Consider the following 57,671-nt stretch of genomic DNA (forward strand, 5'->3'; position numbering starts at 1 on the left):
GTTCGTTATTTTCATAGCCTTTGTTTTTGATTTTATCAATGGATTTCATGATGCAGCCAACTCCATAGCGACTATAGTGACCACTGGAGTATTGACACCGAGGCAGGCCGTTTTATGGGCAGCCTTTTTCAATTTTATAGCCTTCCTCATTTTTAATCTTACTGTCGCAAAAACGATAGGAAGCGGTCTGATTGACACCGCACTGGTTAATCCACAATTTATTCTGGCCGCTCTGATAGGGGCGATATTCTGGAACCTGGTGACCTGGTATTACGGTTTACCTTCAAGCTCCTCTCATGCCCTTATCGGCGGATTGGCTGGAGCAGCTCTCGCCAAGGGTGGTTATACATCACTAAAATTAGCTGGATTTGCCAAGGTAGCTGCGGGTATTTTTATATCTCCCGTACTGGGCTTACTCATCGGATTTCTCATCACTCATTTTCTAACTACCCGGCTCAAACATAAAAGTGAAGAGCAACTTGATAAATTATTTAAAGGATTTCAATTATTTTCCTCAGCATTACTCAGCCTGACCCATGGTGGAAATGATGCCCAGAAAACAATGGGTATTATCGCCATTCTTCTCTTTTCTGCCTCGTGGATCAGTGGAGAATTCTATGTACCATTCTGGGTGGTCGTTTCCTGTCATCTGGTAATCAGTCTTGGTACCCTGGCTGGTGGGTGGCGGATCATTAATACCATGGGAAATAAAATAACCAAATTGAATACTCTAAAAGGCTGCGCTGCGGAAACTGGCGCCGCCTTTACTATCTTTGCGGCTACCGAATGTGGTGTTCCAGTCTCAACAACACATACTGTTACTGGAGCGATAGCTGGTGTAGGTTTAGTTAGTGGATTTTATGGCACTCATTGGAAGATGTTACGCAGAATATTTCTGTCCTGGTTATTGACCATTCCTGCAGCAGCAATGGTTGCTGCTGCAATTATGTTAACCTTGCATTAACTCATTAGGGTGTGTTGACAATTCATCAAAATAGTCCCATCGTCGCCGAACGTCGAAATCGAAATTCTCAACACACCCTATTTAAAAAGTCACGTGGGATGGTGAATCGTGTTCGAACGGTCCGGTTTGAATTCAGATGAAACTCAAACCGGACCGTTCTCTGATAGTGGTTAACCTTTTACCTCATTATTCTGCATCACAAGAACTTCTCATCTGCAATGAGCTGTTTTTGCGGCTAAAGGCAAAATACACAACCAAGCCAATTAACATCCAAACAGCAAAACGCAATAGAGTAATTAAAGGTAAATTAATTATCAAATACAAACAACTGACAATACCTAAAATCGGAACATAGGGCATGCCTGGAGTTTTATAGGGTCTGTGCATATCAGGCTGAGTTTTCCGTAAATATAAAACACCCCCACAGACAATGATAAAAGCAAATAAAGTACCAATATTCACTAGTTCAGCCAAAGTTGTAATCGGAGTGAACGCAGCAAATAAAGCCATTAAAGTACCACACAGCATGATGATACGAACTGGAGTTTTAGTCTTGGGATGCGTTTTAGAAAATATCCGGGGTAACAAGCCGTCTCGGGACATGGCCAAAAACACGCGGGTTAATCCATAAAATAAAACAAGCATTACCGTAGTTAATCCGGCTATAGCACCAACCCCAATCAAGCCAGCCGCTGTTTTATGTCCCAAAACCAGAAGTGAATGACTGATTGGTGAAGAGACATTGAGCGTTGTATAATGAGCAATAGCAGTAAGTAACCCCGCAACGATAATATACAGAATGGTACAAATCAGTAATGAACCAATAATCCCTTTAGGCAAATCCCGTTGTGGATTAATTGCTTCTTCTGCCGCAGTGGAAACTGCATCAAATCCAACATAAGCAAAAAATATCAACGACGCCCCTTTCATTACCCCTGCCCAACCAAAAGGCATGAATGATGACCAGTTTTCAGCGCGAACCTCTGTAGAAGCAATCACAATAAAAATAAAAATAACCGACAACTTGATTAACACCATTGTGTTATTAAAACGAGTACTGGACTTCACTCCAATGATCAATAAACCAGTCAAAGCTGCAATAATAGAAAAAGACAGTATATTAAAAGCTCCACCATCTTGAGGACCATGCAACAAATAATTTGGCACATGCAGTTTCAAGGCTAAAAGAAAATCATTGGCATAACCACTCCAGCCCACTGAAACAGCTGAAACCGAGATGGAATATTCCAATAATAAATCCCAACCAACTATCCAGGCGAGTAATTCACCAAATCCTGCATAAGCATAGCCATAAGCGCTACCGCATCCGCCTATAGAGGCAGCGAGTTCAGCATAGGACAGTGCGGCAAACGCGCAGGCAAATCCTGCTACAACATAGGATAATATTACGGCTGGGCCAGCCTGGGTAGCAGCAACTATCCCGGTAAGAATAAATATTCCGGCTCCTATGATAGCACCGACTCCTAACAGGGTAAGATCGAATACAGTAAGGCATTTGGCTAAATGAGTTTCAGTATCTAATGATTCAGCAATATCTTTTTTGCGAAACAAGTCCATGATAGTATGCTCTCAGGTTTATGACTTTATTTTAGCTCAACAAGTTAATCTGCGTTATTAAAATATAAAGTCCGGTTAACACCCATATAACTAAAACCTTTCACAATTTAACTCTATCACTAAATAATGGCTGGGAGAAACCCCACAGAGGTTAAAATTTGAATGAAAAGAATAATTTCCAGCATACTGATACTGTTTACATTAACACTGAACGCAGCCACTGAAGAGCCGAACAATACGTGTTCTCACTGGATATCTTTTCTAAAACCTGTGTGCCAACGTCTTCATCAAGTCTGGACTGAGGGAGATACCGACCTCTATTTTTCCGGTTATGCCTGGCATAACCGTTATACTTACAGTCCTGAAAAAATTAATTCCTATAATGAAGCGGCTCTGGGAGGAGGTCTAGGAAAAGGTCTGTTTGATGAAAAAGGCAACTGGCATGGATTATTTGCCCTTGCATTTCTTGATTCACACAGTGACTGGGAACCTGCTGCGGGCTATGCCTATTTAAAAGTAGCCTCACTGAACAAAGATCTAAAAGCTGGTCTTGGGTATTCTGTACTTCTTACAGCCCGCTCTGATATTAATAATTACATGCCATTCCCGGGCATTCTTCCCTGGACTTCAATTTTTTATAAAAAAATGACCATAGCCGCTACCTATATTCCTGGATTTAATAAAAATGGGAATGTTTTATATATTTTAGGAAAATATACTTTTTAATAAATTGAACACCCAACCTGATAAAAAATTAACTAGTCAAAATAGTTGCAACAGAATAGTCATCTTGTTAGTCTCTCTATGAATTTTAACCCTATGTAACAAGGAGATTGTAACATGATGTTCAAATCAAAGCTGGCCACTTTTGTTAGCGCTTTGGTCCTTGCCAGCTCTGTTTTCGCTGCTCAAGATAAACCCGAAGTATGTCCAGGCATGGCAGCCATACAGGCAGAAGGGATGACCAATGCTGCGGAAATTCTTGAAGGATTATATCTGACATTTAATTTAAGTCATTACGATACACCTTCCAATTGGGTATTTATAATGGGAGCAATTAATGCGGATTCTGAAGAACTAGCTATTGAAGAAAGCAATCAGGTTCTTTCAACCATGTCAGGCTCGCCTATTCCTGAAGATGATGGTGAGGGCAGTTGGGTATGTCAATACGAAACGAATGTCCCCGATATCTCTGCATTTGCAGTCCAGGCAGACGATATGATTTCCCCATTAAAGATGTCCAGATACCTCAGAAGACACCACTAAATCAAATACATGATTACGGAAGCTGTTTCTGCTTCCGTACATTTGATGACCCCAATATTCACCCTCGTTGATTGAAACCATGAACTTCTTTCATTTATAAATTATTTGTCTTCATTTTGGTGGTTAGTACAATAATGTGCTATGTTTTCTAAAGGAATACCAATCTGGATGATTAAAATGAAATCATTTGTTGAGCAAGCTCAATTCTATGCTGAATACCACCAAAACACGATGACTCGCTATACTCATATGGCCGGAGTACCCTTAATCATCCTGTCCATTATGATCCTTTTAGGGTTCGTAAAAATTATTATACCAGGAGTCTTTGGAACCAATCTGGCCTGTCTTACTACTTTAGTGGTTATGATTTACTACTACCGATTACATTGGCAACTCGCCCTGGCACTTACCCCAATTATGCTCATTTTATTATGGTTGGCCAGTTGGTTTAATTGTTACGGTCCGACCAAAGTAGGCCTTTGGGCTTTCTTAATCACTTTTGTTGTTGGTTGGGGATTACAATTTTATGGCCATTATATTGAAGGCAAACAACCCGCATTCATGGTTAATATAGGCCAGGCATTTATCGCCCCTCTCTATCTTACTGCAGAACTGTTTTTTATGGCCGGATATATGAAGGAATTAAAAGAGCAGATCTACGGTACTGTTGAAGCAGAAACTAAGCAATAGTTTACTTGAAGCGGTTTCTTGACTTTGAAATATTGAGCAGGTGCTATTGAAGGCATCCAGAGGATGCATCAATAACACTTGCTCAGTGAACTCGGCTCCTCGCTAAACTATTCATCTGCAAATTGCGGCATGACCAGTTTAAAGCAATGATGAATTTTATTATTCCGTTTAAAATCCTGATCTATAGTCTGACTGCTGATGTCTTGTATGGAATATTTGTCTTTGAGCTGAGGATCCAGTTTGAATTGGCGAAAATTCGTAGAAAAATACAAAACACCGTCCGGATTTAACAAACGCATTGCCGAGTTTATTAATGCAACATGATCTCTTTGAACATCCAACGTATCCGTCATCCGTTTCGAATTTGAGAAACTGGGAGGATCTAAAAAAATAACATCAAATCGATCTCTGGTCGTTTTTAACCATTCGCGACAATCAAATTGAATGAACTGATGTTTTGAGAGATCAATTTGATTTAGTCTAAAATTATCTTCTGCCCATTTTAAGTAGGTATTGGATAAATCCACATTTGTTGTTACTGCTCCAGCTAAAGCGGCATGAACACTGGCACTGGCCGTGTAACAAAAACAGTTAAGAAATCGAGTGCCGGCTTTCAATTGGGAAAATCGCAATCGCAAGGGTCTGTGATCTAAAAATAGACCTGTATCCAGATAATCATAGAGATTCACTATGAGTTTGGCTCGGCCTTCCGTCACAACCATCGAGTGTCGTGTCCTATCCATTTTTTGGTACTGTTCTGTTCCTTTCTGTTGCTTGCGTTGTTTCACTACCAATTTATCCGGAGCGATATTTAATGCCCTAGGCACCACCTGCATAACTTCAAGGCTCCGTTTTTCAGCCTTTTGAACAGGAATACTCGAAGGTGCGGCATATTCTTGCAATACAGCATAATCGTTATAAAGATCAATGGCATAGGCATATTCGGGTAAATCAGCGTCATATATCCTGTAACAGGAAATATCATTCTTGTTTGCCCATTTTTGCAAATGATTCCGGTTTTTTTCCAGTCTATTTAGCAACATTTGTGCATTGGGTGACAAGGTACTTGTCTGTGTACCTTTTAATTCATTTTCCGCAGTAATATCAAAACAATATAACTTACATTCGATAGGACCGTTAAATAAAGTATATTGTTTGCCTGCTCGTAAACCTATTGCCTTGGCAAGGATTGGATTTGAAGTGAGCACCGCAGCGTTCCATCCCTGATAATAACGATGAAGTGTACTGCCCAACTGTTGATATATCGGTACAAGCTGTGTCGTCTCACCCAACCGCTCTCCATAAGGTGGATTACAGACAACCAATCCAGCCTTAACTGTCGGCCTAGAGTCATTCACTGCCATAGTATTGAATTCAACTAAAGGTAATACACCTGCACGTTCTGCATTGGTACGCGCCAAGGCAATTAATTTACTGTCATTATCCGAGCCAGTAAGCTTAACCGTTAGTGGTTTTACCTGTTGTAAAGCCTGCACTCGTAATTTTTCCCAGAGCGATTCTTGGTGCTGAGCCCAATATTGCAATGAGTGATCCTGACGTAACAATCCTGGTGCGATATGCGCTGCCATCATGGCTGCTTCAATAACGAGTGTTCCTGAACCACAAAAAGGATCATGCAAACCATAGCCCTTAGCTGCCAATTCGGGCCATTTAGCACGTATCAACAGTGCTGCCGCGACATTTTCTTTTAAAGGAGCCGCTCCCGCCTTGCTACGATATCCTCGCTGATGCAGACTGTGTCCAGTTAAATCAAAACTTACTGTTAACATATCATTTTTTAAATGAGCATGAATGCGGATTTGTGGTTTTTCTTTGTCTACATTGGGTCGTGAACCATTTAAGCGACGGAAATGATCTACAATTCCATCCTTAACTACCTGAGCACCGTACATGGTATTACGGATCTGCTCAGAAGCACCATGAAACTCTATAGCTATAGTTTTATCATGTGTGAACACAGTCTGCCAATGAAATCCAGTACACAGTTGATGCACTGCTTGTTCATTTGCTGCATGACCGCTAAATAAGACCAATTGTATTCTATTGGCAATGCGTGACCACAAACACAACTGGTAAATTACAGGTAGGGTCGCTTCCCCATAAACACCTTGCGGACTTACACGAGTACTGTACAAACCTAACGACTTAAGTTCTTCCTCCAATAAATATTCGAGCCCCTTTGGACAACTTACAAATAATGAATAATTCATAATATAGAAGTCCTTAAGTAACGAAAAAGAGCCTTTGCTGCACCCGTATTTTTTTCCTTCAAATGATCATCAACTGCTTTTTTTATCAACTGCCTTAATTGTTGCACGTCTTCCGGTTGATATTGATTGATAAACTCAGTCAAAGCGTCTTTACCCTCATGAATCAATTTATCCCGCCATTGTTCAATTTCATGAAAATTGGCGGTAACTGCGCTGTCTTCTTCAAGAATTTTTTCATATGCCTCAAGTATTGCCTCATAATCGGCGGCACGCATTAGTTTACCGATTAATTGAGCCTGTCGTCGTTTGGCACCATGACTTTTAATCGATTTAGCATCCATAATTGCTTTACGCAAATTATCGGGTAGAGGTAAAGAATCTAACTTTGCCACGCTTAAATCGATAAACTTTACGCCTGTTTTTTGTAAAAAATCGGCTTCTCTTTTTTTCTGTGATTTACTGACTTGCTCATCCATAGTATGCACTGTTATCTAAAAATTGTGCTGATTATACTATATATGCCTAAAGCCTGATACTACAGGCTTTAGAGAACTTTAAACGATAAGAGTGACTGCTTCATCCTGGAGCAAATAAATCGGGATTAAATGCTTCCAATCCTGCTTCATCCAGCAATTGCCGAGCTTTTAATGCTATATAAGAATGAGTTACCGTAGTTGGATGCACATGATCCCAAAAGACATAGCCCTCGCAATTTAAAGGTTCTGCCTTGTTTTTGGCTGGCAATAACTCATAAATATAACCAGAAGCAGCCGCTTCTCTTAATTCAGGGTTATTCTTTATCATGTTCCACTGCTTGGACTTAAACCTGGGATCCAGTTTTTTCAGATAGGAATACAAGGCCTGATCATTGGGTCTGTATTGTACCAGCCATCCTGAATAACTGCCTAAATAGCAAGGGTCAGTCATATTAACAAAACCAAAATCTGAAGCATGAGCCATTGCTTCATTAAAAAAGGCATAAACATCAAAATAGACCAAGGTTACCTCAGGGTATTTAAGTCTTAATTCCTCAACCTTGACAGCCAGTTTACGATTATGAGTTTGCACCAGCTCGGTAAGTAAGGATTGTGTGCCCATCTCCTTAGCCTGAGGAACTTGCCCCAGATCCGGTATATTGGCAATAAAGAATTTATCCCCGCCATGACTGATAATGCGCTCAACCACGCCTCCAATTGCATCCACAACCGAGTCAGTGATCGATTCAACGTTAGTTGGCCCATTCAGATAATTGTTTGCGCCTATCCATATGGCATACAAACTCGTTTCTTTCTTACCGTAAGTATTCCAATAGAGATAATCGTTCAATTCCATAGTCAGGGTAATTGGCAATTTTTCTTTATAGGATAGTACTGCGCCAGCGCCACCTACCGCATAATTTTGAAATCCGTCCAGATTACCGTAGGGATAATAAGATTCAAAGAGCTGTTCTATCCAAACAGGACCATTAGAAAAATGCCCTTCAAAATAGGGAGGAGAGATGGGGATTTGATACCACAGAAAACGATATAAATTACCATTATCTGACATGCTGTCACCGAAGGTGACCATCGTATCGAATCGCTTGTTGGCAGCAAGACATGAGGTGAACAATAAAACCAATAACACACAGAGCATTTTTTTCATACAGTCTATCCTTGACTAAAAACAATTAATATTTATTCAGCTGTAGCCAATGCACCTGTCGATTGAACGAGGTTCCTGTTCGGTTTTGACCGAAAATAAGTATGTCCAATGGCAAGCAGATTATAAATTAATATAAATAATAACAGTGTATGCAACCAGGTAATCGTTAATTGAGTAAAAACAGGAATGGTTATCATCACCCCTAAACATCCAGAAAGACTTAAAATCAACGTTTTCTTTAGAGGTATTTTATCTTGCTGTAAAAAGACCAGCGTTGTAAGTGGTTGTTGCATTGCTCCAGCCGTCGTCATAATAGGAAAGGCAACAACGGGTGAAATATTCATTACAAACAGCACACCTTGGACCATAACAAATAAACCGACACCTACGGAAGTCAATGCGCCACAAATTACCAGAGCAAAAAATCCAATGACCAATTTCCATGAATGCAGCTCAATCAGATCACCGCCAACAGGTAATAGCCGAAACTGATGGGATATTAAAAGCGCGATGATTAATGCAAACGAACACATCATGGCTAGCCGAATGGCCTGTTTACTCAGCTGGCTTACAACAAAACCACCCAATAAACCGCCTATACAAGTTCCTGCGACCAAGGTTAATAAAGTGGTTAAATCCACATCAACCAAATGCATAAAAAATAAAGATTCAATGGCTCCGGGAATTACCTGAGCTCCATTATTCACTGCCGGCAGTTCATCATCTCGAAAGGTGCCTAATAATTTGGCCAAGGCAACATTTACAGCAAAACTGCCGACACCCAATGTATCAGCAATAAATGCGATTATGCCGCTAAAAGTAAGCTTGATGTATTGAGTTATCGATAAAGGAACGGAAGGTTCCCGGCGAAGTTTAATTACCATCACAGCGACACAGAACAAGCTCAAAATTAATATGCCAATGGTAATGAAATAAATGGCCATTCTGTTCTCAACACAAAATTAATAGTTATCCCTGATGAATTGCTAACAGAATACCAACTTGAATTTTAATCCTGTCGAATTTCAGGGTAATTATAGCTCCGTGATTATATACTAATTTCCATGTTCAGCAAACAACATTTAGATTAAAAAAAATCCTGAGTGCATCAAGCAAATACATGTATTGTGTTATAAAACAAACCCTCAATTCATTTAAATCAATTAAGGGTTAGTCTGTTTATACTACGCAGCTTGAAGTATCAATACCAACCTGACCAAAAACGGAGTGAATCAAAGCAGAATCTACACTTAAATCCCTGCCCGCATAAAGTACGCCACAGGCACCCGATTTAAAATCAGTTGCAGGAGTCCAATACTTCATATTGGCAATGACCATTAAATGGTAGGCTTTTTTAATACCGAGATCTTTGGAAAGCAAATAAAATGCTTTATTGAATACACCGCTCGCAGTGTGAACTATATAGTTTTGACGATCTTGAGGATTGTCTATTGTTGATTCTGCGAAAGCAACTAGCTCATCATAGCTGATAGCGCAATAGGCCCCATTACTTTGAGCGAGACTTTTATCCAGACAATCAGCCGAACTGCCATCAGAAGAAGGATAATCCATAAATCGCAACGCTTTTCCAAAGGCATCACGGATTATAGTCTCTCCAATACCCCAGGTTATTTCATCAGGTTGTAAGTATGCTTTACTGTACAAAAGAGGATTTTGTTCCAACAGATAAGCACGGGAAGCCTGTCCAGCCATATCCGATATGGACTCATTCAGAGCACCTGACTGATCATGGTATTCAAGACCTGAATGTTGTTCTGTGAACCCATGGGTTACTTCATGACCCGCGACATCCAGGGAAACCAAGGGATAAAAATCTTCTCCATCACCAAAGGACATGGCCTGTCCATCCCAAAAGGCATTGTCGTAATGTGTTCCAAAATGAACGCGCATGACTAACTTCATTGGCCGGCCATCAACCTGTTGCAAAGCATTCAATCCATACCAATCCTGATACATATTCACAATGGTATGACCAAAAAAATAAGCATCATTGCTGGGAGAAAAGGCGCCATTAATATTTTCTTCTACATTCTTATTGCAGGTATATTGAAAAGGGGTGTTGATTTTATTGTCCCAATCCCATTTGGAAGCAAGGTTAACTAATGTCACTTTGGAATTATCCATCACACATTGATTACCCATTTGAGTAACGTCCAATGCCGGCAAGCCATCCTTGCCATACCAATACTCATGAACCTTTTCATTTCCACCAGGACCACTATCCAGATAAGTTTTAATATTATTCCATTGGTTAATCACAGTACCGGTTTTGGCGTCGATAACAAAAAAAGGCCAAACCGGCTTGTCATGTTCCTGAATGCTTTTAAATGAAACTAAATACACCAGAGTTAACTCATCATCTTGATTTGGTCTGATCTGTAATTCGGTCGTTTCCTGCTGCGTGTCCGCTTTGGGGTTAACACTAAAATAGGATTTTTTAGCTAACTCCATCGCTTGTTGACTGCTGATAGTGGGCTTTATATCAATTTGAATATCTTCCATTAAATGCCCGTTAACTTCAGCATTTCCCTTGGTTAAACCGGCCTGCTTGCCGCTCTTGGTTATCATGATCTGAGCACCAATAACAGGGATACCCTTGTACATCTGTTGATAACGAGTAATTATCGCGTTGTCTTCCTGAGTTTGATTCATTTGCTGCAAAGAATTATTTTTGGGAGCGGTATTCAATGTTCGAATTGATTTAGAAGAATCTTGAGTCAGAGAAAATTGATTTAAACGATTAATAGGCGCCTGATATAAGTCCACTTCATTTGCTGCAAGAAGAGAAGGACAAGCAAATACAAAAAAACATAGAGCGATTTTTTTTAACATAGGAAGCATCCAAAAATTAAAAAACCGCTCCATAGTGTCATAAAAATAAACATGATGCAACATTTTTCTTCAGTAACTGATTAACCTGAATGCACTGAACTCATTAAAGAATTGAACTAACTCATCATATTACTATTTCTTTAATCTTAAATAAGCAATACCATTATTCGAGCAATATATTAAAATTGACCCGCTGAAAATGACCTGGTAGGGATATCAGCTTTTTAATCAAGGATGAAAAGAGTTATGAATTATATTAAAAACGGCGCTCTTATTGGACTAGGATTATTATCCTGCGTTTCAATGACTTTTGCTGGACCTCTTGAACTGTTCATACAAATACATCAGGAAAATAAACAACCATTACTCGCAAGCAAATCCATAAAAACATCACAATTCACACAACTTTTAGATCATAATCATCCTGAGTTGGGAACTTTTGCTCAGCGCTATTATATGGATGAAACCTACGGGCCAAAATCCACTGATCCGGTATTTTTCTATATCTGTGGAGAGTCCGCTTGCACTCCAAGAGCATTAAATGGCGCGATTAGAACTTATGCAAAAAAACATCATGCCAAAATGATTGCCCTGGAACATCGATATTATGGAGAAAGCTTGCCTCTAAACACCTTTTCAACACAAGACCTGCGTTTTTTGTCCACTGAAGCCGCTTTGGATGATTTAGCTTATTTCCAACGTCAAATGAGTAAGGACCGGAACTGGACTGGTACATGGATAGCTTTTGGAGGTTCTTATCCAGGCTCCTTATCCGCTTATTATCGATTGAAATTCCCCTATTTGGTTGCCGGATCACTTGCTTCATCGGCTCCGGTAATGGCCAAAGAAGATTTTTATGAATACGATGCCCACGTTGCTAAAGTAGCCGGGCCTGAATGTGCGGAACAAATGCGCGCTGTGGTACGGGAGGTTGAAGCGACTCTAAACGATGAAAATCAATTGAAGCAGATGAAGCATCTGTTTGAAGCAACCGAAGTCCATGATCCGGTAGATTTTCTGTATCTTATTGCTGATACAGGTGCTGCCGCGATTCAATATGGGATGAGAAATTCTTTTTGTTCGGCGTTATCTTCCAGCGAAACTCCGCTTATCGGTTATGCCGATTTTGCCAAAAAACTCTATAAAGCGATGGACGTGACCGCTGTAGAAATTACAGCACAGGGAGCAATGAGCGAAAACCCCGAAGCGTACAAAAAAGGGGTGGGTATGAGGCAATGGTATTATCAGTCCTGTACAGAATACGGATATTGGCAAAATGCCAACCCAGATTCCTCACTATCGACCAGGTCATCTTTAATTAATCTGGATTATCACCGGCATATTTGCCAACGTCTGTTCGGTTTGACGAAACCTGCTGATACCGCGGAACTCAATAATACGTTCTATTTTCCTTTAATGGATGATCTGGTGTCCAACATTTATTTTACCAACGGCGATAATGATCCCTGGTCTATGCTGTCACTATCCGAAATAAATGGTAATGCGGTGAATCTGAAGTTGACCTATCATTTAATCGAAGGCGCAGCACACTGCGAAGATTTACACAGCCCGGGATCTTCTGACTCAGAGTCGTTAATAACTGCTCGTAAAATTATGGATTCTTTATTGGAACAATGGCTTAAGAAAAGAACTTCAACCACCTAGCTCTATTTCTTATCGTTATACGTTTATTGCAGTTTGGACGTGCTGCTAATCGAGCCGTCTGATTTTATAAATCGTATGGTGTTACTATTAATTTGTTGCACTCTAAGGCATTTAAATTGTGATTTTCCATAAGCCTTGAGAGTGCGACAATATTGATTGTTTTTAATATACCAGGTTCCTGTCCAATTTCTTTTTTTGCCAAGCACATAAGTATATCCATTAATCGAGCCATTTTTATTCCACCATCCATAACCAGTAAATTTCACCACCCCATACTTACCGTAAAAAGATGAAGAACGGCCTGAAATAAGCGCTTTAATTTCATTAGTCGTAAGATATTGAGCAGCATTCACTGAGTTAATTGAGAAAAATAAAACCAGGATCATCGTTTTTAAGAAAGTCATCATGAAACCACCTGGCAACTAAATTAAAACATAATGATTAATTCTAGACCAGTAATTTCATTTTTCCAAGATACATTCAGCTGAAGAGGTGCCAACATCAATCCGATACCTCATCAGAATAGATAAATTCTTCCTGTAGTAATTTAAAATAAATCGTTTTCCCATCAACGCCTCCTCTTCTATCAACATTATTACCTCTTTTAATCTCAGTCTATTGGCAGTCGCTTTAAAACAACGCTATGATAAAAATGAACCAAGGAAAGGAAGGAACAGGTTATGGATACAACCGAACATACAGAATTAGGAAATGAATTAAGACTGGAAAACTCAGAAAACAATCCCTATTTAAGAATTGACGAATCAGGTGTCCTGCATCTTCGTTTGCAACACTTTAGTGACAATTACCTGCCTGAACCCATGGAATTGGAAATGTCCACTGGTGAAATCGTTGCTATGGCGGGGGATTTTTTTACTGAAGCGAATTGGACTATGGACCTGGATCTACCTAAATGCGATCACTATAAATCTGCAATTGATTTAGGACGATTCCTGATCAACCAAAAGTGTGACGCCAAGGAGGAAGCCGCATTAATCAAGGCCTATAATAATTTGGCTGCGCCTGATGTCAGTCGAAAGCAAATTGATACAATCTATAAAATTACCAACAGCAACTACATCCCGTTCTCTCCAACACTGGATTTTTACATGAAGCAACTGATGTATGTCCTTCGGGTTAAAAATTATGGAGAAATGGTTACTCGAAATCAGACTCACTTTACTCCCTGGTCTGTAAAAGTTTATGTATTAGGTCATTCTATTGCTTTAAGATACGCCCACCTGGCTTATGAGTTAAAGCAATGGGCAACAGACAGTAATTACCAATCTGAAAATCCTGATTTTCAATCGGTAAAAAATACTCTTTCAAATAAGAGTATCGCATCGTCTCATGACGCTTTATTTGATCTGGCGCATAGATATCATGCACAGGCTCTGTCAATGGAGTTCTTTACGTTTCATTACTACACCGATCATTTTGCTACAGGTCATATGGCGATGATTGGTGACTTGCGAAAAGTCTTGCAGGATCGTTTTGGTACCTGGGGAAGCATTTTAGCCAACAATCTACACGATGAAATAAATCGTATAGGCGTATTTACCATAAGACCCTATGATCCAACCCCTGATGATAATGAAGTCGCAACAAGGGCTCGTGGCGATGGGAAAATCAATACCTGTCTGGATCAATTCAATCGTAAAGCATGCATTGATGGAATGACTGCGTCAGTTAACGATATTAATGACGTGTTACATGGCGCTCCTGTTCCAGAGCAAAAAAACTTTGGCGGTCTGGAACACATGCCTGATGTTGATTTTAACTCCAGACAGCATCAACCTCTTTTTGTTTTAAGCGGTGAGAAAGTATTTTATCGAAAACATCTCAGTAAAATACATGTTTTATCACCAACAGAATATGAAGCGTTACGGGAAAACCCTTTAGAGCATGGTTATACTGAATTAACCAGCAAATGGGAGGCATTCAAACTGGTAACCAAACTTCGCTTGTTTCCCTATATCTACGAAGGAGAAGTACAACCTGTATCAGGAATTAAAAAAATCGAAATTCTTCTCGACGAACAAAGTAGAAAACCACAACGTCAGCCTATACCAGAAAGCAGTTGTACTCCAGAGGCGGATCGGACCGTTCTTGACTGGAGAACTAAAGCGTTCGAATGGGGAAATTTAAAAGACAGTATGGACGCGCTGGATGGATTAAAAAAACACAGCGTTTTAAAATTGAAGCGCGTTGAGAAACCACAGGAAACACCGGAATTACAGGAGGAAGTTACATTAGGAATGTAGGGACTTTTACATTTTTTCAGGTTAAATCATTTAAAAGCCTTAGGTACCGAGGGTTGTTCCTGATAAATAATTCGGCATAATATTGGAATTTTTATTAAATAAACAATTTCCAATATTATGCTAGAATAAGTTCCAATATCCATGAGGTGACTATGAACTCTGTTATCCAAATCTTATTATCTGCTGTTTTATTTGTGGTCTCGATCGTTCCCGGACATGCAGAAGTAGTTCTTAATGACATTCAAGGTCAAAAAACTCCATTTTCGGCACTTAAAGGCAAATGGGTATTCATTAATTATTGGGCTGGCTGGTGTCAAACCTGCCTGGATGAGATACCTGAGTTTAATCGTTTTTATCAACAGCATAAAAATGATCCCATTGCTTTATATGCAGTGAATTTCGATGCTTTGCCTTTGTTCGAACAAAGAAATCTGATAAGACGCTTTAATATCAGTTATCCCAGTTTACTTAATGATCCAGCCACTGATTTAAGGCTGGGAGATATAACAGGAGTTCCTGTAACCTTTATTTTCAATCCTAAAGGTCAATTGGTTAAAACATTGTATGGTGGACAATCCGTCGAAACGTTAAATCAAGTGATCGCAGACAACCCAGGTTAAACGAATCAAAACGGCCAGGAATTCATATTCAAATATGAAACACAGCCGTCAGATAGTTAAACGAATAAAATAACACCATCAGTTCCGTTTTAGGAGCCAACCTTGATGCCGCTTATTGTTGCAGAAAAATCCTGCATAACGATTTCGGATTGTGTCTGTGTTTTAAAGAACCGGTATTGACCGGTTATCAAATTAGCCATACCGAATGTAAGCACAGAGAGTACATCACTGAGAAAATTAACCAATGCCTGTTTCCAGCCTCGATGATCACTTAAAACGGGTAATGCATCTGAAACGGCGTCGATACAATTCTTCTGAAAGTCTTGCAAATTCGATTGATTGGGCTTACCTGAGTTAAGAAATACCTGTTCAGCACTCTGTAATCTTTCATACAAACTGACGGCTGTTTGAGCTGCTTTATCATAATGCTTATCAGTTTTCGCAGTTTCCTGTAATCTATCTCTCAAAGACTTCATCGTTTCCAGATGCTTTGCAAAATTAATCTGCACTAAAATTCTCTGTGCATCTAAATGAGACTTGATTCGTTCTTTGGCATGAGTTGCAGCAATTTCTATCGCTGCCCTTTTTTCGTTAACAGCTTCCGTTATATTTTGATGAAGACTGTTTAAACCCAGGGTTTTATGCGCTGATGTTACATCAGCTCGATTTTGGGTTATCGCGTCCAGTTGAGCAAACAATGATTTAACCTTATTATCAACGCCACCCAAGGTAATGACATCAGAAAAAGATACAGGTACCCTTCTGATTTGTTGTGTACAAGATTGTATTGCGTCATGAGCAGTGGATAAAGCATTAGTACGCTGGACTCCACACTGATAAATTTCTTGTCTTTTATTATCCAGTGCTCGTTGAATTTGGACATGGTTACGGCCAAAATAACCCAGAGTTTCTCCTGCTGTTCGCAAATCTTCTTTATGTTGGATAATTGATGCAAGTTGATTCCAATAGGATTCAGAGGTTCGACTGACATCGCGTAGTGTTGTTAATTGATTAAAATTGACCTCCAATGCATTAATTCGCTGCTCATAACGCGCAATGACCTGCAAGGCATTCTCCAGAACCTTCTTTGCTGACTCTGCAGCACTATAAATAGCCTGCCGTTTATCCTCAATAGCCTTATTGATTTCAGGATGTAAACGGCCAGTAATACCCAAAACATGTTGAGCGTTCACCACTTCATCATTCGGTACTGAAAGTTTATCCAGTTCCTTCAATAGCAATTCTGCTTTTTTATCCAGTTGATCTACAGTTTGACCAGACGCAAAATAAATTCGAATTGAATTAACCTGCTGTACCTGTTTTGCAATTACTGCTTTTGCCGAAGCAAAATAATGGTAATGTTCATGACCAAGTCGTTTAATTTCTCGCTTTTTGTGTTCCAGTTCTTCGCTAAGCAGGGCTACGCCAGGATGAAGCAAACCCAGGGAGTGTTTTGCAGCCTCCAAATCGGTCTTATGATGAATAAGCCCCTCAAGACCTGCCAGTAATAATCGTGAGTGGGAGTCAATATCTTTCTCACTTGTGACGTCTTTAAATGAAATCGAAAAATTTCTAATCGCGTTAATATAAGTATCGATGACATGAGTATCAGCAATAAGCTTCTCTTTCTTCAGAGCTCCAGCGTCTCTAATCTGATTTCTTTTTTGTTCCAGTGCCTGTACTAATTCTGGATGAGAACCAATCTCTTTACCTACAGCACGAACAGCTTCCTCAAGGTCAGATTTCAATGAGATTAAATCGTCAACCTGCCTGTTGAGTTGGTTGATTTGATAATCAATGGCTTTAACAGAATTACACGAATTAAAGTTCACTGGAAACTCCGTGATCCTCAGAATCCATTCATCGATAATACTCTGGGCCCTGCTTTCATCCATTTGCTCTTGTGTTGAAAAAAACCAACGATGAAAGTCACTATTAGGTTCTGTATACAAAGACTCAGTAAAATCCTTTAAGGGCATGTTGAATAATACCTCAATCCTTGCGCATACCAGGGTACTCAAGGCATTTGCCAAGGCTGGATTAACTGCATGTAAGGTAAATAACGCATTAAATAAGTGTCCCGGATTTTTTTTGTCCAGATCCTGAAGCAGCACGTTCAAAAAATCATTATCAATGATATTAAGATCGATCTGTTTCACAGCATCAACTAATGGTTCATTAACGCGTCCATTCATAAATATATAAGTAAATACCGCTTTCTCTAAAAGGTGTTTGGAATCAAATAATAAGCCTATGTCTTCCCGAGTAAAGAATTGTTTAATAAATAATGTGCGTAATCCCCCACATCGAGACAAGGAATTATCTGGGCCTTGAAAATAATATTGGGTCAGGCCAGTCTCTATAAGATTCCGTGCTTCTGCCATAGTACATGACACTTCTCGACTTTTATCGCGACAAGCGGCTTCTATGACCAGGCTCAAAAACTCAGGGTTCTTCAAGCGTTCACGCACTAAGGGTTCTGAGCTCTTATCTGCTATCAAACTACCTAGGGTCTTAAAATCCAGATCTGTACCCTTGGTATAAATAATAGAATTTAATTCTAAACTGGGTATCATTTGAATTAATAAAAAGATGAACTTATTTTTATCTCCTTGTGATAGCAAAATACAATCCAAAAGTTTGTTTTCATCACCCGGAGACATCACATCCAGAATGGATTCAAAATAAGGGATACTACGAAACACATTAAAGAAATCATTAACCGTATTCACATTCAATGGCGCACGAGTATGTTGACTGATTAGCAATTGATGAAGTTTGGGATTTTGAAAAACATAGCTCCCAACCTGGGTTGAGCATTTGAGTAAGACTTGAGTCAATTCATGATTTTGTGTATTGGTATTATATACGCTAAATCGATAGTTTCTTTTCTGAATCTCTTCCAGGCTAAAGATCTCACGCTTTTGATTATCATGGGGATTAATGAGAACAAAGTCATAAGAACCATTACTTTTTTGAATCACTTTATCAATTCTTAAAGCATGACGACCGTGTATGACACCATATCGATCGGGTCGACCATAGGACATACTGATATAAACGGGTTGTGCTGGATTAATCGTTTTTAACTTGATCATGTCATCAATATTATGAGTATCGTGAGCCTCAACACCGATGAATTTTCCCACAAACGCTGTAGATGACATGCTGTGCCTGGAGGGAATGTTATGCGCTGCAATACTGGCAAGAGGATTTTCATTAGGCCACTCCCCAGTGTAATAATAAGAGCTGATCCGCTCTATAATTTTTAGAGCCAAAGCATTGGTATCTACACCGCCCCAAGCTTCATCAATAACTTTTAATCGGTTCTTATCCATGAAGAAGACGTCTTCATTCGTTGCCGGATCATAATGATGAGTATACTTATCCTTCATTTTATCAGGATTAAAATTATTGGAAGTAGCGTAGATCTCAGTACGCTTAATTCTCAGATAGACTCCATCCTCTGTTTCGGTAAACAAAGATTTAACTAATTGTAAACCTTCATCTCCGGAGTTCATAATGCAATCCAGTGCTGTTAACAGATAACAATCACCGGTCTGACCTTGAATTATTGTGATAGGAGTACCGTCTTTGGGAAATAGTGGTGTCATTTTTTGTCCTGAATATCATAAAAGTCAATCTGTATCAATATTGATCATTATATAAGATGATTCTTATGAAAACCTTAAATGCTTGTGCTTTTGTTCGTTAAAATGATGAAAAATCAATTTCTTATCCGAGTCTAAACTGAAAAATTCTTTGGTCCTTTAGGTGAGCAATCAAGAGTATTGATTCTCCCATACAAGAAATTGAATAGTTAATCCCTAGTAGCCTGTATTAGCGAAGCGTAATACAGGATCGATATGACAACACACGCCATGATGTCCCCGTATTACGCTGCGCTAATACGGGCTACGAAAATAATTAATCTACAATCTTAGTAGGCTGCGCTAATACGGGCTACGAAAATAATTAATCTACAATCTTAGTAGCCTGTATTAGCGAAGCGTAATACAGGATCGATATGACAACACACGCCATGATGTCCCCGTATTACGCTGCGCTAATACGGGCTACAAAAATAGGCTTTAACTAAATCGAAGTGAAGGTTTGGGACAAATCTATATTCATAAAACCTGGCGAAGGATCTGTACAGATACAGAGATACACCTTTCGAGAACGATTTGATACAACACGTTATAAACCATCTTTTATGTAAAGAGACGTTGTTTTTGATCCGCGGTGATTCTGATCTTCAATTGCCAGTCACCATCTTCATTAATTGATTCAGACAATACAGAACCCAATTGATACAATTGAGCGCGCAATTTAGCCTGAGAACCTTTTATTATGATATCTTCAATAAGGACAGTCCCATGCAGTTGAGCCGCTATGGCTTCTTTTAACAAATCCAGTCCTTGTCCTGTTGCCGCGGAAAGCCATACTTTACATGAACCTTCATTAAAATCTATTTTAGATTGCCAGCCTTCCTGTAAATCAATTTTATTAAATACCTGAATTACTGGAATATCATTGACACCAATTTCATCCAAAACGGTTTGAACTGCAAAAACAGTATCCCGCCAATGCGGATCTGAAATATCAATGACATGTAGTAATAAATTTGCCTGTTGGGTTTCCTCTAAAGTGGCGCGAAAAGCCTCGACAAGATGATGAGGCAGATCACGAATAAAACCCACCGTATCTGCCAGAATGACGGGTAAGGACCCGGGCAGTTCCAATTTGCGCATCGTGGGATCCAAAGTAGCAAACAATTGATTGGCCACATAAATACTTTCGCCAGTCAACGCGTTAAATAACGTCGATTTACCCGCATTGGTATATCCCACCAATGAAACTGTAGCCATATCCGCTTTTTTTCTGGCCTGACGGTTTTGATCTCGGCTGCAGCGTACCTTTTCAAGACGTTTGTTAATATATCGAATGCGTTCACGCAATAAACGGCGGTCTGTTTCTAATTGTGTTTCCCCGGGACCGCGCAAACCTATACCCCCTTTTTGGCGCTCCAAATGGGTCCAACCGCGAACAAGACGAGTGGATAAATGCTGTAACTGGGCAAGTTCAACCTGCAGTTTACCTTCAAAAGTCCTGGCTCGCTGGGCAAAAATATCCAGAATCAGACCGCTTCGATCGACCACGCGACATTCGAATAACCGCTCCAAATTTCGTTCCTGTGAAGGAGATAATTCATGATTTACCAGAACCAGCTCTGCATCAAGCGCCTTTACTAACTGGCTTATTTCTTCCGCTTTCCCTTTGCCCAAATAGTATTTGGCATCGGGAGTAGCGCGCGTGCCCAAGACACAATCAAGAATTTCAGCATGTGCTGAAAGAGCCAGCTCTTCAAATTCAGCCAGGGCTTTTTCAGCATCAACGCCTGGAAGCGCTAATTGTACCAGTATCGCTCGCTCACCACCTTGCGGACGTTCAAACACAGTTCATTCCATCAATAAAAAGTAGCTTAGTCTGCCACAGATCCCTCTTCCTCACCAGATGCCTCATCTGTAGGTATTTTCACCATACGAGAAGGTACAACAGTAGATATGGCGTGTTTGTAGACCATCTGAGTAATGGAGTTTTTTAACATGACTACGTACTGATCGAACGAATCCACCACACCATGTAATTTTATTCCATTAACCAAAAAAACAGACACAGGGACCTTTTCCTTACGCAATTCATTCAGGAAGGGATCTTGTAATAAATGATTTTTAGACATTGCCTACTCCTTGTTGTTATTGTAGTTTTTAAAGGCAAAAACGGATATCTAATTACTTATTCGACAGCTGTTAATAAAACTTTAGTTTAATTTCATGACAGCGCAATTTGAATCCGCTAATATAGAGTCTCGCTAAATTACCGCATACAAAAAACATCAGCTGTAGCTGAGCTTATAAGGAGATTTACATGGGATACACACTAGAAGAAATTCAAGGTTTACAAAACCCCTATAAAGATCTTGGTAATGGAGATGCCTTAGCTGAACACAGGGAAGGCTTAAATCAATTATCAGCTGAACAAAAAAAAGATTTAGCTACTCGTATGGTTTTAGAATGCCCCCAGACCGAATTAAAAAACTTTGGCCGCGAGATTGAAGCAGCAAGAGTCCCACATGCAGACGGTGAAACGTTTCATTCGGTGTTATTTCAAGCCTATGAGGTAAAAAAGCGCATCCACTCCTTATTGGATCCAAGAAATAAAAATCCTCATCTTTTAATTTTAGATAAAGAATTTGATGAAGAACTGTTTAACAATTATAAAGACTTAGCCTTACAAGTTCTCGACACTAATGAAACAGCTATAGCTGAGCGGCTTGCCCAGACCACTCCTGAAGAATCCCGTCATCAGGTTGCTCTCAATGTGAAAGGGATTTTCCCTGATACACTGTTCGCTACCAAAATAGGACAGGCTTTTGCGCTTAAACGAGATATCGATCGTTTGCTCCTGGGCGACAATCCCAATGAATTTTTCAGCAGCCGGGAATACAGCGTCGATTCATGTCTGGAATTTTCTGGCTTATTCAATGTCACTGAAAATAAAGAGTCGTCTATAGCGGCAAAACTTGCCTTGACTGCCCCCAGAGACAAACACAGTATTATTTCTCGAAACATCCAAAATCTGGTTCCGACAAATGATGAATTTGTGAACAAAGTAAGAACAGCCTTTACTGTACGCCGCAACATCGATTTACTTTTAAGCGATAAGCCAGAACAGTTTTTTACCAGCCGTGATTTTAGTGTGGATAACTGCCTTGAATTTTCAATTTTATTTCCAGAATTATTAGACGGGCAAGAACACAGCATTGGCGAAAAACTGTCTTTGCTGGAAGCCAAATCGCTTTCAGATATAAATCGCAAACTTGAAATGATCAATGGATCCGCTCACGATCAGTCCAGTCCGTTCCGCCTGATTGCAGCAGCAATGGTGCCAAAACAAGGGTCATCTCAAAAACAAGAACCCACTGTTGAAGCACCTAAAACAGAACCCGCCTCATCCACTTCAGGCAATCCCAACTCAGTATTTCAGAGTGTTTTAAAGAAGAGAACTACGGAGTTGACCCGTTCACCAACTTTAGCGCAATCCAGCATGGATTCTGATAGTGACAGCGATAGTGAAGATGACGATTGCTTTAGCAAATGCTGTAATCTGTTTAAATAAGTCATACTCTATTTTGCCCTTACCAGGTAAGGGCATCTTTACACCATTTTTACCGAATTTTACATCCATTAAAGTAAAGGTCCATGCTACTATTTTTCAATTCGTTTATCATCAATTTTAATTTACTCAATGAATACCTATTCAACAAATCCTACGATAAACCCCAAGCTCCAGACAACAGGAATTTATAATGAACGAGTTTGGATAAACCCAATGACTGAAAATAAAATTACTATTTAATAAAGGATTGGTCGTTTTTCATGAGTCCTGTTCAATATATTTTGGAAGACAACTTATTGAATACCAATAAAGTGGTATTTAATGAAATTAACACTGGTGCAAACAGAGTTTTTTTTGATAACATAGGCTGATTTTTAATCTACAGGCATAACACTTTATTTTAACGTAACAACACATAGGAAGACTAATGGCAGAAAACAAATTAAGGGTGGCACTGGTTCAGGAACAATGGCATGAACATGCTAAAGAACATCAAGACAGTCTAGCCTCTGGAATATTTTCGGCAGCGCAACAAGGCGCTGAACTGGTGTGTTTGCAAGAACTCACTTTAAGCCCTTATTTTTGTACTCGATCTGACGTAGACGGAACGCCCTATATGGAAGACATCCATACTGGTCCTACAGCCCAATTTGTCAGTCACATGGCTAAAACGCATCAAGTGTGTATTACTGCCTCGTTGTTTGAAAAAGCCGGCTATAACACCGCCGTTGCTTTCAATAGTGAAGGTGAGCTGATTGCCATTACCCGCAAACAACATATTCCCAGCGGGGAAAAATACCATGAAGACTTCTATTTTAAACCAGGAGATTCCAATTACCCGGTGCATCATATAGCAGGACATCAATTCGGTTTACCTACTTGTTATGATCAATGGTTTCCCGAGTTATCCCGAATTTACGGATTAAAAGGGGCGGAGATTCTGGTTTATCCAACCGCTATTGGCGGCGAGCCAACAGCTCCAGGGTTTGATAGTCAGCCCATGTGGCAAAAAGTAATGGTAGCACAGGGTATCATGAGTAATACCTTTATCATTGCGGTCAATCGAATTGGTTGTGAAGATGATTTGCAATTTTATGGCAGCAGTTTCATTAGTACGCCAATGGGTGAAATTTTAGCTCAGGCACCACGCAATGAGCCTGCGGTGCTTGTGGCTGATCTTGATTTCAGTCAACGTGAATTATGGGGAAGATTATTTCCATTTGCCCAGCAAAGAGAACCCGCGACTTATCACGAATTAGTCAAACCACGTACTCCTATTGGAATCAAATAATGAACAGCAACATGCAATCAGAAGAAAACTTATACAACATTGAAAATTGGGGTGATGGTTACTTTAATATTAATGAAAACGGCAACATTGAAATCAGTAAAAACCCCGAGCAAAAAGGGGTTGAATTACTGGCTATAGTTAATGCGGCTGAACGAGCAGGACTCCATTTACCTTTATTAATTCGGTGCAGCGACATTTTGCACGATCGCGTTCGCAGAATATATCAGGCGTTCACTCAGGCAAGAGAGGACACCGAATATTCTGGAACCTATAAATTAGTTTATCCGATTAAAGTCAATCAGGAACACAGCGTGGTTCGTGAGCTGCTAAAATCGCCTTCAAACAGCATTGGTCTGGAAGCAGGCTCAAAACCTGAGCTGATGGCAGTAATTGGTATGCTCGGCGATCGACCCAGTACCATAGTCTGTAATGGTTATAAAGACAGCAGCTACATAAGAACGGCTCTCATAGCTCAACAGATGGGACACAAAGTATTTATCGTTATTGAGAAAAAATCGGAATTGGACATCATTCTAAGTGAATCTGCCCGCCTTAAAGTAAAACCTACCTTGGGTGTACGTATTCGTTTAGTGAGCAAAAGTGCCGGTAAATGGGAAAATACAGGAGGAGTTAAATCCAAATTTGGTTTAAATGCAAAGCAAGTGCTTGAATTGGTGACGCAATTAAAAGCCAATGACTTGCTTGATTGCCTCCAGTTAATGCACTGCCATTTAGGTTCTCAAATAGCCAACATTCATGATATTCGTCATTGCATGCAGGAAGTAGCGCGCTATTATGTTGAATTACGACATCTCAATGCACCAATTGATACAATCGATGTGGGTGGCGGCTTAAGCGTTGATTACGAAGGCACTCGATCTAACAAAGGCTGCTCCATGAATTACAGCCTCAATGAGTATGCAACGCACATCTTATTGGCCATGAAACATTTATGCCAAGAAGCGGAAATCCCCGAGCCAAACATTATCTCGGAATCTGGGCGAGCGCTAACAGCGCATCATGCTGTATTGATATCCAATATTACCGATATTGAAATAATTAACAAGGCTCCCGTGCTTCCCGAAATATCCGAAGAAGATTCGCATGTTATTCGCGATATCTATGATACTTATCAGGCAATCACCGACAGCTCACCAACAGAAATATACAACTATGCGGAACATTCGCTGCATGAAGCCCACTCTCTATTCAAGCATGGGGTAATCAGCTTACAAGAAAAAGCAAAAGTTGAGGCATTCTATACTAATATTTGTATGGAATTAAAAGACCGGTTGGATGAAGAAAATCCCAGTGAGCACTCATTGCTGATGATGATTAACGAATGTATGGCCGCCAAAATCTTTTGTAATATCTCTTTTTTTCAATCCATACCTGATGCCTGGGCTATAGGTCAAATCTTTCCGGTAGCGCCTATCTCTCAATTGAATGAAGCGCCGAGCATGCACAGTATTCTCCAGGATTTAACCTGTGATTCAGACGGTACTATTAAGCAGTACCCAGGTCAGTCCTGTGTTACAACGACTTTATTGCTCCCGCCTTATAACAGCAATAATCCCTATTGTATTGGTTTTTTCCTGGTTGGGGCTTATCAGGAAATCCTGGGAAATCTGCACAATTTATTTGGTGATACGAATTCTTTGGACGTCAAGCTGTCTGATGATGGTCAGTTTGAGCTGGAAGATTTAGTCAATGGCGATACAGTAACTAATGTATTGAATTTTGCCCATTTCGATACCAAGAAACTGATACAATCCTATGAGAAGCAACTAATTCAAACGGAGTTGCCCAAAGAACAAACGTTATCTTATTTAAACGAATTAAGAAGTATTTTTTCTCAATTAACCTATCTTGATGGACATACAACACAGTGACTATACAAACAACACCAAAACACGCTGGATTTTATATGCCAGCAGAATGGCACCCACACGAACGATGCTGGATGGCATGGCCCTGTCATCAATCAACCTGGGAAAAAGTAGGACTGGAACGTGCGCGAATCGCCTATGCCAAAGTCGCTAAAGCTATCGCACAATTTGAACCAGTTACCCTTCTGGTCAATCCTGGAGATGAACCGTCAGCAAAAGCATTATGTGGCGACAAAATTTCCATTATCACGCTACCGATTAATGATTCATGGACTCGTGATACCGGAGCAACTTTTTTATTGAATGCTGATAAACAACTTGCCGGGGTAGACTGGATCCATAATGCATGGGGTGGCAATTATGAAGACTGCGCCCTAGATAATCAAATTGCATCAGTTATCATAAAAAACACTGATGCGCGCTATTTTCATGCACCACTGGTTATGGAAGGAGGTTCCTTTCATGTCGATGGTGAGGGAACGGTATTAACCAGCCGCGAATGCCTGCTTAATTCAAATCGTAATCCCCAGTTATCCCAGCAGCAAATTGAACACTATTTAATGGATTATCTGGGTGCAGAACGTATTATATGGTTAAATAAAGGATTACTTGGTGATGAAACTGACGGACACGTTGATGAAATCGCCACCTTTATTGCGCCAGGAAAAGTTTTATGTCTTATCACTACCGATAAAACGGATCCCAACTACAATACCCTGCAGGAAAATCTGGAAATTCTAAAATCTGCAACGGATGCAAAAGGCCGTACATTGGAAGTCTATTGTGTCGAACAACCACCCGCCACTTATCTTGATGGAGAAAGGCTTACCCTTTCCTATATCAATTTTTATCTGGCTAATAAGGGCATAGTTATGCCTGCATTTGGCTATGCGGAATATGATAAGGCCGCTTATCAAATGTTCACCCAATTATTTCCAGATCATCATATCACTCAAATAGATGCTTTGGATGTTTTCGCAGGTGGCGGAGGAATACATTGCATTACCCAGCAACAACCAGTATCTCTTGGCAAAAACAATTAGACTCGTATTGAGTCATCCTACTCAGTTCGATCCGCTGCATTATAGAAATACAGCGGATCGTGAATCAATCTAAGTAAATTATAGTGTTCGAATGAATGTCGCGCTAAGGGAGTAGCCTGTATTAGACGAAGTCGTAATACAGAATTAAGCTGTTACCCAATTCCCTACTCTTGCAAAGAAGATACCGACATTAAGGCGCGCCATCATTTAATGTACCCAGCAGAAGTAGCCTGTATTAGACGAAGTCGTAATACAGGATTAAGCTATTTCCCAATTCCCTACTCTTGCAAAGAAGATACCGATATTAGGACGTGTCACATTTAATGTACCCAGGATGTATAGATCATAGCTTTTGACAAAAACACCCTGTATTACGACTTCGTCTAATTCAGGCTACACTCACTGATGTTATGGCCAATTCCACATTTTTTCATGGATCCCAGCTATCTCTTCGAGCAATTATATAAAGCCAGTTCCCCCCAAGAAGAAAATACCCACCATTCTTTGAGAAATTTCTTACAATGTGTTGCTCTATCTACCCAATGACTCTATCTGTCAAAAGGTTATACTGAAATCTCAAAGGGATGACATGGATATGTCTGACAGGATGTCAACTCAAGGGACCAGTACAATGGATGTACTTCGCCGCAAGGACGCGGCACTTCTATTCCCTATGATAAAATCACAGCTCAATCTTTATATTTTACTATGAATTACAGACCTCATTCACAACTCGATTCAGTATCGGTCCAATAGTACGACTTGAGTACGTGTTGGCTCGAAGAAACCCATTATATGATAATCGTTTAGCAAGACCGCTGTCTTTAATTAACCGCTCTAATCCATTCGCTAAACTCACAGGATCTGACGGAGGTACCATAACAGCGCATTCGGTGTCTCCGACTATCTCAAGAGGGCCGGATATCTGGGTGAGCACCATAGGTAATGAATGCATCATACTCTCAACAACAACCAAACCAAAAGACTCCTTCAATGAAGGATGGCAGAAAATATCCAGGCTCTCATAAAAGGCCTGTTTATCATCTATCCAACCCAATAACGTCACCTCGTTTTGTAAGCTATGCTGATTAATTTGTTTGATGTATTGTTTTTTCTGTTTACCATCACCCGCGATGAGCGCTTTAAATGAAATACCATTACGTTTTAAAAGTGCCAAAGCATCGATAAATACATCCAACCCCTTAAGATCTGAAAATCTGGCACTGGCTCCTATCACTGGAATTACAGTACTCTTGGGTTCTTTATAAGAAAGATCCTCTGGAATGGAAATCATATTAGGAACCGTGTAGATTTTTTTTGTAGATTCCCCCTGACTCATGATGTCTTGGTACATATGTTCTGTGATAGCAATAACCGCATCAGATACTTTTGCTAACTCATCGTACGATTCAATTGTATGACATACGGCAATTTTAGGTACTTTGGTTTCTGTCTTTTCAAACAGTATGGCAGCTCGTTTGGTATGCATGATAATGCAATCAGGTTGCTCTTTGAGTATTAATTGACGCAATCGATGAACTGCAATGAAGTCCTTTCTCCCATAACTGAATAGTGTTCTGAGATTATCACCTGCGCAGGCTTTTCTTATCTGTGACCAAGGATGAATAACAGGAATAATCTCATTACCCAAACTCTCCAAAACCTTGGTATAGTTTAAAAAAACCTGTTCAACACCTCCATTTACTTTGGAGAACATTGCATTAAAAATTTTCATTAGAAATCCGGAGTAGTATTTCTTTAACCACTACTGCTTTATATCAAATATAACAAGCACTTTATTTCCCTCGTACTTGCGAACTAATAGCGAGAGGCTATAAAGTGACTGTTCGCCTTACAACCTCGCTTAAAGTTAAATATCTATATTTTCCGCATCCAAAGCATTAGACTCTATAAAATCTCTGCGAGGTTCAACGTTATCCCCCATCAGCGTTGTAAATATTTCATCTGCAGCAACAGCATCTTCGATATTAACCTGCAACATACGCCTTACTTCAGGATCCATAGTGGTTTCCCAGAGTTGTTCCGGATTCATTTCACCAAGACCTTTATAACGTTGAATGGTTTGTCCTCTTTTTGCTTCTTCCATTAACCAATCCAAAGCGTGCTCAAAATGTTCAACCGGCAAGGTTTTATCAGCTCGTTTAATGTAGGCGCCCTCATCAATCAAGCTGCCTAATCGAGTACCGAGGGTAACCATTTCTTTATAATCCTTTGAATAGAAAAACTCTGCATTCATTGGAACGTAGTTATCCATCCCATGCTGAGTAATGGTAATTCGAGGGATAAATTGGTTCGTTTCTTCAAGTGTCTGAACACTAACAGAATACTGTTCCGTTTTGCTATCAACCTGTTGCAAGCTTAGATGCAACTGATTGCACCAATGACTTATTTTATCCTGATGATTGAAATCTTCATTTTGTAATACAGGCAAATAGGCAACTCGTTTCAAAATATCCGTAGGATATCTGCGCTTATAACGCTTAATTATTTTTTCCACTCGTCTAAACTGTTGCACCAGCTCTTCTAAAGCTTGTGCAGTAATAGCCGGAGCATCCTTGGATGGATAAAATGCAGCGCCATCCAAAGCACTTTGTGTCAGATATTCAAATAAAGCCTCATCATCTTTTACATATTGCTCCTGTTTTCCTCTTTTTACTTTGTATAAAGGCGGTTGAGCAATATAAATATATCCTCTTTCCAACAGTTCTCTGGTCTGTCTGTAGAAAAAGGTTAATAACAGAGTACGAATATGAGATCCATCCACGTCCGCATCCGTCATGATAATAATGCGATGATAACGAACTTTATCCGGATCATACTCATCAGGACCAATACCGCAGCCTAAAGCGGTAATTAATGTAGCAACTTCTTGTGAAGCCAGCATTTTATCAAAACGTGCTTTTTCCACATTAAGTATTTTACCCTTGAGAGGTAGTATTGCCTGGAATTTTCGATCACGGCCTTGTTTGGCAGAGCCACCCGCAGAATCTCCCTCAACCAAATACAGTTCTGATAAAGCAGGATCTTTTTCCTGGCAATCCGCTAACTTTCCGGGCAGTCCAGCAATATCAAGAGCACCTTTTCGGCGAGTCATTTCACGCGCACGACGAGCTGCTTCCCTAGCACGTGCAGCATCAATGATTTTGCCAACAATCGCTTTTGCTACGGAAGGATTCTCAAGAAGAAAATCATTAAATTTTTCGGATACACTGGATTCTACAGCAGATTTTACCTCTGAAGAGACCAACTTATCTTTTGTTTGAGATGAAAACTTAGGATCAGGAACTTTAACAGACAATACTGCAGTTAATCCTTCACGCGCATCATCACCTGTTGGAGATACCTTGGCTTTCTTGGCGTATCCTTCATTTTCAATATAATTATTCAGTGTACGAGTTAGCGCGGCTCTAAAACCGGCCATATGGGTACCACCATCTCGCTGAGGAATATTATTAGTAAAACAAAAAAGCGTTTCTTGATAAGAATCATTCCATTGCATAGATAATTCAACCACAATACCGTCTTTTTCAGCAGTCATGGAAAATACAACTGGAAATATTGGGGTTTTATTCTTGTTCAGATGTTCAACAAAAGCTCGGATGCCTCCCTCATAATGGAAGGTATCTTGTCTCTGGCTACGTTCATCATAAAGATGTATGCAAACACCGGAGTTTAAATAAGATAACTCTCTTAAGCGTTTTGCTAATATGTCGTAATGAAACTCAATATTATTAAAAGTTTCTGAACTGGGTTTAAACCATATCTGGGTACCCGTACTTGTAGCATCCCCCGTTACTGCAATAGGAGCATCAGGAACACCGTGCCGATAATGCTGCTCGTGAATTTTTCCGTGTCTGCGAACAAGCAAATGCAATTCTTCAGATAAGGCATTAACAACGGATACCCCTACCCCATGAAGACCACCGGATACTTTATATGAGTTATCATCAAACTTACCGCCAGCGTGCAATATAGTAAGAATAACTTCAGCAGCAGATCGGCCCTCTTCTTTATGTATGTCCACAGGAATACCACGGCCATCATCTTTCACAGTAATTGACTCATCAGAATGAATAGTAACGAATATTTCCTTGCAATGTCCCGCAAGTGCTTCGTCGATTGAGTTGTCAACCACCTCAAACACCATATGATGAAGTCCGGTACCATCATCGGTATCACCTATATACATACCTGGTCTTTTTCTTACTGCATCTAAACCCTTTAGGACTTTAATATTATTTGAATCGTAACTGGCATCAACGCTCATCAGGAACCCTCATTACCGTATTGTGGTATTTTGAATACCCCAATTATACCATCTTTTGCCGTTGGTTTATATGTTGATGAATAAACTTTGATTTCCAAATTTATACTGAAAACCATCAGTGGTGAATCACGTTAGACCTCCTTTTTTCCTATATCTGCATTCACTTATACAATTGTTCAGGAGCAAGCTGACACTAAATTTCTCTCTAAATTTGTTTCACGTGAAACATTTAGCTCCAGTTAGGATGATATTGGTAAAATCCTTACGGTAGGATCGTAGATTAAATTCCAGGTGGTTAATTACGAGTGAACACTTACAACTGAACTATTGATGAGTTGTATATTGAAGTCTTTCTGAATGTACTAGTAAAAATACCGCTTTCTACATCCACCTTGATAGATTTACCGCCACAATTGATACCAGCGGGAGGGCGGACTTAAATTGTCATGTGATGTCTGCAGATCTTTAGTTCTCACTTTATCATAATGGGTTAACGCAGCCAGATCCAACGAGACTAAAGAGGGCATAGCACGTACGATTCCAGGTTCCAGTCCAGTTCCAGCAGCGCCTTCTCTACGGCTCTCCCGCACTATAGAATAGTCAAAACCCAAACCGGAATTAGATTCAGCCAGAGGGAACCAGTGAGTATCAGACGACGAAGAATAGTTAGTAATCGACAAGTTTCGCGGTAAATGCGTTTCGTTAAAGACTGTACTGTTAATAAGCTCAAAGGAGCGGTCTTTTCTGCAATACTCTTGAGCTACATGTGCTGGAACTTCACGCTGAGCCTTACCAACCGCAATCCATGCATCATCGATTTCATGAAAATCACCCCTCTTAAACCATTTGTCATAATTATCCACATAGTATTTCAAAGCATTTATCAATATTGATAAATCAAAATGCTTAGATCGTTCAATAGTCTGACCATATTGCTGATAAGTAAGACCGTTTTGCTCAATTTTTACTATCCGCTCTAAGAGATACGCTTTGGTTTCCTCATCCATAAAGGATTCTAACATCTGTCTCATGTGTGTATCTTTAGCCCAATAGGCGTATTCATAAGCAGTGCATTCAAAAGTTCTACCTGAATAATCAGTAAACTTACCTACCTTTCGGAGCAGAGCATTAGGATCTTGGGTTCTTTCTAACAGCATAGAAGCATTTTCTTGATCACCTTTAGCTACATACTCGAGGAAGAGACGATTGTGGAAGGAAGGTGATCTTTGACACGCCCCTTTAATTTCTTGTGGGAGTTTATCAAATTGAACGTCATCCATGTTATTTATCAGAATATCAATATCGACTTCAACTTCCTGTACAGTTGATAACTTTGGAATGCTTCCCACATCTAGAATGTCATGGCGTATTTGCTCAAAGTATTGTTGATTAGCACACGCAGGTGATACTATATTTGCAAAATCAGTACAAATTAAACCATTATAACTGATAAATGTCGCGAGACTCCCCTCTGCTTCAGTATCTAAGAGCATAAAATCATCCATATGTGGATTTTCTGGTGTTGCGGTAACAGTGCGATATGCATTCCTAAACTTATCTTGAATTGCGTTCAAATCTTTAGTGTCGAGCGCACGTGCTATTTCAAACTTCTTGGCATGGACATTGAAAAAAGAACATATGACTCTTTCAACCTCATCCCCTGTTTGTAAAGCCTCTGAGATTGTTTCAACTAAATCATTGCTTAAATCCAGTTCTTTATCCAATACTGCTCCGAAATTCACCTCACTCAATCCATGTGCCCGGCAGTAAACGTTCAAAACTCCTAAATAAAATTGGGTTAGAATTGATAAACGCTCTATTTGTTCCTCTGCATTAACATTATCCTTTAAATAAAATGGAGAGGAATCCAAGGTGGTTTCCAAGTTTGGGGCAAAAGCATTCAAAAGAGTTACTACGTACTCTTCTACTGTTGTATCTCGCGAAAAACCCATTTGTTCGTCGATATAGCTCTGTTCCACTTCCCTTCTCATAGTATCAAAGTACACAAAATCGAGTTTGATGCCTAGTTGTTCGTAACAGGTATCCTTTAAAACTTGCTTAATTTGTTCAAAAGTCGCATCTTTCGGTATGGCATTCACAGTGGATTCAATGAGCTTTTGTCGCGGTGATTTTCCAGTTAATTGCAGAAAGCCAAACTGTTCCTGCATGCAATTGTATAAGTTAGATAATGGTACACCTTTAGAATTATTACCACGATTGATGGTAAATACTGGATTCTCAACTTGCGAATAGGGATCCTGGTGTTTTGGTCGTAATTGTATACTATATAAGTTGGATGGCTTTTTGAGAAAATGACTTATTGTAGACCCATATTGATTTTGCATCGCTTTAATCGCTTCTTGGTACTTTTTTATTTGAGCCAATCGTTCTTCCTTTAACTTACGAAGAGGGTTATCTTCGTTGAATAGGCTGATATCGAACTCCAAAGCAGATTGATACGAGTTCAATTCAGCTAAAGCACCGCTTTCGAAAAATGTTCTTAACTCCAAAGTTGCTTTACATGTATTGTCTGTGCTGGTATCAATACCCGCAATAAAAGGTACAAATAGATGCACCATATTGGTTTTGTGGTTAATAGCTAGATATCTTGTTACTTGGGGTTCAGATAACGATATTCGCATAGTTTGCTCTCTCAAATACACCGGTTTTATATTTCAATTATAAACCATTGTGTAAAAATGAAACTCATTGATAACAGTTGATCTGTTACTTTTAGACTGTCAGCAATGAGTTGAAACTGATCGTTATCTAATCTTTGCATGTAGAGTTCTACTTACTCCATATGTACAGTATATTTAGAACGATACAAAGCCAATAATGTAATTACACCAACGATACTTTTACTTTAGAATGAAGCGGAGGAGATTAGGGATCCCTATACAACATTTCTTATATCGTATGGTTAGGCAATATCCTTCACAAATGATTTGCAATTGGGTACATACAAACAACATGATGATCCATGAGATTTCTTATTCCTATAGTAATCTATGCTGGATAGAAGAAGGAGCTCTCTCTCCTTAAAACTGGACAGATTCATTCACTGGCTTAGAGTTCTTTGTTCCGGAACTAAAGATCTAGTCAAGCAACAATGGTACCCGAGTTAATAGTGAATCTAGAGCTATTCATACCGTGTGCAATCGAAGTCAAATCTGATTGATTAATACAAGTAACCACATATTGTCCTGAATGGGTATTTAAATAATGAAATAGTCGTACCTTGTGACTTTCATCAAGTTCTGCAGATAAATCATCAAAGAGATACAAACAGTCCCCTTTTAGGAGTTGTCCCTGAGCTAGTTTTAATGCGATTAATATAATTTTTTGTTGGCCACGAGAAAGTATTTGTTTTGCTTTAGCATCGTCGCTATAAATTAAAATATCTGCTTGATGTGGGCCATATTGGGTGTATTGTCTTTGCAGATCACTAGAGTAGCTTTCTGCTAAAATATCCATTAGTGATTTACCAGTATTTTTTTTATCCCAACCTTTATAATAGTCAATAGTGCAAGAGCTGGAAGTTAATTGGTTAATAGTTTGATAAAAAACAGTTTTCAACTTCTCAAAATATTCCTGTCTCAGAAAATCCATTTGTGTAGCCAGATCATCCAACTGTCTATCCCAGGGAATACAGTTCTGGTAAGACGAGTGTTTTTTTAATAGGACATTTCTGTGCTTTATAACCCTTTTATAATCCTTCCATAATGACAAATAATTATGTTTCACGTGAAACAACCCCCAATCCAATACGCTTCTACGAACACTGGGTCCTGCATCAATAATTTGGAAAATATCAGCATAAAAAACTTGACAAGGTAATGCATAGGCCAATTGGCTTGTACTGTAACAAAGTTGATTATTCAATTTAATCTGAGTTGACTGCGAAGAAGACTTTTGAATGCTGATGGTTGAGTTATCCGTAAAACGAGAAAAAACAGTCAAAGCAGATTGCCCCCGAGAGATTATCGGAGAAATCTCTCGGGATCTGAATGAATGGCCACAGCTTAACAAATACAAAGCTTCAAGAATAGAAGTCTTTCCACTTCCATTTAAACCATAGATAAAATTAAACTGTGGATTGAGGGTTAAATGAGCTTCTGAGATATTTCTTAAATGATGAATTCTTAAATCAGATAAAATCATATTTTCATAGGCATAATGATGTATTGATAATTATCATTGTGTAACGACTCGATTAAAATACTACTGTCTGTATTAGACATGGACATTCGTATCTTACCGTCACCAAAGTGATTTAATACATCCAGCAAATAAGTGGCATTCAAGCCAATCTTTAACTCATCACCCTGAGTTTCTGCAGCAAGAGTTTCAACGGCCTCTTCCTGTTCATTATTGTTGGCAATTAAAGTTAATTGACCGGATTGTAAATGAAGCATTACCGCTTTAGATTTTTCATGAGCTAAAATAACAATGCGTGCCAAAGACCGTTTTAGGACGGCACAATCAATAATAATTTGTTTATCTTGTTCTCTGGGAATAGCTTTTGAGTAAGGAGGAAAACGGGCTTCAATCAATTTGGACATAAATGTAAATTGACTGCTAATTAATTTAAAATGAGACTTTCCAGCAGCCAGTAAAACATGCTCATCACTTATGCAATTTAATAAGCGTAATAATTCCTGAACGCCTTTTTTGGGTAACAAAAGTTTATTTTGACTAACGTTGTCACAAGAATATCGACAAATAGCCATTCTGTGTCCATCTGTTGCAACAGCAGAAATCTGATGAGGTTCAAATTCTAAAAAGAGTCCATTAAGAAATACTCGAACATCCTGTTGCGACATGGCAAAGTGAGTTGACTGCAATAATTGCAGTAAGACAAGTCGGGGTATGGTTAACTCAACTTCATTGCACTCATCTTCACTTAATGGATAATTTTCAGCGGGCAAAGTGGTCAATTTGAATGAACTTCGCCCTTGTTTGATGGTTACAATACCTTTATCAAAAACAATATTTGGGTTAGTATTTTCATCAAGAGAACGTATGATATCAATAAACTTTTTAGCAGGAACAGTAATACTTCCTGATGTTTGGTTTGATTCACAAGACACCTGAGCAGAAATTTCAATTTCTAAATCAGTAGCAGTAACATGCAGCAAGCCATCAGCCAATTTTAATAAAAAATTGGATAAAATAGCCAAGGATTGCTTTTTGTCTACAGCTCCGGCTACGGTAAGTAAAGGAGCGAGGAGATCTTCCTTTTTTATAGCTAATTCAAACACGATAAACCCCTTATCACGAAGATAATATACGCATCAAATTTTTGTAATCTTCAGCAAAATCACTATCATCTTGAACTAATTCTTTAACTTTTCTGCAGGCATGAATTACCGTAGTATGATCTCGACCACCAAAATGATCACCAATTTCAGGCAAACTGTGATTGGTTAATTCTTTGCTCAAAGCCATAGCCATTTGTCTTGGTCTGGCAATAGAGCGACTACGACGTTTGGATAACAAATCAGCTACTTTAACTTTATAATATTCAGCTACAGTTTTTTGAATATTCTCTATAGTAACCAATTTATCCTGCAACGCTAAAAGATCACGTAATGCTTCATGCACAAACTCTATCGTAATTGGTTTTCCAGTAAAATGAGCATTAGCAATTACCCGTCGTAAAGCACCTTCAAGCTCTCTGACATTAGAACGTATTCGTTTAGCAATAAAAAACGCGACTTCATAAGGAAGTTCAATATTGGATTGTTCTGCTTTACTGATTAAAATAGCAACACGAGTTTCCAATTCCGGTGGCTCTACTGCAACAGTAAGTCCCCAACCAAAACGTGACTTAAGCCGTTCTTCCATGCCCTCGATTTCTTTCGGATATCGATCGCTGGTTAAAATAATTTGTTGTTGTCCTTCCAGCAGAGCATTGAAGGTATGGAAAAACTCCTCTTGTGAGCGATCTTTACCTGCAAAAAACTGAATATCATCAATGAGTAAGGCATTTAAAGAGCGATAAAAACGTTTGAATTCATTGATGGAATTGGTCTGCAATGCTTTAACCATATCCGCAACAAATCGCTCCGAATGCAAATAAAGTACTTTGGCTTCAGGATTATTTTTAAGAATATTATTACCAATAGCATGCATCAAGTGGGTTTTACCTAAACCAACGCCTCCATAAATAAATAAGGGATTGTAGGCGTCACCAGGACGTTCAGCTACTTGCATGGACGCAGCACGGGCTAACTGGTTTGAATTTCCTTCAACAAAACTGTCAAATACAAATTTTTTATTTAAATGACTGCTTTTATAGTCAACAGCCTTTTTATTTATAGTTTTCGCCGCGGTGGTTGTCGTAGAAGAAACAGTCGTTTCAACAATCGATGCAACAGGTTCAGCAGCCTTGCTTCCAATCTCTATTGAAACAGATTTTATATCATCACCACAAAACTGATTGATTAATTCTTCAATGCGAGAAAAAAAATGTTTTTTAACCCAATCAACAACAAATCGATTAGGTGCAAGTAAAACTAAACGTTGCTCATCTGTATGAGCTTGTAAAGGACGCAACCAGGTATTGAATTGCTGAGCAGAATATTCATCTTGCAATAAACCTAAACATTTTTGCCAAACAGTTGCTGACACAACATAACTCCTCATCATATAAGGGTGGTAAAAGAGTGCTAAAACTAATTATCCACGGCTATAAATATTGCCATTGAAAGCACCTAGACAGCAAGATAATTAAGTAGAATAAATTAAAGAATCAAAAATAAGATAAATACTTATAAAATTAAAACTGAGTTTTAAATAATCGATGTTCTAACAGGGAGATTATACTCAGCCTTGAATAAAAGGCAAAGTTATCCACAAAAAAAATTAAATTAAAATCAGAAACCCAATAAAAAAAAATGAAATGAAGAAAAACCAGAGCACATAAATAAGGCGATAAGGATATTAAAAGCTATGGATAACTAGCGTTTATACCCGGGAATAAGTTGAATACAAAACAAAGAATCGGTAACTGAACAAAAGAACAAACAATTTAAGCACAGACAATAACGTAACTTACGAACATCATATATTACAACGTAACTAGTTGTAATATATATAATATTTTAAGTTATCAACAGAAACTGTCCTTACTAATAATAAGAATAGGTTTTTAAGTATATAAAACTATATTAATAATAGATGATTCGAATAAGTCACTTTTAAATAAAAAAAAGTTTAATACATCCCAGTACAAAAACATGTCTTTGAAAAAGTATCCTTTTTACAAACACATATTTTGAATAGTCGATTACGAACCGTTGGAGTAAACAAAAGATGTGTATAAGATCAGGTTTAGCACCTATATATATAGTGTATAAATTGGATGGATTAAAAACCAGTGCGTTTTACACACAGAATAAGACCGTTCAATACAAGAGTTTTATACAAGATAAAATTCTTGTAACTCGATGATAGTAAAATATTTATTGGAGTTATCAACAGACTTGGCGATGCTTAATATAATAAAAAGATATATAATTTAAAAGATATATTATAATTACGCCATCCCAATAACTTGAAACAGATATCAAAAAATAATCATCTTTCTAATTTGACACTGGAAAGAAAGTTATCTATCATTGCCAACCTCATAAATTTATATACAGGTTCATCATGAAACGCACCTTTCAACCAAGTAATTTAAAACGCAAACGCGATCATGGTTTTCGTGAGCGTATGGCAACTCGTGCAGGTCGATTAGTTATCAAACGTCGTCGTGCCAAAGGACGTAAGCGTTTGTCAGCTTAAGTGTTTGCATTTACTAAAACACAGAGACTGTTAACAAAAAAAGATTATGACCATGTGTTTGAACAGGCAAAAAAAATTGTAACGACTGAATTTGTTGTGTTATACAGAAACAATGATCTCGGTTATGCTCGTTTAGGGCTGGCGTTGTCAAAGAAAATGATAGCAAAAGCCCATGATAGAAATCGTATAAAACGACTTCTGAGGGAAAGTTTTAGAATACAGAAACTGCCTGCAGTAGATATGATTTTTCTAGCGAAACAAGGTGTGGCACGACAAACAAATTTAGTCATAAATACCCAATTGAGCAAAACATGGGAAAAACTAACTTCATACTACGACAAATAGTATGCATTCCAATTAAAATATATCAATTTTTGATTGCCCCATTGATTAAACCATGCTGTCGCTATTATCCTAGTTGTTCACAGTATACTGAGAGTGCAATCAAACAACATGGCATAACTAAAGGCTTGTGGATGGGTTTGAAACGAATATTGCGATGTCATCCCTGGTCTCGTGGTGGTTATGATCCGGTACTCCCTAACGATGAGAAGCTTTAATGGATATTAGACGTATAATATTATATATGGCGCTTGCGCTGGTTGGTTTATCACTTTGGAACGCCTGGCAAGCGGATTATCCAGCTAAACCGCCTGTTGCAATAGAATCAACCAGTCAGTTGAACACTGATGGTCATTTATTACCAGAGGTTACTCCTGTTGAAACAGAACAAAGTCCTCTAAATCCATCATATGACCAACAAACAAATAAGAATGTGTTAAAACCTGAGCAACTTATTCAGGTTAAAACAGATGTTTTAGATGTAGCCATTGATTTAAAACAAGGCGATATAGTAAAAGGACTTCTTCTTGACTATCCCTTGAGTGTTGAGGATAAAAACAAACCATTTCCTCTGCTACAAAATCAACCTCAAGAGCGCTATGTAGCCAATAGCAGCATCTTCGTAGCGAAAGATCAATCCGTTCAATCACTCAATTTTGGTTTTACCTCAGAACAAAAAGAATATCAGTTAAAGCCTAATCAAGATCAATTAATCGTTACTCTTGATGGAAAGAATGAAGAAGGGTTAACCGTTAAAAAAGAATTTATATTTACCAAAGGCAGTTACTTAATCGATGTAAATTACAAAATTATTAATAATGGAACTACTGACTGGAAGGGGTATTTAAATACTCAATTGCTCCGAAGTTCACCCAAGGAAGATAAATCAAGTATTTTCCATGTCGGTTCATATACTGGTGCCTCTTATTCAAATCCTGGTACTCATCGTTATCAAAAGGTTGGGTTTAGTGATATGAATAAAAACAATCTTGATGTTGATGCTAAAGGCGGTTGGATTGCGATGCAGCAACATTATTTTTTAAGTGCATGGATCCCTGGAAGTTCAGCTGAAAATAAATTTTATACTCGGGCGATTAATGGTGATTACACTATAGGCGCGGTGAGTCAACCTATTGTGATTAAGCCGGATGAGCAAAAAGAAATAGGTTCCAAATTGTATGTTGGACCCGAAATTACCAGTGTTCTAAAAGGCATAGCCCCATCTTTGGATTTAACAGTTGATTATGGCATCCTTTGGTTTGTCTCTTCTTTGTTGTTTTCATTGATGAAGGCAATTTATAATTTTGTTGGAAACTGGGGCTGGTCTATTGTTCTGGTTACAGTATTAATTAAGTTGGCATTTTACCGACTGTCAGCAACCAGTTACAAATCAATGGCTGGAATGCGTAAATTACAACCTAAGCTACAAGCTTTGCGTGAACGTTATGGTGACGATAAAGCAAAAATAAGTCAGGCAACTATGGAACTTTACCGCCAGGAAAAAGTAAATCCTTTAGGTGGTTGCTTGCCTATCATTATTCAGATACCCGTATTTATTGCTTTGTATTGGGTGTTGCTGGAAAGTGTTGAATTAAGACAAGCTCCTTTTATATTCTGGATTAATGACCTGGCGTCTGCTGATCCCTATCATGTTTTGCCTCTGATTATGGGTGCGACAATGTTAGTTCAGCAAAAATTGAATCCAACACCACCAGATCCCATGCAGGCTAAAGTAATGATGTTCTTGCCTATTTTATTTACGGGATTGTTCTGGAGTTTTCCATCGGGTTTAGTGCTGTATTGGATAGTGAATAATACTTTATCCATCATGCAACAATGGTACATTACTCGAAAATATTCCGATGACAAACCAGTTAAGAAACTGGTAGCAACAGCAAAATAAATGTCAGAAGATACTATAGTAGCAATAGCTACCCCACCAGGAAAAGGTGGGGTAGGTATTATCCGATTATCGGGTTCGAAAGCTTATTCAATTGCCTATACTCTTAATGCCCATAAGATACTTAAACCCAGATTGGCAACCTTCTGTTCCTTTTATACCGATGATAATCAATTAGTAGATCAGGGGATAATGATCTATTTCAAGGCACCTCATTCCTTTACCGGTGAGGATGTTGTTGAAATTCATGGGCATGGTTCACCTGTAGTTCTTGATCTGTTGGTTAAAGAATGTGTTGTTTTGGGCGCTCGATTAGCAAGACCTGGTGAGTTTTCAGAAAGAGCATTTTTAAATGATAAAATCGATTTAACTCAAGCTGAAGCAATTGCTGATTTAATCAATTCAAGCTCACAAACAGCAGCACGAATGGCATTACGTTCCTTGCAGGGCGAGTTTTCAGCAAAAATCAATCAATTGAATGAAGAGTTAATTTATTTGCGATTGTATGTTGAAGCTGCAATCGATTTCCCTGAAGAAGAAATCGATTTTTTAAATGATGGAAAAGTATCCACTTTATTACAGTCTATTTTAGATCAACTTAACGTCATCCGATCCCAGGCAAATCAAGGCGTTATTTTACGTGAGGGCTTATCTTTGGTTATTGCGGGAAGACCTAATGCAGGTAAGTCCACCTTAATCAATTATCTTGCTGGAAGGGATGTAGCCATAGTTACCGAAGTTGCAGGAACCACTCGAGATGTGATGCGTGAACATGTGTTATTGGACGACATCCCTATTCATATTATCGACACTGCAGGATTACGAGAAAGTGATGATTTAGTAGAGCAGGAAGGAATTCGAAGAGCCTGGATGGAATTAAAACAAGCTGATTGTGTATTATTAGTGGTAGATGTTAATGATCCAGAACACCATGAATGTCTGTCTAACGAAATCAGATCCGCATTGCCACACGATGTACCTATAATTACAATATTTAATAAAATTGATATGCGCGGCCTCACTGCTAAAACAGAGAATGATTCTGTTTATCTATCAGCCAAATCGGGTTATGGTGTTGATGGTCTAAAAGCATTAATCAAACAGATGGCTGGCTACCATCCCAATGAGGGACAGTTTTTGGCAAGAAGACGACATCTTCAGGCTTTGGATGAAGCAAAAAAACTATTACTCACAGGTCAGAACCAATTAACTGAACATCGGGCTGGAGAGTTGCTTGCTGAAGATTTACGTATAGCTCATCAAGTATTATGTGAAATTACAGGCGAATTTACCTCGGATGATTTGCTCGGAAGAATTTTTTCAAGTTTTTGTATTGGTAAGTAAAAGAGTCTTTAAGCATAGTAATCCCTAAAAACAGTAGACTGTAGATATTCATTTATACACTTTGGCGCGATGTGTTAATTGTGTTTCCAGCGTACATCCATAAAGAGACTTAGGGGGTATAGAGCAAATGGCAACAGGCACTAGTACACATTCGATAATTAATAGTAAATCTGGCATAAACATAATCATACTTCAACTGACTTAATTCTTATAAATCAACCCTCTTCTATGATTAGATGTACCCCCTTTTCAGTTTAATAAATACCGATGAAACTCACCTAACAATGTGTAAAAAAACAATACAAAAAGACTTGTCAAAAGCAATACCAAGTGTTAACGTACTATAAATAAAACTTCCTGTATAATTTTTGTGAGTTGTTATTATGGTTTACTCGAGGCAAAATGCAGCTGTTCGTAGGGACAAACATCAGTTCTTCTCTAAAATTCCATCCACTGGCCAATTAAGTTCAAAATTCGAATTCGCTGATCAACGCGCGGAAACGATCGGATACTCCTTTCTACTGAAGAACAAGCATTTGCTCGAGACTGAATTTACTGAAATGTTTAACATTTTAAAAAATCAAGATGATGAAAATAAAGAAGCTTTTTGGTTGTATTGCTATTATTGTGCCTCGTTGCTGGAAGCCTTTTATGCAGCCTATCTACAACCTGGAAAACGGGCTGAATATGCTGCAATTAAGCTACAAATTAAAGAACGACTGATTAATAAGGTAAAGCATAAAGAATCAGATACTGCTTTTATCGAATCACTTTACAATTCTTATCTTGGCAGTTTTCGCAATTTGGTTAACTCCCCTTTTCATGTATCGCAAATTCGTGATTATGTTGCGTATGCAAATCTATGTCGAATTTACTGGGCTTTTTGTCGTATGACATTAACTCAGGGTTTAACTATGGCGAAAGATCTGCATCTTATTGAAAAACTTGATGTTATCTTGGGCACGCATACTGACGTAGACAAAATTATTTCCGTATTTCAAGCTCCTATAGGCGTTATTAATTTCTTTAGCGTTGGCTTTTTTCTTATTCGCTTTATGATTGATGGCGGCTTGTTGATACAACATACATTCTTTCCATCTGAATTGGAAAAGGGAGCGAAAAGCGGTTGTGATGTCACGAAACTGGATTATTTGCCCGGTGCAGCCAGTATTGAGGCGTACAGAAACAGTTATATCCTGGTTCAGGAAGACGATAAGGCTGATGGAGAATTATATTATATTCCTAAAAAGGGAGCTCCGCTTAAGCTACAGGCCAAGGACAAGAGTAAATTAAAAGATGATTTACTGAGTAAATTAATTGAAAACGGAACGATCCGTTTAACAGCAGATGAAGTAAAAGAAATTATTACAGCTCAAACAGATCATGTTCCTGAGGTTACTACCGCCTATGAACGTTTTATGCACGAGCTTTATAAACGGCATTGTAATTTTGCTAATGATCTGGTTTGGGCCACAGTTAACTGTCTGAGTAATTTTAATAATTTATTTAATATTTCTGGCCCCGTTGCAGGATATTTAACTGCTGTATTTCTGACCTTTGATGTGTGCATGGCTCTGTATAAATGCAAGTTAGCAGAACAAGAGTATTTAACGAAAAAATCTCAATATCTCTTGGAGATTAAAGATTATAATAATCCATTGCTCTTTCCGAAAATGTCGGAAGAACAACGTCGTTTGCATATAGAAATGCTCCATAAACAGTTATTCGAATTGGAAATTAACTGGCGAACTAAAGAAGCAACCTTTTATTTTGTAGCCGCTGCAGCTGCCTTATTGATGTTGGGATTTACTGCCGCCATATTGCTTAGTCCCCCAATGTTGGTTCTCGCTTCATTTTTTGTTTGTACTGTAGCCGTGGCGATGTATCTATCAGCTGGAGCCTATTCACAATATAAAGAGAAAAGTCTTTATTTGGAACAAGCACAATTAACGGATACTAATCTTCCTGTTGCTTATAAGGAATATGAAATAGCTCGTAATGATTTTATCTTTACTATGGTTAAAAATACGGTTATGCCAATGGTATTGATAACAACATTTGCAGTGTGCTGGCCAGCAGCTATTGTCTTGACTGCCATGTATCTGGGGTACGAACTGTATCATGCTCATGATCAGCATAAAGAAACGCGTGCAGCGCGACTATTGGCTTTAGATCCACAGGATGGGAAGGAAGAAAACATGAGTTTTCTTCCTTGCAATAATTAAGCTTCGGGATACATTGCTTTAATGGCAGCGATATCTTTTTCACTTAAATGAGTTCGCTGCCCAATTTCTACCCCATCAGTTAACGGAATAATTGTCTTTTCACCATTTTTAGAAAAGGCAAAAGTACCGTAGTGCATAATGGATTGATAATCATAAGCACCAAAATCTTTACCATCTGTTAATTGCTGATCAAAATTATGTTTGTATTCATCGTCTATGTTTTCCCATACGATGCGTACATAGGAATTTCTATCAGCTCTTGATTGCTCATGCCATAATCCAAGAGCATGGCCTATTTCATGAACTGTATTCATAGTGGTACATCGTGGCGCTAAATTAATTTCCTGTTTTCCACCTTTTTTACCCACATAGGAAGAACAGGTAGTACCCTCAGCATGAATGAATGAAATATAATCACGATGTTCATAACGATTTTTAGAGGTCAATTCCAGAAATTCCAGATTGGTGTTTTTTTGCCAATGATCTATTGCTTGATAGATGGCTAATTTGTTCATAAAAGGCAAATCTTCAGCAACCTCATAAGGAACAATACCATTAGGCCAACGAGATCCTCCTGCTTTAGGAGTAATAATGGCACCCTGATTGTTCAGATTGGTCACTCTTCCAATGAGTATATCTCCTTCAACTACCGCGAATTCATTAATTTGTTCGTAGATAATATCGCGACTACCGAGTACTGGGTCAGCAATGGTGACATGCCCCAGATTTGTTGCATAAGTTGAAGATACGAATAAAACGGAACCAATAAAACAATTAATCCTAAAACCATAGTTCATAAAATATCCTTATTACTTGAAAAAACCAAGAACAGTTTATTGAAAGGCTATTCCAAATTCTATGGCCGGGATTAAAAATAAATCCTAAGGGATTATTGATAAAGTTCTCTATATTTTAGCTGTCTTCTGTACTCTACAACGCGTTTATCCATTATTAAACGCCAGACAGGAGGTATTAAAGCCAGGACTATCATACCCAAATATCCTGATGGAAGCTGAGGGCTTTGTTCCATATGACGTAAAATCTGATATGGGCGAGCACCATAAGTATGATGATCAGAATGGCGCTGTAAATGAAATAATATGGCGTTGGTTAACCAGTGATTAGCATTCCAGGAGTGATAGGGGCTTACTTTTTCATAGAGACCATTTTCCAGTTTTTTTCTTTCCAGCCCATAATGTTCAATATAGTTAACCAGTTCAAGAGTCATGATGGCGGTGAAAGACTGTACTATAAAAAATGCTAATGTTGATAATCCCCCCAGTAGCAAACACAGTATACTTATGACTAACGGAACTGAAAGTATCCACCAGAAATGATTATGAAAACTCCAGGTTGAATATCCCTTTTGATGCATGCGTTTTTTTTCCAGATGCAAGGCAGATTTAAATGAACCAATCAAAGTTTTGGGTATGAATTGATAGAAGCTTTGCCCCAATTTTGCCGTTGCTGGATCTTCTGGCGTGGCCACACGAACGTGATGTCCTTTAACGTGTTCAACAAAAAAATGACCATAGCAGACGCACACTAATAATGTTTTACTTAGAAATTGTTGAGTACGACTGTTTTTATGCATTAATTCATGAGCTAAATTGATCCCTGCTCCGCCAGATATAAGTCCTATCGACAGTGTAAAACCAAGCCATTCATTCCATAACAAATGTTGGGTGCTCACTACATAAGCTGCATAAGTGATCATGAGAATCTGTGCCGGCACATAGGCATAGGTGAGGTATTTATAATAAGTGTCTTTAATCAGTTCTTGTTCCTGTTCCTTTGATGGGTTGGACGGATCCTGGACAAAAACGTCTATCAAAGGTATTAAAATAAAGACAATTGCAAATGGAAGAAAACTGAACCATCCTCCAAGTTGAAGGCCGATAATGGGTAGTGGAATTAATAAATACACCATTAAAAAACTTAATTTTTTTAATGAAGACATTGCTGAACTCTGCTTTATCTAACTTAGTTAATTATAGACTATAAAGACCTGAGTCAGCTTGGCTTAAAAGGACATGCACTGGTTATTTGCGGACATTTAGTGCTCATCTCTAGGAATTAGGTTGGTCATGATTGAAAATGGATACAGCTTAAGGCAGTAAAAAGCCTAAAGCGATAAACCCTGTTAATTCATTTTATACTAACTGGATGATGTCACGAGTTTTTCATTTTTAAAGCAGCCTCGTAGAGTTCGTTTTTATTTGCTTTGGTAATTTTACAGGCAATTGAAACGGCTTGTTTCAATGGTACTTCTTGCAATAACACAGCAAGAATCTCCTCATTTGATTGGTGATTATCACGTGCAGGACGTGGAGGAATAATTAAGACAAATTCTCCTTTGGTATGACCTGGGTCTGCTAATAACCATTGTTTAATTTCAGATACGGTGCCTGTAACAAACCGTTCATAAGTTTTAGTCAGTTCTTTCGCCAGTACCAGTTCGCATTCTTCGCCATACGTTTCTGAAATATCATCAATACATTCCAGAATTCTGTGCGTTGATTCATAAAAAATAAGCGTATGCGGTTCGGATTGTAATGATTCCAGTTTGCTTTTTCGTGCCGTTTGCTTTGCAGGAAGAAAACCTAAAAAGATGAAGGAATCATAGGGTACCCCTGCTGCACAAAGCGCCGTAATTAATGCACTGGGCCCTGGAATTGGAGTAACAGGAATTAAGTGCTGACGCGCAAGTTTTACTAAAGGATATCCGGGATCACTGATTAAAGGCGTCCCTGCATCACTTATTAAAGCAACAGTTTTCCCACTCAGGAGTTGTTCAATGATTTGTTTACTTTTCTCGCTTTCATTATGCGCGTGCAGAGAACTTAAATTATTCTTTATTCCCAAAGCTGTCAGTAGCTGTACTGAGTGTCGAGTATCTTCTGCAAGGATTAGATCTACTGATTTCAAAATATTAAGGGCTCTTAAACTGATGTCATCACGGTTTCCAATTGGAGTCGCAACTATATAGAGAGTTCCTATGCCTGTTGCTAGAGAGTTTGTCATAGTTTATCCTCTTCGGTTATTGCGTATTTGGCGAATTAATATGTTTCTAAAATTATTTAATTTTCGTATCTTCTTCTTACTGGCCTCAACTTTTTTACTGTGTCAGTGTACTAAAACCGTTAATTCATCAGAACCTGTAGTAACGGTTCATAAAAAAGTAACAAATCCTTATAGCATGCCGACTGCAACTTATCTTGCATTGGCAAAAAATGAAGAAGGCTTCAAGAAACAAAGTCTTTTATTAGCCGCTGCAGGCCGTATGATTTCTGAAGGACAATGGCGGCAAGGCTTAGCCATTTTAGCACAAACAAGTGAATTAACTGATGATCAGATGAATGAAAAAACCTTATTATTAGCTAAAATAGACGTGATCCGGGATCAACCTAAATCAGCCTTGGTTAAATTGGCAACGATTAAACCATCAGAAAGTCTTTCCACTTATAATCAAATTCAATTTCATGAATTATTAGCCCAATCCTATCGATCAACAGGAAATCAAGTAGAATCGGTGATGGAGCGAATAAAGCTGGAGTCAATATTAACGGATCAGGATCTTCAGATTAACAACAGAAGGACTCTATGGTTAACTTTAATCAATTTACCTCAACCAGAATTAAATACAATGGCTGCAGAAGCGGCAGATAAGTCTGAATTACAAGGATGGCTCCAGTTAGCGCTTATTTCTCGTAAATATCGAGATAATCCAAAATCCTTACTTGCAGCCCTGGATCAATGGCAATCACACTTCGATAATCATCCTGCCAATAATATTCTTCCAAATCCCTTGGACAGTATTGCTGACAAAATGATTGCCAAACCTAAAAATGTAGCCTTATTACTTCCGTTGAGCGGCCCACTTTCTGGTCCTGGTAAAGCGATACGCGAAGGTTTTATGGCTGCTTATAAGGCCAGTAATGGTGAAGATACAACTCAGGTAAAAACTTATGATACGGCTAAAGGTGAAATCACCGAGCTTTATCAAAAAGCCATTGAAGAAGGTGCAGAATATGTTGTTGGTCCCTTGACCAAAAATCAAGTGGCTGCTGTAGCAGTGATGAACCATCCTGTACCTACCCTGCTCCTGAATGATTCGGATGCCAGCGTACAGGATAATTCCTATCTCTTTGGTCTTTCGCCCGCTAATGAGGCCAGTCAGGTGGCAATTAAAGCTCGAAGCAAGGGGTATCAAAGAGCTTTAATTATTGCACCAAATAACGATTGGGGTAATGAAGTGACCAAAGCTTTTAAAAATCAATGGACGAATAATGGTGGCAAAATTGTTGATACCTTTTTATATGGCAACAACGATGATATGAATAAGAAAATGAAGGATTTTCTAAAAATTTCTGAAAGCCAGGCGAGAGAAAAGCAATTAAAAGAGGTTTTGGGCCAGAATCTGCAATCCTTAACAAGCCGCAGACAGGATTTTGATATGATCTTTTTATTAGCCTATCCTTCAAAGGCGCGTCAAATTATGCCCTTATTAAAATATTACTATGCAGGTGATGTACCTGTTTTTGCTACATCAAGTGTTTATGGCGGAAACGCAAATGCTTTGAAGGATAAAGATTTGGATGGCGTTATTTTTTGCGATATCCCCTGGGTATTTTCTCATCAAATGGGAACGAGAAATTGGCCAGAGCAATTTAATAGTTATAATAGACTTTATGCTTTGGGAATGGACAGTTATGCATTAGCAACTCAATTAAACCAGTTAATATTATTTCCTGCAGATGGATCTATGGAGTCTAACGGTACCTTATATTTGAAACCTTCACAGCAGGTCGCGCGCGTTCTGGAGTGGGGGCAGTTTAGACAGGGACTGGCTCATTCATTAGGCAATACGGTTTAAATTGACTGATAGAACCAGAGGAATAGTAATTTGAGTACCCTACACACAGGACGGATTGCCGAACAAAAAGCATTGTCGTATTTATTGGAACAAGGTCTTAAGTTGGTATGTCAGAATTATTATTGCCGTTTAGGTGAAATTGATATAATCATGCGCGAAGGGAATTATCTCGTATTTATTGAGGTACGCTCCCGTTCAAATATAAAATATGGCAACGGTATTGACAGTGTTACTTATGCGAAGCGTCAAAAAATAATAAAAACCACATCGCATTATTTGCTTAAGCATAAATTACAAGAGCGTAATCCTGTACGCTTTGATGTAATCAGTATTGATGGAAATTCAGGGCATATTACCTGGCTTAAAGACGCTTTTAACGCCGATTATTGAAAATGAGAAGGTTTATAAAATGGTTCAGTTGGAAGAAAGAGTACGACATCTATTTGGTGTGAATATTGAAACAAACATTGCTGTTGCAGACGCATTGTCCGATTGTATCGCTAAAGCGGGTCAACGTTTGGTTAATTGCCTGCTGGGTGATGGGACAATATTTGTATGTGGCAGTGGCGGATCCAGTGCAAATTGCATGCATTTTGCCAGTTCTATGTTGAATCATTTTGAAGTAGAAAGGCCACCCCTACCGGTAATTAATTTAAGCGCAGATGCAGCCTGTCTCGGCTCGTTTGCGAATGAACATCATTACGGTCAGGTTTTTGCGAGACAGATTCAGGCATTAGGTCAGGAACAGGATGTATTGTTGTTACTTACCACTTCAGGTAATTCCGACAGTATGCTCTATGCACTGCATGCAGCAAATGAACGAGGTATGGATACTATAGCCCTAAGTGGGCGAGATGGAGGTGTTCTGGCCAATCATTTGGGGCCAGAAGATATAGAGCTGCGAGTGACTTCTGACAGCGCTGCGCGAATAAGAGAACTTCACTTGTTCATATTACATTGTTTTTGTGATTTAATTGATCAGTCTTTATTTGGTCAGGTTTTAGGATAAAAAATGAACATAAGCTCCAGATTAAAATCAATAATTGTTTTATTGGTGAGTACCATGCTAACCAGCTGTGTCGTTGCTGTTGTAGCTGGTGCTGCTGCGGGAATGGTCTATGACAGACGAAGCGTTACTACTATGGAAGCTGATGCCCGTTTATTTCATGTAATTCATAAAGGTATAGTCACAGATCCACAATTTAGAAATTCACGAATTTTGGTGACCAGTTTTAATCGGGTTGTCTTATTGGTCGGCCAGACTCCTACTGCTTCTTTGCGTGTTGTTGCCGAAAGGGTTGCGCAGAATACCCCTGGGGTTAAACGAGTATACGATGAAATTACGGTAGAGAACCCTCTTCCATTGACTCAGCGATCTAAAGATTCTTTGATTACTGGTCAGATTAGAAGCAATATGTTAACCAAAAAAGGGTTGGAGTCCGGTTCGATTCGTATAGTAACAGAAAATGGTGTTGTTTATTTAATGGGAATCGTTACACCAGAGCAAGCATCATTAGCTGTTGATGTTGCACGTCGGATAAATGGTGTAAGAAAAGTCGTTAAAATTTTCCAATACATTCGATAAAATGCGAAAACAGGGACGTTTTATATTGGTGTTACTTCTAATGGTCTGTAGCCTGTCTGGTTGCATTGGTACTGTATGGACTGGCGCTACCTTGCTATATGATAGACATGACGTGTACAAAAAATTAAATGATTACAATTTATTGGCCGAAGTTAACCGGGTTTTGGCAGTAAACAGGACATTTAACAACTCAAGTTGTGTTCTCGATATCGCGGCGTTTAATGGCGACATTCTGATAGCTGGTCATGTACCTAACAATGAATTACTTGAAGAATTAAAACAGCGTTTAACTCAAGTAAAACACTATAGACGCTTGTTTAATGAAGTTCATGTCAGACAGATTTCTTCTAATAGTGTCGAGGACAGTTGGATTACCACCAAAATTCGAAGTCAGATATTTGCTGATGACTCTATTGATCCGGATGCTTTTAAAATAATAACTTCCGATCGTATCGTGTATTTAATGGGGGATGTCAAACCGGATCAGGCAGCAAAAGTCATTAAAATCGCAAGATATACTACGGGCGTTGAACGAGTGGTTAAGATGATGAGGTATTTTACTTATCAATCCGTAAAACAGGCTTAGAAGATACTCCAGATGGTCCAGTTTAATGCTTTAGCTTAACAGAATGATAAAATAGTACGCATAGCCAGTTAGATTTTTTGATGGTTTCTTTCTTTATTGGACTCTTTGCAAAAAGAATAGAGACTGAATTTTTATCAACGCTACAACCGTTATGGAGTAAAAAGTTTAGCTATGTTTTTGTAATGTTGTTGGTGCTTGTTTTTATGTTTTCGCAAGCAAAGCCAGTTATTTATTTAGTATCTTAACTATCTGACTTTGATTGACTTTGGGGTACAACCAATAATATGGCCTGATAAAATCAGGCCATCAGCTGCACGTCCAATCCAGGAAGTGGCTAACCTGGGAGGATAAGATATACTGTATCAATGGATTCGTCCTTTATCCAGTCGTTTACGCATTTTTCTTAATTTAAATTCACGAATTAGTCCAGTTGAACCGTTTGTCTCAGATTCTTCATCGAGTCCATTTTTTGGAACACTTGGGTGAGATTTGCAGTGACGTCTATATAGAAGATGACTTTTGTTGTGTTTGTGGTCTAATCCATCATTGTAGCGATGAATCATTTTTTCGTGCAGTCCTGCTGCAGTATGTTGTATTTTATCAGACATATTTTATTCCTTTGGCGAGGTTTAAATAAATCTACTTGGCATTAATAGAATGCTAAGCCCTACATTTTTATTATAGCTCGGAAATTTGCATATCGCCGTTGATTATTGCAGTTGGTTGATTTATAATTCGCGCGGTGAAAGTTAGGTGAATATGTGAACAAACAGCTGAATAAGCGCGGAATCATGCGATTGTGGCTGGTGCAGCTGGGTATAACATTAGTCCTTGCTGTACTGTGTGCAATAGTATTTAATATTAAAGCGGCAAGTTCAGCGTTACTTGGCGGACTAGTCTGCATCATTCCTAATGCATATTTTGCAAGCAAATTATTCAAGCATCAAGGTGCTCGAGCCGCGAAGCAAATAGTAAATAGCTTTTATAAGGGTGAAGCAGTTAAGATAATTTTGTCCATATTCCTGTTCACAGCGGTATTTGTTTTTTTTAAAATTACACCGCTAGCATTTTTTACATCGTATATTTTGGTACTCATGACGCATTGGTTTGCCCCATGGATAATTGTCAATAAACAGAATAGGCCAGAAAGTGACTGAAATGGTATCTAGCACAAATTATATCAAGCATCATTTAACATACCTCACTTATAATGTGAGCGATATGAAATTGGGTTCAGACGGTGGTTTTTGGACATTGAACCTTGATACATTATTCTTTTCTTTGTTTTCCGGAATCATTGTAGCCGCCTTAATGTACTTTGGGGCAAGAAGGGTTACAACAGGAGTTCCTGGAAAATTGCAGAATTTTGCCGAGATAATGCTGGAATTTGCTGATAATCAGGTAAAAGATTGTTTTCATGGTAAAAATAATTTAATAGGACCTTTGGCATTAACGATATTTTTATGGGTATTCTTGATGAATTTCATGGATATATTGCCTGTTGATATTTTGCCCTTTTTCGCTCAAATGGGTGGTGTACACTATCTAAAGGTAGTGCCAACAAATGATTTGAATTTGACTTTTGGCCTGTCTCTTTCAGTATTTTTCTTAATTATTTTTTACAGTATCAAAATAAAAGGTGCTAAAGGGTTTATAAAAGAACTTACTTTACAGCCTTTTAATCATCCGCTGTTTATTCCATTTAATTTATTGCTGGAGTTGGTAGGCTTAATTGCCAAACCTATTTCACTGGCATTGCGGTTATTTGGAAATTTATATGCTGGCGAATTAATATTTATTTTGATAGCGTTACTTACCTTAAATGCAGCATCAAGTTCACTGATTGGAACAGCGACTTTAGGTATTGCCCAGTTTGTACTGGCGCTGGCTTGGTCAATTTTCCATATTCTGGTAATCACGTTGCAAGCATTTATTTTCATGGTCCTGACTATAGTGTATCTCAGTCTGGCACACGAAGAACATTAACCAATTTAATTTTCATCATCCATTGTAAAGGGGATAAATATGCAAGCTGTTGAATTAATAGCACAAGTACAAAGTATGACCGTTATTGCGGTTGCGTTGTTAATCGGTTTAGGTGCATTGGGCACAGCAATAGGATTTGGCTTGCTAGGCGGCAAATTCCTTGAGGGCTCAGCCCGTCAACCAGAAATGGTTCCTATGCTTCAAGTAAAAATGTTTATCGTAGCAGGTCTACTGGATGCGGTTACCATGATTGGTGTTGGTATCGCACTGTTCTTTACCTTCGCAAACCCTTTCCTTAGCAACCTGGGTTCTTGATAACACATGAACAGGGCGCCGTTGCGCCCTAATTGTTACAGGAGATATTACTTTGGATATTAATTTAACATTAGTAGTGCAAATGCTGGTTTTCGCAGCTTTTGTTCTGTTTACTATGAAATTAGTTTGGCCTCCTTTAGCCAAAGCATTGGAAGAAAGACAAGAAAAGATAGCAGATGGTCTCTCTGCTGCTGAGCGTGGTCGTAAAGAACTGGAGTTGGCTCAGCATCGTGTTAAAGATGAGTTGAAACACGCCAAGGCACAATCAGCTGATATTATCGATAAAGCGAATAAACGTGCTTCGCAGATCATTGAAGAAGCTAAAGAAGCTGCCAAACGAGAAGCTCAGATTCAGGCAAAACTCGCACAGGAACAACTCGCGCAACAAGTGAATCATGCAAAAGATGAACTTCGCAAACAAGTTGCCCGACTGGCAATTTCAGGCGCCGAAAAAATTCTAATGCGCGAAGTGGATGCCAAAGCGAACAGCGCACTGTTAGATAACTTGATAGAAGAGATTTAAAATGTCTGATAGCACCACTATAGCCAGACCCTATGCAAAAGCAATTTTTGAACACGCTTTAGCTGAAAAAAAATTAGCCGAGTGGTCTGATCACTTGATGATTCTTGCGCAAGCAGTATTAAATCCACAAGCATCACAGTTTATTGCAAATCCCAGTTCAACAGATACGCAACAAATTGAGTTGCTGCAATCCGTTTGCAGTGTAAAGGTAAAAGACAATACGTCATTAAATAATCTTATTGCTCTACTTGCCGCTAATAAACGATTAATGCTGCTGCCGGAAATTAAAGCCCTCTATGAAGTACATAGAGCAGAACAAGAAAAGACACTGGGTGTAGATGTAATCAGTTTTTCTGAAGTATCACCCGCACAACAGCAGCAATTGATTGAATCTTTAAGCAATCGATTACAGCGTAAAGTGTCATTAAAAATAAGTATTGATCCCTCCTTGCTTGGTGGTGCAGTTATTCGGGCAGGCGATTTAGTTATCGATGGTTCAGTTCGGGGCAAGCTTAATAAGCTGAGTACCGGCTTGGCCGCTTAATTTAGAGGATAGTTTCCATGTCAGAACAAGTAGCTTTAAATCCTTCAGAAATCAGTGAATTAATCAGAAAAAAGATTGATCAGTTCAGTGTGGTTTCCGAAGCACGTAATGAAGGGACTGTTGTTAGTTTAAAAGACGGTATCGTTCGCCTACACGGTCTTGCTGATGCAATGGCTGGTGAAATGATTGAATTCCCTGGCGGTGTATATGGCCTGGCACTTAACCTTGAAAGAGATTCAGTAGGTGCTGTAATTCTGGGTGATTCATCTACACTTGCTGAAGGTCAAAAAGGTAAATGTACTGGCCGTATTTTGGAAGTTCCTGTTGGTAAAGGGCTTTTAGGTCGTGTGGTTGATGCATTGGGTAATCCAATCGATGGGAAAGGCCCAATTGATGCTGCTGGCATGTCTCCAATTGAAAAAGTGGCTCCAGGTGTAATTTCTCGTAAATCAGTAGATCAACCCGTTCAAACAGGATTGAAGGCTATCGATGCCATGATTCCTGTAGGTCGAGGCCAGCGAGAGCTTATCATCGGTGACCGACAGACAGGTAAAACCGCAATTGCCATCGATGCCATTATTAACCAAAAGGGTACTGGCGTTAAATGCGTGTATGTTGCTATAGGCCAAAAAGCTTCTTCAGTAGCGTCTATTGTGCGTAAGCTGGAAGAGCACGGTGCTTTGGAACATACCATCGTTGTTGTTGCTGGAGCTTCTGACTCCGCTGCATTGCAATTTATTGCGCCCTACTCTGGTTGTTCAATGGGTGAGTACTTCATGGAACGTGGTGAAGATGCGTTGATTGTATATGATGATCTTACCAAACAAGCTTGGGCATACCGACAAATTTCCTTGTTATTACGCAGACCACCAGGTCGTGAAGCTTATCCTGGGGATATTTTCTATTTACATTCACGTTTGTTAGAGCGGGCTGCTCGTATCAATGCTGAAGAAGTAGAAAAATTAACTCATGGTGAAGTAAAAGGTAAAACAGGCTCGCTTACTGCTCTTCCCATTATTGAAACTCAAGCGGGTGACGTTTCTGCATTCGTTCCAACAAACGTAATCTCCATTACCGACGGTCAGATATTCCTTGATGTGGATTTGTTTAACTCAGGTGTCAGACCAGCTATTAACTCAGGTTTATCTGTATCTCGGGTTGGTGGAGCTGCTCAAACCAAGATTATGAAAAAACTAGGTGGTGGAACTCGATTGGCACTGGCTCAGTTCCGTGAGCTGGAAGCATTCTCTCAATTTGCTTCTGACCTTGATGATGCGACACGTAAACAACTGGAGCGTGGTCAACGCATTACCGAGTTAATGAAACAAAAGCAGTATTCTCCATTTACTGTAGCTGAAATGGGTATTTCTCTATTTGTTGTAGAAAAAGGATACCTGGATGATGTTCCTGTAAACGAAATAAGTTCCTTTGAATCGTCATTACATGATTATATGCGCAGTACACATGCTGCATTATTGCACTCAATCAATGAAGCTGGTGCATATGATAATGAGATTGAAGCAAAATTAACAAAAGCAGTTGAAGAGTTTAAACGTACGGCTAGTTGGTAATTTAATATCTCATGGAAGTAATTCCAACAGGTATACAGGTCATTGCAATTGATGTAATGACCTACAAATCAATTAAAGGCGAAGTAACATATGGCTGGAGCAAAAGAAATCCGTTCGAAAATTTCGAGTATCAATAAAACTCGTAAAATTACTCGTGCGATGGAAATGGTGGCAGCAAGTAAAATGCGTAAAACGCAAGAAAGAATGCGTGCATCTAAACCCTATGCCAATAAAATTTATGATGTCGTTAAGCATATCGCTCGTGCAAATTCAGAATACAGACATCCTTTTATGACGGAACGAGAGATAAAGCGTATGGGCATTATCGTCGTCACCACAGATAGAGGACTATGCGGTGGTTTGAATGCTAACCTCCTAAGGGAAGCTATTCGAAACATCCGTAACTGGAAAGAGCAAGGTCACGAAGTGGATATCGCTGTCATTGGTCGTAAAGGCCAGGCATTTTTCAAGCGAGTTGGTGGAAATATTCTGGGATCAGTCGATCATCTCGGAGATACTCCAGGCATCAATGAATTTATTGGTATCGTAAAGATAATGATTGATGCTTACTACAATGGCACTATTGATTCTTTGCATATCATATATAACGAG

General features: G+C 38.9%; 49 protein-coding genes (2 of these 49 only partly in view). 29 read left to right on the forward strand and 20 right to left on the reverse strand.

The genetic code is table 11. The features are described from left to right. Positions 1–964: the 3' portion of an inorganic phosphate transporter gene (locus tag IZU94_RS16515; protein ID WP_203113206.1), read on the forward strand. Its footprint begins 26 nt before the window's first position; 964 of the gene's 990 nt are visible here — the last part of the coding sequence; its start codon lies off the left edge, out of view; its stop codon occupies positions 962–964. Positions 965–1,150: 186 nt separating this feature from the next. On the opposite strand, the gene IZU94_RS16520 is transcribed toward IZU94_RS16515, so the two are convergent. After that, entirely contained in the window at positions 1,151–2,542 is a 1,392-nt protein-coding gene (locus tag IZU94_RS16520; protein ID WP_203113208.1) for an amino acid permease, read from the reverse strand. A 162-nt stretch (positions 2,543–2,704) separates the two neighbouring features. Here IZU94_RS16520 and pagP point away from each other — a divergent pair, with 162 nt between their 5' ends. The 3 genes from pagP to IZU94_RS16535 all read left to right on the forward strand — a co-directional run bounded on the left by pagP (position 2,705) and on the right by IZU94_RS16535 (position 4,498). Continuing rightward, entirely contained in the window at positions 2,705–3,268 is a 564-nt protein-coding gene (gene pagP, locus IZU94_RS16525) for a lipid IV(A) palmitoyltransferase PagP (RefSeq protein ID WP_203113210.1), read from the forward strand. Between the two features lie 114 nt (positions 3,269–3,382). Next, on the forward strand, positions 3,383–3,808 hold the full coding sequence (locus IZU94_RS16530) for a DUF4949 domain-containing protein (protein ID WP_203113213.1): 426 nt from the start codon (positions 3,383–3,385) through the stop codon (positions 3,806–3,808). Between the two features lie 177 nt (positions 3,809–3,985). After that, complete coding sequence (locus IZU94_RS16535; RefSeq protein ID WP_203113216.1) at positions 3,986–4,498, forward strand: Mpo1 family 2-hydroxy fatty acid dioxygenase; 513 nt, start codon at positions 3,986–3,988, stop codon at positions 4,496–4,498. Positions 4,499–4,605: 107 nt separating this feature from the next. Here the strand turns inward: IZU94_RS16535 and rlmKL are convergent, their stop codons facing one another. The 5 genes from rlmKL to IZU94_RS16560 all read right to left on the reverse strand — a co-directional run bounded on the left by rlmKL (position 4,606) and on the right by IZU94_RS16560 (position 11,226). After that, on the reverse strand, positions 4,606–6,729 hold the full coding sequence (gene rlmKL / locus IZU94_RS16540; RefSeq protein ID WP_203113219.1) for a bifunctional 23S rRNA (guanine(2069)-N(7))-methyltransferase RlmK/23S rRNA (guanine(2445)-N(2))-methyltransferase RlmL: 2,124 nt from the start codon (positions 6,727–6,729) through the stop codon (positions 4,606–4,608). Further along, entirely contained in the window at positions 6,726–7,205 is a 480-nt protein-coding gene (yjgA, locus tag IZU94_RS16545) for a ribosome biogenesis factor YjgA (protein WP_203113221.1), read from the reverse strand. The genes rlmKL and yjgA overlap by 4 nt, the downstream gene beginning before the upstream one ends. A gap of 100 nt (positions 7,206–7,305) precedes the next feature. Further along, positions 7,306–8,373 carry an SGNH/GDSL hydrolase family protein gene (locus IZU94_RS16550; RefSeq protein WP_203113223.1) on the reverse strand — a complete coding sequence of 356 codons (1,068 nt, stop codon included), beginning with the start codon at positions 8,371–8,373 and terminating at the stop codon, positions 7,306–7,308. 32 nt (positions 8,374–8,405) lie between these two features. Continuing rightward, the gene (locus IZU94_RS16555; RefSeq protein ID WP_203113225.1) at positions 8,406–9,317 is read right to left on the reverse strand and encodes a sulfite exporter TauE/SafE family protein; all 912 of its coding nucleotides are present in this window, start codon (positions 9,315–9,317) and stop codon (positions 8,406–8,408) included. Positions 9,318–9,552: 235 nt separating this feature from the next. Further along, a complete protein-coding gene (locus IZU94_RS16560) occupies positions 9,553–11,226 on the reverse strand; it encodes a M4 family metallopeptidase (protein ID WP_203113226.1) in 1,674 nt (557 codons plus the stop codon). A 246-nt stretch (positions 11,227–11,472) separates the two neighbouring features. Between IZU94_RS16560 and IZU94_RS16565 the strand changes: the two genes are divergently transcribed. Continuing rightward, positions 11,473–12,891, forward strand: a complete 1,419-nt coding sequence (locus IZU94_RS16565) for a S28 family serine protease (RefSeq protein WP_203113229.1) — start codon at positions 11,473–11,475, stop codon at positions 12,889–12,891. 23 nt (positions 12,892–12,914) lie between these two features. On the opposite strand, the gene IZU94_RS16570 is transcribed toward IZU94_RS16565, so the two are convergent. Beyond that, complete coding sequence (locus IZU94_RS16570) at positions 12,915–13,298, reverse strand: hypothetical protein (protein WP_203113232.1); 384 nt, start codon at positions 13,296–13,298, stop codon at positions 12,915–12,917. Positions 13,299–13,571: 273 nt separating this feature from the next. Between IZU94_RS16570 and IZU94_RS16575 the strand changes: the two genes are divergently transcribed. Further along, positions 13,572–15,155: a type IV secretion protein Dot gene (locus IZU94_RS16575; RefSeq protein WP_203113235.1), complete on the forward strand. Its 1,584-nt coding sequence runs from the start codon at positions 13,572–13,574 to the stop codon at positions 15,153–15,155. Between the two features lie 152 nt (positions 15,156–15,307). Continuing rightward, positions 15,308–15,775, forward strand: a complete 468-nt coding sequence (locus tag IZU94_RS16580; RefSeq protein ID WP_203113238.1) for a TlpA disulfide reductase family protein — start codon at positions 15,308–15,310, stop codon at positions 15,773–15,775. Positions 15,776–15,864: 89 nt separating this feature from the next. Here IZU94_RS16580 and IZU94_RS16585 read toward each other — a convergent pair whose 3' ends face one another. From IZU94_RS16585 to hfq, 3 genes are all read right to left on the reverse strand, one after another. Further along, complete coding sequence (locus IZU94_RS16585) at positions 15,865–19,389, reverse strand: hypothetical protein (RefSeq protein ID WP_203113242.1); 3,525 nt, start codon at positions 19,387–19,389, stop codon at positions 15,865–15,867. A 600-nt stretch (positions 19,390–19,989) separates the two neighbouring features. Continuing rightward, a complete protein-coding gene (hflX, locus tag IZU94_RS16590) occupies positions 19,990–21,234 on the reverse strand; it encodes a ribosome rescue GTPase HflX (RefSeq protein ID WP_203113251.1) in 1,245 nt (414 codons plus the stop codon). A gap of 26 nt (positions 21,235–21,260) precedes the next feature. Continuing rightward, positions 21,261–21,518 carry an RNA chaperone Hfq gene (hfq, locus tag IZU94_RS16595; protein WP_058474819.1) on the reverse strand — a complete coding sequence of 86 codons (258 nt, stop codon included), beginning with the start codon at positions 21,516–21,518 and terminating at the stop codon, positions 21,261–21,263. Positions 21,519–21,706: 188 nt separating this feature from the next. Here hfq and IZU94_RS16600 point away from each other — a divergent pair, with 188 nt between their 5' ends. The 4 genes from IZU94_RS16600 to IZU94_RS16615 all read left to right on the forward strand — a co-directional run bounded on the left by IZU94_RS16600 (position 21,707) and on the right by IZU94_RS16615 (position 27,180). Then, the gene (locus IZU94_RS16600; protein WP_203113253.1) at positions 21,707–22,957 is read left to right on the forward strand and encodes a lpg0008 family Dot/Icm T4SS effector; all 1,251 of its coding nucleotides are present in this window, start codon (positions 21,707–21,709) and stop codon (positions 22,955–22,957) included. 427 nt (positions 22,958–23,384) lie between these two features. Further along, on the forward strand, positions 23,385–24,248 hold the full coding sequence (locus IZU94_RS16605; protein WP_203113256.1) for a carbon-nitrogen hydrolase: 864 nt from the start codon (positions 23,385–23,387) through the stop codon (positions 24,246–24,248). Beyond that, complete coding sequence (speA, locus tag IZU94_RS16610; RefSeq protein ID WP_203113259.1) at positions 24,248–26,140, forward strand: biosynthetic arginine decarboxylase; 1,893 nt, start codon at positions 24,248–24,250, stop codon at positions 26,138–26,140. Before IZU94_RS16605 ends, speA begins: the two co-directional genes overlap by 1 nt. A gap of 35 nt (positions 26,141–26,175) precedes the next feature. Continuing rightward, positions 26,176–27,180, forward strand: a complete 1,005-nt coding sequence (locus IZU94_RS16615; RefSeq protein ID WP_238400559.1) for an agmatine deiminase family protein — start codon at positions 26,176–26,178, stop codon at positions 27,178–27,180. A 706-nt stretch (positions 27,181–27,886) separates the two neighbouring features. Here the strand turns inward: IZU94_RS16615 and IZU94_RS16620 are convergent. From IZU94_RS16620 to dnaA, 6 genes are all read right to left on the reverse strand, one after another. Continuing rightward, positions 27,887–28,915 (reverse strand): glycosyltransferase family 4 protein, encoded by a 1,029-nt coding sequence (locus IZU94_RS16620; protein ID WP_203113264.1) that lies wholly within the window; start codon positions 28,913–28,915, stop codon positions 27,887–27,889. A 135-nt stretch (positions 28,916–29,050) separates the two neighbouring features. Next, positions 29,051–31,468, reverse strand: a complete 2,418-nt coding sequence (gene gyrB / locus IZU94_RS16625; RefSeq protein WP_203113266.1) for a DNA topoisomerase (ATP-hydrolyzing) subunit B — start codon at positions 31,466–31,468, stop codon at positions 29,051–29,053. Between the two features lie 401 nt (positions 31,469–31,869). Beyond that, entirely contained in the window at positions 31,870–34,110 is a 2,241-nt protein-coding gene (locus tag IZU94_RS16630) for a Dot/Icm T4SS effector CpeA-related protein (protein ID WP_203113268.1), read from the reverse strand. A 460-nt stretch (positions 34,111–34,570) separates the two neighbouring features. Then, on the reverse strand, positions 34,571–35,632 hold the full coding sequence (recF, locus tag IZU94_RS16635; RefSeq protein WP_203113270.1) for a DNA replication/repair protein RecF: 1,062 nt from the start codon (positions 35,630–35,632) through the stop codon (positions 34,571–34,573). Next, on the reverse strand, positions 35,629–36,732 hold the full coding sequence (dnaN, locus tag IZU94_RS16640) for a DNA polymerase III subunit beta (protein ID WP_203113272.1): 1,104 nt from the start codon (positions 36,730–36,732) through the stop codon (positions 35,629–35,631). Before dnaN ends, recF begins: the two co-directional genes overlap by 4 nt. A gap of 13 nt (positions 36,733–36,745) precedes the next feature. Further along, positions 36,746–38,104, reverse strand: coding sequence for a chromosomal replication initiator protein DnaA (dnaA, locus tag IZU94_RS16645; RefSeq protein WP_203113276.1), 1,359 nt, complete (start codon positions 38,102–38,104; stop codon positions 36,746–36,748). A 1,023-nt stretch (positions 38,105–39,127) separates the two neighbouring features. Here dnaA and rpmH point away from each other — a divergent pair. The 6 genes from rpmH (at position 39,128) to IZU94_RS16675 (ending at position 45,073) form a co-directional block, all read left to right on the forward strand. After that, the gene (gene rpmH / locus IZU94_RS16650; RefSeq protein ID WP_006869475.1) at positions 39,128–39,262 is read left to right on the forward strand and encodes a 50S ribosomal protein L34; all 135 of its coding nucleotides are present in this window, start codon (positions 39,128–39,130) and stop codon (positions 39,260–39,262) included. Beyond that, complete coding sequence (rnpA, locus tag IZU94_RS16655) at positions 39,263–39,607, forward strand: ribonuclease P protein component (RefSeq protein ID WP_203113279.1); 345 nt, start codon at positions 39,263–39,265, stop codon at positions 39,605–39,607. Continuing rightward, a complete protein-coding gene (gene yidD, locus IZU94_RS16660; RefSeq protein WP_203113282.1) occupies positions 39,574–39,822 on the forward strand; it encodes a membrane protein insertion efficiency factor YidD in 249 nt (82 codons plus the stop codon). Before rnpA ends, yidD begins: the two co-directional genes overlap by 34 nt. Continuing rightward, positions 39,822–41,507 carry a membrane protein insertase YidC gene (gene yidC / locus IZU94_RS16665; RefSeq protein WP_203113285.1) on the forward strand — a complete coding sequence of 562 codons (1,686 nt, stop codon included), beginning with the start codon at positions 39,822–39,824 and terminating at the stop codon, positions 41,505–41,507. Before yidD ends, yidC begins: the two co-directional genes overlap by 1 nt. Then, positions 41,508–42,848: a tRNA uridine-5-carboxymethylaminomethyl(34) synthesis GTPase MnmE gene (gene mnmE, locus IZU94_RS16670; protein WP_203113288.1), complete on the forward strand. Its 1,341-nt coding sequence runs from the start codon at positions 41,508–41,510 to the stop codon at positions 42,846–42,848. It begins immediately after the preceding gene. Positions 42,849–43,231: 383 nt separating this feature from the next. Further along, complete coding sequence (locus IZU94_RS16675; protein WP_203113291.1) at positions 43,232–45,073, forward strand: hypothetical protein; 1,842 nt, start codon at positions 43,232–43,234, stop codon at positions 45,071–45,073. On the opposite strand, the gene legP is transcribed toward IZU94_RS16675, so the two are convergent. From legP to rsmI, 3 genes are all read right to left on the reverse strand, one after another. Continuing rightward, on the reverse strand, positions 45,070–45,870 hold the full coding sequence (legP, locus tag IZU94_RS16680) for a Dot/Icm T4SS effector Zinc-dependent metalloprotease LegP (protein ID WP_203113294.1): 801 nt from the start codon (positions 45,868–45,870) through the stop codon (positions 45,070–45,072). The two genes, IZU94_RS16675 and legP, sit on opposite strands and share 4 nt — an antisense overlap. A gap of 92 nt (positions 45,871–45,962) precedes the next feature. Next, complete coding sequence (locus IZU94_RS16685) at positions 45,963–47,033, reverse strand: alkane 1-monooxygenase (protein WP_203113297.1); 1,071 nt, start codon at positions 47,031–47,033, stop codon at positions 45,963–45,965. Between the two features lie 212 nt (positions 47,034–47,245). Then, positions 47,246–48,097 carry a 16S rRNA (cytidine(1402)-2'-O)-methyltransferase gene (gene rsmI, locus IZU94_RS16690; protein WP_203113300.1) on the reverse strand — a complete coding sequence of 284 codons (852 nt, stop codon included), beginning with the start codon at positions 48,095–48,097 and terminating at the stop codon, positions 47,246–47,248. Between the two features lie 40 nt (positions 48,098–48,137). Between rsmI and IZU94_RS16695 the strand changes: the two genes are divergently transcribed. The 5 genes from IZU94_RS16695 to IZU94_RS16715 are packed head-to-tail and all read left to right on the forward strand — an operon-like array spanning position 48,138 to position 52,120. Then, the gene (locus IZU94_RS16695; RefSeq protein WP_203113448.1) at positions 48,138–49,949 is read left to right on the forward strand and encodes a penicillin-binding protein activator; all 1,812 of its coding nucleotides are present in this window, start codon (positions 48,138–48,140) and stop codon (positions 49,947–49,949) included. Between the two features lie 30 nt (positions 49,950–49,979). Continuing rightward, positions 49,980–50,339: a YraN family protein gene (locus IZU94_RS16700; RefSeq protein WP_203113303.1), complete on the forward strand. Its 360-nt coding sequence runs from the start codon at positions 49,980–49,982 to the stop codon at positions 50,337–50,339. Between the two features lie 19 nt (positions 50,340–50,358). Beyond that, positions 50,359–50,958 (forward strand): D-sedoheptulose-7-phosphate isomerase, encoded by a 600-nt coding sequence (locus IZU94_RS16705; protein ID WP_203113306.1) that lies wholly within the window; start codon positions 50,359–50,361, stop codon positions 50,956–50,958. Positions 50,959–50,961: 3 nt separating this feature from the next. Continuing rightward, a complete protein-coding gene (locus IZU94_RS16710; RefSeq protein ID WP_203113309.1) occupies positions 50,962–51,534 on the forward strand; it encodes a BON domain-containing protein in 573 nt (190 codons plus the stop codon). A gap of 1 nt (position 51,535) precedes the next feature. Further along, positions 51,536–52,120, forward strand: coding sequence for a BON domain-containing protein (locus tag IZU94_RS16715; protein ID WP_203113312.1), 585 nt, complete (start codon positions 51,536–51,538; stop codon positions 52,118–52,120). Between the two features lie 362 nt (positions 52,121–52,482). On the opposite strand, the gene IZU94_RS16720 is transcribed toward IZU94_RS16715, so the two are convergent. Further along, on the reverse strand, positions 52,483–52,728 hold the full coding sequence (locus IZU94_RS16720) for a hypothetical protein (RefSeq protein WP_203113315.1): 246 nt from the start codon (positions 52,726–52,728) through the stop codon (positions 52,483–52,485). A gap of 153 nt (positions 52,729–52,881) precedes the next feature. Here IZU94_RS16720 and IZU94_RS16725 point away from each other — a divergent pair, with 153 nt between their 5' ends. From IZU94_RS16725 to atpG, 7 genes are all read left to right on the forward strand, one after another. Next, positions 52,882–53,277 (forward strand): ATP synthase subunit I, encoded by a 396-nt coding sequence (locus IZU94_RS16725; RefSeq protein ID WP_203113318.1) that lies wholly within the window; start codon positions 52,882–52,884, stop codon positions 53,275–53,277. A gap of 1 nt (position 53,278) precedes the next feature. After that, the gene (gene atpB, locus IZU94_RS16730; RefSeq protein ID WP_203113320.1) at positions 53,279–54,106 is read left to right on the forward strand and encodes a F0F1 ATP synthase subunit A; all 828 of its coding nucleotides are present in this window, start codon (positions 53,279–53,281) and stop codon (positions 54,104–54,106) included. Between the two features lie 39 nt (positions 54,107–54,145). Next, positions 54,146–54,421 (forward strand): F0F1 ATP synthase subunit C, encoded by a 276-nt coding sequence (atpE, locus tag IZU94_RS16735; RefSeq protein ID WP_028382916.1) that lies wholly within the window; start codon positions 54,146–54,148, stop codon positions 54,419–54,421. Positions 54,422–54,473: 52 nt separating this feature from the next. Beyond that, a complete protein-coding gene (locus IZU94_RS16740; protein ID WP_203113322.1) occupies positions 54,474–54,944 on the forward strand; it encodes a F0F1 ATP synthase subunit B in 471 nt (156 codons plus the stop codon). A 1-nt stretch (position 54,945) separates the two neighbouring features. Next, positions 54,946–55,488, forward strand: coding sequence for a F0F1 ATP synthase subunit delta (locus tag IZU94_RS16745; protein WP_203113324.1), 543 nt, complete (start codon positions 54,946–54,948; stop codon positions 55,486–55,488). Positions 55,489–55,505: 17 nt separating this feature from the next. Further along, positions 55,506–57,059 carry a F0F1 ATP synthase subunit alpha gene (gene atpA / locus IZU94_RS16750; RefSeq protein ID WP_203113327.1) on the forward strand — a complete coding sequence of 518 codons (1,554 nt, stop codon included), beginning with the start codon at positions 55,506–55,508 and terminating at the stop codon, positions 57,057–57,059. A gap of 90 nt (positions 57,060–57,149) precedes the next feature. Further along, positions 57,150–57,671, forward strand: partial view of a F0F1 ATP synthase subunit gamma gene (atpG, locus tag IZU94_RS16755; RefSeq protein WP_203113330.1) — the 5' portion only. The gene runs 345 nt beyond the window's last position; only the first 522 of its 867 coding nucleotides appear in the window; it begins with the start codon at positions 57,150–57,152; the stop codon falls past the right edge of the window.

Origin of the sequence: Legionella bononiensis (assembly GCF_016786215.1) — a bacterium.
GTDB classification, from domain to species: Bacteria; Pseudomonadota; Gammaproteobacteria; order Legionellales; family Legionellaceae; genus Legionella; species Legionella bononiensis.

Coding starts and splice junctions, on each gene's coding strand:
- IZU94_RS16520 (WP_203113208.1), bottom strand. CDS start 2,542: ATGGACTTGTTTCGCAAAAAAGATATTGCTGAATCATTAGATACTGAA.
- pagP (WP_203113210.1), top strand. CDS start 2,705: ATGAAAAGAATAATTTCCAGCATACTGATACTGTTTACATTAACACTG.
- IZU94_RS16530 (WP_203113213.1), top strand. CDS start 3,383: ATGATGTTCAAATCAAAGCTGGCCACTTTTGTTAGCGCTTTGGTCCTT.
- IZU94_RS16535 (WP_203113216.1), top strand. CDS start 3,986: ATGAAATCATTTGTTGAGCAAGCTCAATTCTATGCTGAATACCACCAA.
- rlmKL (WP_203113219.1), bottom strand. CDS start 6,729: ATGAATTATTCATTATTTGTAAGTTGTCCAAAGGGGCTCGAATATTTA.
- yjgA (WP_203113221.1), bottom strand. CDS start 7,205: ATGGATGAGCAAGTCAGTAAATCACAGAAAAAAAGAGAAGCCGATTTT.
- IZU94_RS16550 (WP_203113223.1), bottom strand. CDS start 8,373: ATGAAAAAAATGCTCTGTGTGTTATTGGTTTTATTGTTCACCTCATGT.
- IZU94_RS16555 (WP_203113225.1), bottom strand. CDS start 9,317: ATGGCCATTTATTTCATTACCATTGGCATATTAATTTTGAGCTTGTTC.
- IZU94_RS16560 (WP_203113226.1), bottom strand. CDS start 11,226: ATGTTAAAAAAAATCGCTCTATGTTTTTTTGTATTTGCTTGTCCTTCT.
- IZU94_RS16565 (WP_203113229.1), top strand. CDS start 11,473: ATGAATTATATTAAAAACGGCGCTCTTATTGGACTAGGATTATTATCC.
- IZU94_RS16570 (WP_203113232.1), bottom strand. CDS start 13,298: ATGATGACTTTCTTAAAAACGATGATCCTGGTTTTATTTTTCTCAATT.
- IZU94_RS16575 (WP_203113235.1), top strand. CDS start 13,572: ATGGATACAACCGAACATACAGAATTAGGAAATGAATTAAGACTGGAA.
- IZU94_RS16580 (WP_203113238.1), top strand. CDS start 15,308: ATGAACTCTGTTATCCAAATCTTATTATCTGCTGTTTTATTTGTGGTC.
- IZU94_RS16585 (WP_203113242.1), bottom strand. CDS start 19,389: ATGACACCACTATTTCCCAAAGACGGTACTCCTATCACAATAATTCAA.
- hfq (WP_058474819.1), bottom strand. CDS start 21,518: ATGTCTAAAAATCATTTATTACAAGATCCCTTCCTGAATGAATTGCGT.
- IZU94_RS16600 (WP_203113253.1), top strand. CDS start 21,707: ATGGGATACACACTAGAAGAAATTCAAGGTTTACAAAACCCCTATAAA.
- IZU94_RS16605 (WP_203113256.1), top strand. CDS start 23,385: ATGGCAGAAAACAAATTAAGGGTGGCACTGGTTCAGGAACAATGGCAT.
- speA (WP_203113259.1), top strand. CDS start 24,248: ATGAACAGCAACATGCAATCAGAAGAAAACTTATACAACATTGAAAAT.
- IZU94_RS16615 (WP_238400559.1), top strand. CDS start 26,176: ATGCCAGCAGAATGGCACCCACACGAACGATGCTGGATGGCATGGCCC.
- IZU94_RS16620 (WP_203113264.1), bottom strand. CDS start 28,915: ATGAAAATTTTTAATGCAATGTTCTCCAAAGTAAATGGAGGTGTTGAA.
- gyrB (WP_203113266.1), bottom strand. CDS start 31,468: ATGAGCGTTGATGCCAGTTACGATTCAAATAATATTAAAGTCCTAAAG.
- IZU94_RS16630 (WP_203113268.1), bottom strand. CDS start 34,110: ATGCGAATATCGTTATCTGAACCCCAAGTAACAAGATATCTAGCTATT.
- recF (WP_203113270.1), bottom strand. CDS start 35,632: ATGATTTTATCTGATTTAAGAATTCATCATTTAAGAAATATCTCAGAA.
- rpmH (WP_006869475.1), top strand. CDS start 39,128: ATGAAACGCACCTTTCAACCAAGTAATTTAAAACGCAAACGCGATCAT.
- yidD (WP_203113282.1), top strand. CDS start 39,574: ATGGGAAAAACTAACTTCATACTACGACAAATAGTATGCATTCCAATT.
- yidC (WP_203113285.1), top strand. CDS start 39,822: ATGGATATTAGACGTATAATATTATATATGGCGCTTGCGCTGGTTGGT.
- mnmE (WP_203113288.1), top strand. CDS start 41,508: ATGTCAGAAGATACTATAGTAGCAATAGCTACCCCACCAGGAAAAGGT.
- IZU94_RS16675 (WP_203113291.1), top strand. CDS start 43,232: ATGGTTTACTCGAGGCAAAATGCAGCTGTTCGTAGGGACAAACATCAG.
- legP (WP_203113294.1), bottom strand. CDS start 45,870: ATGAACTATGGTTTTAGGATTAATTGTTTTATTGGTTCCGTTTTATTC.
- IZU94_RS16685 (WP_203113297.1), bottom strand. CDS start 47,033: ATGTCTTCATTAAAAAAATTAAGTTTTTTAATGGTGTATTTATTAATT.
- rsmI (WP_203113300.1), bottom strand. CDS start 48,097: ATGACAAACTCTCTAGCAACAGGCATAGGAACTCTCTATATAGTTGCG.
- IZU94_RS16695 (WP_203113448.1), top strand. CDS start 48,138: ATGTTTCTAAAATTATTTAATTTTCGTATCTTCTTCTTACTGGCCTCA.
- IZU94_RS16705 (WP_203113306.1), top strand. CDS start 50,359: ATGGTTCAGTTGGAAGAAAGAGTACGACATCTATTTGGTGTGAATATT.
- IZU94_RS16710 (WP_203113309.1), top strand. CDS start 50,962: ATGAACATAAGCTCCAGATTAAAATCAATAATTGTTTTATTGGTGAGT.
- IZU94_RS16715 (WP_203113312.1), top strand. CDS start 51,536: ATGCGAAAACAGGGACGTTTTATATTGGTGTTACTTCTAATGGTCTGT.
- IZU94_RS16720 (WP_203113315.1), bottom strand. CDS start 52,728: ATGTCTGATAAAATACAACATACTGCAGCAGGACTGCACGAAAAAATG.
- atpB (WP_203113320.1), top strand. CDS start 53,279: ATGGTATCTAGCACAAATTATATCAAGCATCATTTAACATACCTCACT.
- atpE (WP_028382916.1), top strand. CDS start 54,146: ATGCAAGCTGTTGAATTAATAGCACAAGTACAAAGTATGACCGTTATT.
- IZU94_RS16745 (WP_203113324.1), top strand. CDS start 54,946: ATGTCTGATAGCACCACTATAGCCAGACCCTATGCAAAAGCAATTTTT.
- atpA (WP_203113327.1), top strand. CDS start 55,506: ATGTCAGAACAAGTAGCTTTAAATCCTTCAGAAATCAGTGAATTAATC.